Below are 57671 nucleotides of genomic sequence, written 5' to 3' on the forward strand. Positions count from 1 at the left end.
TCCAAGGACGCATGCTGATCGATGAATTCAACGAAGCCTTTGATAGTGATCTGCACATGAGCGATGTTGATACTATGGCTGGATACTTGATCACAGCCTTAGGAATGATTCCTGATGAAGGTGAGAAACTGTCCTTTGATGTTGACAACATCACGTTGATTTCTGAAGAAATGGAAGGTTCTAGAATATTGAAGATTCGAGTGCTATTCCATGATCCAGAAGAAATGGAAGCAGAACCTGATGAGGAACGTCGCTATTTCAGAAAAGAATTTGAAGATGACGAACCAAGAAGATAAACAAGTTATTGTTTGAAGAGAAATATGACTTGTAAGAATAGATGTGTTGCGTAAGAGCAGCATGTCTATTCTTTTTTGAACGTATAAATCAATTTCGCAAGAAATCTTGATGTCATGGCTTTTTCAATCACTTAATCCATGCTATACTGATTTAGTTGTGAAAAGAAGAGGCTGAGACGAAAGTGTTTCTTACTTTTGTCCCACACTCTAGAGGATCTAGAGGAACATTAAATAAAAGATGAAAGAATGGAGTTAAACTATGAATAATCCAGAGTTAAAACAACAAGTGGACAATCGGCGTACTTTTGCCATTATTTCCCATCCGGATGCAGGGAAAACAACGATTACTGAACAATTATTATTATTCGGTGGCGCGATTCGCCAAGCAGGAACAGTTAAAGGAAAAAAGACTGGTAATTTTGCTAAATCTGACTGGATGGAGATCGAGAAGCAACGCGGCATCTCTGTTACGAGTTCAGTGATGCAATTTGATTATCATGGAAAAAGAGTCAACATCCTGGATACACCAGGACATGAGGATTTTTCAGAAGATACGTATCGTACATTGATGGCAGTGGATAGCGCAGTCATGGTCATCGATAGTGCAAAAGGGATCGAAGCTCAGACAAAAAAACTATTCAAAGTTGTTAAAAAACGGGGCATTCCGATTTTTACATTTATCAATAAACTCGATCGTGATGGTCGCGAGCCTTTGGAACTTTTAGAAGAATTAGAAGAGTTGTTAGATATCGAATCTTATCCAATGAATTGGCCAATCGGCATGGGGAAAGGCCTAGAAGGATTATACGATATCCATCACAACCGTATCGAATTTTATCGTCCGGAAAACTATAACGATGAACGGTTGATCGAGTTAGATGAAGATGGCTTACTATCAGATGGACATCCGCTAACAGAAAATTCATTATATGAACAAGTACTTGAAGAAGTTGAATTGCTCAAAGAAGCAGGGGATTCATTCAATGAAGAGAAAATTGCTCGCGGGGATCAAACACCAGTATTCTTTGGCTCAGCGTTAACGAATTTTGGTGTACAGACTTTTCTAGAAACATTCGTGGAATTAGCTCCATCTCCTTATAGTCACAAGACACAAGATGAACAAACTGTTAGCCCCTATGAAGAAGAATTTTCAGGCTTCGTGTTTAAAATTCAAGCAAACATGAATCCAGCACATCGGGACCGCATCGCATTTGTTCGTGTTTGTTCTGGTACATTTGAACATGGAATGGATGTTTCATTGGAGCGTACAGGTAAAAAATTAAAATTGAGCAACGTGACACAATTTATGGCTGATTCACGTGAAAATGTCGAAAAAGCTGTAGCAGGTGACATCATCGGAGTTTACGATACAGGGAATTACCAAATAGGGGATACTTTATATGAAGGAAAATTAAAAGTTGCATATGAAGAATTACCGTCCTTTACACCAGAACTTTTCATGAAAGTTACTGCCAAAAATGTGATGAAACAAAAATCTTTCCATAAAGGAATCTATCAATTGGTCCAAGAAGGAGCAATCCAATTATACAAAACGTATTTGACTGAAGAATATATCATTGGTGCAGTGGGACAATTACAATTTGAAGTATTTCAGTACCGAATGTTGAATGAGTACAATGCGGAAGTCATCATGTCACCGATGGGGCATAAAATTGCTCGATGGATCGATCCTGAAGATTTAGATGAACGAATGAGCTCAAGTCGTAATATCTTAGCGCGTGACCGTTTTGATCAACCATTGTTCTTATTTGAGAATCAGTTTGCGGAGCGTTGGTTCGCAGATAAATACCCAGATGTAAAACTGAAAAGCTTATTATAAAAGAAAAAACTCTTTTCCGATAAATCGGGAAGGAGTTTTTTCTTAATTTGAGAAAAATAAATAAATCTTTATTCTTTAGGTGAATTACAATTGATTTGCGTACCTATAGAAGAGATGAGGTGAAAGATTATGGAGACAGAGGAACAACGTAAAGACAGGATTGCAAAAAAGAAATTAGAAATGCAACGTCTTTGCCGAATGTTGGATATAGAAGACTGGGATCAAAATGAATGGCTTCTCAGAGAAGTACGCTCAATTGTCCAAAAAGAAAAGAAAGTGAAAAAAGAGGCGGAAAAATCGACAGGGAACAAAGTAAGAAGTGTGGCGACTTCGAAAAGAATAATGAAGAAACATCTACATACAAAAACTCCTTGAAAGTCAATCTGACTTTCAAGGAGTTGCTCTATTTAATAGTCTTTACATTGCAAACTCAGTATCCAAGTGATGTTTAGGTATAGAAATCTCCACTAACCCAGCTAATTCGATGACTTTGATTTCTTCTTCATGATACACAGCGTCATGGATTTTTTTCAAGAAATATTTTTTTACTTCTTCAATTTCTTTTGGCTGTACTTTTCGATTTTCATTGATCAGCAAGATTTCATTATGTTCAGGGGCTTCAGTATAGACAATTGTCGTATTTCCTGCAGTATACACTTTTACCATATGAGCATCAGTATTCTCTAATTGATTTAATACTAAACGTGAATGGCTATTCGTTACATTAACAAATTTCATGGCGCTCACCTCATTTATGTAGTTTTTAGATACAACCTTAGTTAATTATAATTTTTTTTTAATCAAATGAACAGTATTTTGATTTCTATAGAAAAAACAAACACCTATTCTGTCCCATAATGGGGTAGAATAGGCGTTCTGCTTTGTTAAATCCACCAGAATTATTCGGCTTCGGTTTCTTCTTTGACCAAACGTTCTGGTTTTGATGTGATAACGATTTTACCATCTTTATCTAATTTTGCTTTTAGATCGTGGATAGCTGGATGATCTAAGTAGAATTCGGCAATACCATCTTCAATCTGTTCTTGGATCGTTCGACGAAGAGGGCGAGCACCCATTGAAGGATCATATCCTAAATCGACTAATTTTTCTTTTACATTTGTTGGTACTTCAATGTGTAGTTGTTGAGCTGCCAACATATTGTTTACATCATCTAGCATTAGAGTGACGATCGTCATCAAGTTTTCTTTCGATAATGCATTGAATTCAATGATGCCATCAAAACGGTTCAAGAATTCAGGAGTAAAGTAGTTATTCAATTGATTCAAGACAGAGCGAGTGACACCTTCTCTTGCTGCACCAAAACCAACATTTGCTTCTACTTTTCCAGTACCAGCATTACTTGTCATGATGATGATCGTGTCTTTGAAGCTGACTGTTCGCCCTTGTGCATCTGTTAGTCGGCCGTCATCTAGGATCTGTAAGAACATGTGCAACACATCAGGATGTGCTTTTTCCACTTCATCTAAGAGAATCAAGCTGTAAGGATTACGACGAACTTTTTCAGTCAATTGGCCTGCTTCTTCGTATCCAACGTAACCTGGAGGAGAACCAATCAATTTAGACACACTATGTTTTTCCATGTACTCAGACATATCGAAACGAATCATTGAATCCTCAGAACCGAATAGTTCAAAGGCTAATTGTTTCGCTAACTCAGTTTTACCTACACCAGTTGGGCCAACAAATAGGAACGAACCGATTGGACGATTTTTTTTATTTAGACCAACACGATTGCGGCGAATGGCCTTTGCTACTCGATCCACTGCATTATCTTGCCCAATGACGTGTGCTTTTAAATCACTTGCAAGATTTTTCAATTGTGTTTGTTCTTTTTCTTTTAATTCGCCAACAGGAATACCTGTACGTTGTTCGACGATTTTTTCCATATCTTTTTCAGTAATGACAGGTGTTTCTTCATCTGTCAATTGGCGTTCTTTCATTTTTTGCAATTTGTTGATTTGGTCACGATAATAAGCTGCTTTTTCGAAATCTTCTTCTTTTGAAGCTTGAGTCTTTTGTTCTTCTGCTTCTTGAAGCTTCTTATCGATCGTTTTAGGATCAACGATTTGGATCGTTAAGTTTTTCTTTGAACCAGTTTCGTCTAATAAGTCAATGGCCTTATCTGGTAAGAATCGGTCTTGGACATAACGATTCGATAAAATAGCAGCGGCTTCGATTGCTTCATCTGTATATTTGACATGATGATAATCTTCGTAACGTTTTTGCAATCCTTTTAGGATACTGATTGTTTCCTTCACTGTAGGTTCGTCTACTCGGACTGGTTGCATGCGTCGTTCTAATGCTGCATCTTTTTCAATGATTCGGTACTCATTTAAAGTTGTAGCACCGACCATTTGAAGTTCACCACGGGCAAGGGCAGGTTTCAAAATGTTTCCAGCATCCATATTTCCATCTCCGGCAGAACCTGCACCAACGATTTCATGGACTTCATCAATAAACAAGACCACATTCTCTGCTTGCTTAATTTCTTCAATCAATTTTTGCATACGTTCTTCAAATTGACCACGGATACCAGTACCTTGAACTAAGGAAACGACATCTAACCGAATGACTTCTTTATCCATTAATTTTTGTGGAACATCACCGTCGACGATTTTTTGTGCAAGCCCTTCGACTACTGCTGTTTTACCAACACCTGGTTCACCAATCAATACAGGATTGTTTTTGGTCCGACGATTTAGGATCTCAATGACCCGTTTGATCTCATCATCTCTGCCGATCACTGGATCGATGTCTCCTTGACGTGCTTGTTCTGTGATATTGATACCATATTCACCGAGTAAGCCATCTGTATTTCCTTGAGGTGGTTGCCCGCCATTGAAATTGTTGTTTCCACCAAATTGAGTTGGTGGTGTTTGTTCCATGTTTCCTTGTTGTTGCATTTGGCGTGACATTGATCGAAATAGATCGTCTAAACTGCCAAAACCAAAAGGATCATTTTGGGCCATACTTGTCAGACCTCCATTTTGCTGATTTTTGATTTTTTGATAACAACTTTGACAATAGTCCAGCTGTGTTCGCTGACCGTTTACTGTTGCATATAAGTGGATCGTTGCTTCATTTTTACCACAATTTTGACAAAGCATAAATGATTCACGTCCTTTCAGTTGATTACATTTCTATTTTACAACCTGTTTTTGCTAAGGTAAAAGAATAACCCTCATTATTATAGGTAGTTAAGAAAGGTGGAAAATGTAGTTGACCATTCCTGACCTTTGAGTTCTATTATACTAAATTTATTAACCGACGCAAGTATTTAGTTTGATTTGAGAAGAAAAGTGAATAGTATTGGAGTGATGCTGATAGAATAAGGAATAGAACGGCATTCAACGACGATCTAAAATTCGTTCTGAAAATTACTTCCATGGTTAGAGTGAACGCATAGCTCTTATTGATGTTATGATATCCGCTGTCATTTTTAAAAAACATATGAAATATTTTTATACACTTTTGTGTGAATTTAAATGAAAACTGTTGTATCTGTCGGCAAAAAATGGTAATCTTTACAGATGAAAGGGTACTACTTCTTAGCGTTCCTAATGAATGCTAAAAAAGAAAACCCTCACATAAAAACAACACTCACTTAAAGGAGACCGATTAATATGGAAAAGAAAGAATTTCACGTAGTAGCAGAAACTGGGATCCACGCACGTCCAGCTACATTATTAGTACAAACAGCAAGCAAATTTAACTCTGATGTAAACTTAGAGTATAAAGGTAAATCAGTAAATTTGAAATCTATCATGGGCGTTATGTCTTTAGGTGTAGGCCAAGGTTCTGATGTTACTATCACAGCTGAAGGTGCTGACGAAGCGGATGCAATGGCAGCTATCGTTGAAACAATGAAGAAAGAAGGCTTATCTGAATAATGGTTGAAATGCTAAAAGGGATTGCCGCTAGTGACGGAGTTGCCGTTGCAAAAGCTTACCTGCTAGTTCAACCGGATTTAACATTCAGTAAGACAACAGTAGAAGATACTTCTGCCGAAGAATCTCGTTTAGATGATGCTTTAGCTAACTCTACTGAAGAATTGCAGCAAATTCGTGAAAAAGCAGCGCAAAGCTTAGGTGAAGCAGAAGCGCAAGTATTTGACGCTCATTTGATGGTTCTTTCAGATCCAGAAATGGTTGGCCAAATCAAACAAAGTATCAAAGATAACAGTGTAAACGCTGAATCAGCGCTAAAAGAAGTTACTGATATGTATATTGGTATGTTCGAAGCGATGGAAGACAACGCATATATGAAAGAACGTGCGGCAGACATCCGTGATGTTGCAAAACGTATTTTAGCACATCTATTAGGAGTGACATTACCAAATCCATCAATGATCAACGAAGAAGTGATCGTTGTTGCACATGATTTGACTCCTAGTGATACAGCGCAATTAGACCGCAAATATGTTAAAGCGTTTGTAACTGATATCGGCGGACGTACTTCACATTCTGCCATCATGGCTCGTTCTTTAGAAATTCCAGCAATCGTTGGAACAAAAGAAATCACTGCTAAAGTCAAAGAAGGCGACATTTTGGCTGTCAATGGGATTGAAGGCGATGTAATTGTTCACCCAACTGACGAACAAAAAGCTGAATTTGAAAAAATCGGTGCTGATTACGCTGCTCAAAAAGCAGAATGGGACAAACTAAAAAATGCTGAAACAGTTACAGCTGATGGCAAGCATTTTGAGTTAGCCGCAAATATTGGTACACCAAAAGATCTAGTAGGTGTTCACAACAATGGTGGTGAAGCAGTAGGACTTTACCGTACAGAATTCTTGTACATGGATTCTCCTGACTTCCCTACTGAAAATGATCAATATGAAGCGTATAAAGCGGTTCTTGAAGGAATGGATGGTAAACCAGTCGTTGTTCGTACAATGGATATTGGTGGCGATAAAGAATTACCTTATCTACAATTACCTCATGAAATGAATCCGTTCTTAGGCTATCGTGCGCTACGTATCAGCTTGTCTGAATTAGGTGACGAAATGTTCCGTACACAAATGCGCGCATTGTTACGTGCATCTGTTCATGGAAACTTACGCATCATGTTCCCAATGGTAGCGACTCTTAAAGAATTCCGTGCAGCGAAAGCAATCTTTGAAGAAGAAAAACAAAAATTAGTGAGCGAAGGCGTGGAAGTATCTGATACGATCCAAGTCGGCATCATGATTGAAATCCCTGCAGCAGCTGTCTTAGCAGATAAGTTTGCGAAGGAAGTTGACTTCTTCTCAGTAGGTACGAATGACTTGATTCAATACACAATGGCAGCTGACCGTATGAACGAACGTGTATCTTACTTGTATCAACCTTATAACCCTTCAATTTTACGTTTGATCAAAAACGTGATTGATGCAGCACATGCTGAAGGTAAATGGGCTGGTATGTGTGGAGAAATGGCTGGAGATCAAACCGCTGTTCCTTTACTTGTAGGTATGGGATTAGATGAGTTCTCAATGAGTGCGACATCTATCTTAAAAACACGTAGTTTAATGAAACGTTTAGACACAACGAAGATGGCTGAACTTGCTGATCGTGCTTTGAAGGAGTGCGACACAATGGAAGAAGTCGTTGAACTTGTCAACGAATACGTAAAATAAACAAGCTAGCAAAAAGAGGCCGGAACAGAAGTATTCAACTCCGAGAAATAAGAAGCGATTCACGGAAATTGCTTTTCAAATTTTTGTGAATTTCGGCTTATTTTCCAAAGGAGTTGCTTCTGCTCCCGCCGATTATTCATTTTTTAGAGCGTGAGGCAAAAGTATTTCTTACTTTTGCCCCATGCTCTTTTTTCATTATTTGAGAGAATCCAGTGATTATTACAGATAGACATCAACAAGTCATCTAGATTTTTGGAATAGTAGTCAATAGCTGATTAAAATAAGCAAATAACGCGTTATTTACTGAACCTTTTAAAAATAGGGCTTAAGTTTGAGTGACAGTTTCCGTGCTATGTTATACTATATAAGTGAAGGAGGACGTAAATTGAAGGTATTATTATATTTTGAAAGTGAAAAAATGCTGGCAAAATCTGGTATCGGACGTGCACTTGACCATCAAAAACGTGCTCTAAAAGATGTAGGAGTTTCGTATACATTAGATAATAAGGAAGACTATGATATTTTGCACATCAATACATATGGTATCAATAGTCATAACATGGTTAATCAGGCGAGAAGAGATGGGAAAAAAATCGTTTATCATGCACACTCGACGGAAGAAGATTTCCGTAACTCGTTTATTGGCTCAAATCAATTGTCGCCCCTAGTCAAAAAATACTTAGTGGGACTATACAGTAAAGCGGATTACTTGATTACGCCCACTCCTTATTCAAAGCAATTATTGGAAGGCTATGGACTTACTGTACCGATTCAAGCAATTTCAAATGGAATCGATTTAGAAAAATATCGTCCTGATCCAATCAAGGAATTAAAATTCCGTGAACATTTTCAGCTTTCTGAAAATCAAAAAGTGATCATTTGTGTCGGGCTTTTCTTTGCCCGTAAAGGCATCATTGATTTTGTCGATATTGCTAAAAAAATGCCAGAATATACATTCATCTGGTTTGGACATGTGCCCATGTATTCGATCCCTAAAAATATTCGAAAAATTGTCAAGGAGGATCATCCTGACAATGTGATTTTTCCTGGATACATCAGCGGGGAGATTATTGAAGGAGCTTATTCCGGTGCAGATTTATTTTTCTTTCCTTCTTATGAAGAAACTGAAGGTATCGTCGTTTTAGAAGCACTAGCAAGCAAACAAAATGTTCTCGTACGGGACATTCCGGTGTATAATGGTTGGTTAGAAGACAGAAAAAATTGTTATATGGGAAATACGAATGATGAATTTTGCGAGATGATCAAAAGTATCATGGAAGAAGAAGTTCCTAGTTTGGTAGAAGCCGGGTATCAGACAGCCCAAGAGCGCAGTATCGAAAAAATTGGTGAGCAACTTCGAAATGTTTATCTGCAAGTACTTGATGAATAACATTGATCTAAAATAAAAACAGGGTAGTTTGGAGGCGAAAAAACATGAAAATTGGCTTTTTTACCGATACCTATTTTCCGCAGGTAAGCGGAGTTGCGACCTCAATAAAAACCTTAAAAGAAGAGCTAGAAAAAAATGGACATGAGGTATATATTTTTACAACGACTGATCCAAATGCTGATAAATTAGAAAAAGATGTGATCAGGATGCCAAGCGTGCCGTTTGTTTCATTTAAGGATCGTCGTGTAGTAGTGAGAGGAATGTGGTATGCCTATTTGGTAGCTAAAGAATTAGAATTGGAACTGATCCATACACATACAGAGTTTGGTGCTGGAATACTTGGGAAAATGGTCGCCAAGAAATTAAAAATTCCTTTGATCCATACGTACCACACAATGTATGAGGACTACTTGCACTATATCGCAAAAGGTAAAGTGCTTCGCCAGTCCCATGTGAAGTATCTTTCACGGTTGTTCGCTAATCATACAACAGGCGTTGTTTGTCCAAGTGAGCGGGTAATCGACACGTTAAGAGGCTATGGTGTCGTGACACCATTACGTGTGATTCCAACGGGGATCGATATTGAAAAATTTAAGCGTGTCGATATCACGAATAAAGACATCGAAAAATTAAGGCAATCCTTGTACATCGAAAAGGACCAACTAATGATCCTCTCGTTGAGTCGGATTTCCTATGAAAAAAACATTCAAGCGTTAGTTTATGGCTTGCCACAAATAATCAAAGCATATCCTAATGCACGCATGGTGATCGTTGGCAAAGGACCTTATCTGGAAGAGCTACAGGAATTGATTACTACGCTTGGTTTGAGTGAATATGTTCAATTTACTGGAGAAGTGGCAAATGATGATGTTGCTTTATACTATAAAGCGGCGGATTTCTTTGTGAGTGCATCAACTTCAGAAACACAAGGACTAACCTATACAGAAGCTATGGCTGCTGGAACGCCCTGCGTTGTGGAAGGAAATGCCTATTTGAATCGCTTGTTTGACCATCCTTCTTTGGGTAGAACCTTTGAAACGGATCAGGATTTCGCACCAGCACTTATTGATTATATTAAAAGCGAAGTACCCCATGATCCACAAGTATTGGCATCGAAATTATATGAGATTTCTTCTACGCACTTTGGTGAAGCGATGATTGAATTTTATGAAGATATGATCGTCTATCATGCAAATGAATTACAAAGAAAAGAAGAAGAAGCATCAATCGAAAGAATAAAAATAAAATTAAATTCGTTTAAACGATAAAAATCAGGCGTTTACTCTAAAAAAATCCTTGTTTCTGGCGTATACTAGCATAGAGACAAGGATTTTTGATTTTTAGGAGGTAAAGAGATGAAAATTGGATTTATTGGTACCGGAGTAATGGGGAGTGCAATCGTGCGTCATCTGCTAGAAGCTGGGCATGAGTTGACTGTCTATAATCGAACAAAAGCAAAAGCAGATCAGCTTGTAAAAGAGGGAGCCGTTTGGGCAGGCACGCCAAGAGATGTAGCTGCTACTAGTGAAGTCATCTTTTCGATGGTAGGCTATCCTCAAGATGTAGAAGAAATCTACTATGGGGATACTGGCATTTTTGCTACTGATGTAACGAAACGTGTCTTAGTCGATTTGACAACAAGTACACCGACTTTAGCAGAAAAAATTGCAAAAACTGCCAAAAAAAAAGGAGCAGCTGCGCTAGATGCTCCAGTATCTGGTGGAGATCTAGGTGCTAAAAATGCGACATTAACGATCATGGTCGGTGGAGAAAAAGAGGTATATGATAAAATTTTGCCACTATTTCAAGTCTTTGGAACGACCTTCACGCTTCATGGGTCAGCAGGTAAAGGGCAACATACTAAAATGGCAAATCAGATCATGATCGCAGGCACAATGACAGGTATGACGGAAATGTTGGTTTATGCGGAAAAAGCCGGTCTTGATCTAGAAAAAGTCATTGAAACACTTGAAGGGGGCAGCGCAGCCAATTGGTCATTAAGTAACTATTCTCCTCGCATCCTGAAAAACGATTATACACCTGGTTTCTTTGTCAAACATTTTATCAAAGATTTAAAAATTGCTTTGGATGAAGCAAAGAAACTTTCTTTAACATTGCCAGCGACGGACCAAGCGCTGAAATTATACGAACAGTTAGCTGATCAAGGTTTTGAAAATGATGGGACGCAGGCTTTGATTAAACTTTGGTGGCCTGATGGAAAGATACCAGAAAAAAAATCTTAAAAAACTCGATTTTTTAGAGAAAATCAATGCAAGTCGGCCATGCTTTTGATACAATATAACAGAAATAAGAAAAGGAGGACCTCCGATGGCACATTCACAATTGGTTGCAATCATTAAACGACTGGAGGCTATGGTCGAATCAGCAGATAATGAACTGCAAGTCCGTCGTTTTGAAAAAGAGGGCGCTGAAAAATGTACAGTAACTTATGATAAAGCGACTGAAACATTTGAATTAACTGAAACAGATTCACATCAACAATATGAATTTGACAATATCGATATCGTAGCAATGGAGATTTATGACTTGATTCAATAAGAGTTTGCTTGAGGACAAGTAGTTGGCCTCTGCTTATCTTTTAGACGAATCAATACAAAGTATTTCTCTTCAAGCACTGATCTGTGCTTTGTTTGCTAGAGTTCGATCAGAATAGTAAGAGATAAAAAAAGAGAAGATTCCTAACCATTCATTTTAGGAATTCTTCTCTATTTTTTTGACTCTAGACTCGTTTTTCTCTGAATTCTTCTATAGTAACTCATCAAGATAAGCACAGGGTCGATTTCGTCTTTTGATAATTGACGCTTTAATGCCAGTTTCTTTTCGCCTTTTTCATAATAAAAGTGAGGAGTCTCATCTGCTTTGGTAATCACTGTATCTGCAAGCTGTCCGTAACAGATCAAGTAGTGTTTTCGCCTAGTGTCATCTATTGCTAGAGGTAAGCTGAAAGATATTTCAGGCGTCCGCAAAAATTTTTTCTGCTCTTTTATCTTTTGGATAAAATAAGAGGTCAATTCGATCTCGCGTTGGAGCACTGCCGCTTTTTCAAAATTCAACTGTTGGATAAAGTGGTCTTGTCTAAGTTTTTGGTAAGTCAATAGTTTTTTATTTCTTGCTTGAAGCAGTCCTTGGATCTCTTTTTTCTTTTGCAGATAAGAAAGCTGTGCAACCTCTGGAAGTTGGGTTTGCAAAGCTAAACGACTGATTTCGGAAAGCCAAGGCATTTGATAGGTTTCTTCAATGATCCTTAAAATGATCGGCATTTTCTTATATAATCGAAAAGGCCCATAAGTGTGAGTAAGTGGCACATCCGAAAGACTGAAGCCTTCGTCCGAAATATGTAAATAATTATAATTACTGAAATAATTCATTTGTCGGTTGTAAAAGGGGCGGTAATACTGAATCAGTTGACACTCCAATAATAGAGCATCTAATTCTGTGTCTACCACGACAAAATCAAAATCATCGATATGATGGATCAGACGACGGACTTTTTTTGAATGTTGCTGGTTTTTGTGAAAGTACGTACTTACGCGTTCTTTTAATTTTTTTGCTTTTCCAACATAGATAACGGAACCTTCTTTATTTTTCATTAAATAAACACCAGGTAATAACGGCAGTTGTTTTACTTTTTCTTTCAAGGGCGTATCTCCTTTTTTTCCAAAGCTACTATAGCAAATTTCAGCTATAGCAACAACTTTTAAATCTAAATATAAAGAAATTTATAAAAAATACTTTGATAATCAAATTAATTTTATTTGTATATCTATTTAATAATATCAATCGCAAATGCTGTTTTATCAGTTTTCCCAAATTAGTATTAGATTAAAAAAATATCATAAAATAAAAAAAATGGTTTTTAAGGTTGCATTTTGAAAAAAGTTAAGATATAGTTTGAACATCAAATGATTTGATAATCAAACTAATTAGTGGATGGTGGAACATGGAACCAGATTTAAAAACAGTGAATGATTATCTCGTTAGTGTGTTCAATGACATCTTGACAATCGAAGAATCTGAGTTGAAAAAATCTCAGTTTAAAGACTTGTCGATCACAGAAATGCATACGATCGAGGCAATCGGGATGTATAAGAAAAAAACGACTTCAGAAGTAGCCAAAGAACTGTCGATTACTGTTGGGACCTTGACCACTGCTATCAATAAGTTAGTAAAAAAAGGCTATGTTGAACGCATCCGAAGTGACGATGACCGCCGCGTTGTAAAACTTGGGCTGACGAAAAAAGGGAAACTTTTGTATCGTGTCCACCAACATTTTCATCGAGAAATGGTCGAGAATATTTTGGATGGTATGGCTACGGAAGAACAACATACTTTACTGGCTGCGTTGAAAAACTTGCATGATTTTTTGCGAGATTACAAGTGAGGATTTTTAATGGAACAATTTGGAACGATCACAGCAACCGCTAGTGTCCTTCCCGAAAAAATCATTACCAATGAGGATCTTTCTAAAATGATGGATACATCAGATGAATGGATCGCATCTCGAACGGGTATTAGGCAAAGACGTTGTGTTACAGATCAAGAAACTTCTGATCTATGCTATTTGGTAGCAGAAAAATTACTGAAAAAAAGAAATACCGCTGCGAGCGAACTTGATTTTATCATTGTTGCAACCATGTCGCCGGATTATGCGACACCCTCTGTCGCTGTTCAGGTACAGGGGAAGATCGGTGCAATGAAAGCTGTCGCATTTGATATCAGTGCAGCTTGCTCTGGATTTGTTTACGCATTGAGTCTAGCGGAAAAGCTGATTCGATGTGGTTCAAAAAAAGGCATTGTCATTGGTGGTGAGACATTATCAAAATTGATTGATTGGTCTGACCGTACAACCGCTGTTTTGTTTGGAGATGGTGCAGGTGGTGTGTTGTTTGAAGCTAGAAACGAGCAAAAATTATTGTCTGAACACTTAGCTGCTGATGGTACGCGGGGGGCTTCACTTACTGCAGGCTATCATCACAATGCTTCGCCGATTTATACAGAAGATTCAGAAGGTTCTTTCTATTTAAAGATGGTGGGAAGAGATATCTTTGATTTTGCTGTCAGAGACGTTGCGAAAAACATTAAAGAAATCATCAAAGATGAGCCAGTTGATTATCTGCTTTTGCATCAAGCAAATCTTAGGATCATTGAAAAGGTTGCACGAAAAGTAAAAATACCGCAAGAAAAATTTCTGACAAATATGGACAAATACGGCAATACCTCTGCTGCAAGTATTCCAATCCTATTAGATGAAGCGGTAACTAGTGGAAAAATCACTTTAGGAAAAAAACAAAAAGTAGTATTTACAGGTTACGGTGGAGGTTTAACTTGGGGAAGCATCCTCATGGAGCTGTAAACTGATAAAACATAAAAAATTGTAAACAATATCGGAGGAATATAGATTATGGTATTCGAAAAAATTCAAGAAATCATTGCTGAAGAATTAGGAAAAGAAACTGAAGAAATCAAATTAACAACAAATATCCAAGAAGACTTAGAAGCAGATAGCTTGGATTTATTCCAAATCATTAACGAGATCGAAGATGAATTTAATGTGAAGATCGAAACAGAAGACGGCATCAAAACCGTTCAAGATTTAGTAACTTATGTTGAAAATCAAACTGCATAATCATTAAGATTAGGTTGGGGGCTGGGACATTTCCTTTTATAGGATGTCTTGGTCTTTTTTACTAAATAGTCGCATCACTAATCCTAAAACTAATGGAGAAAATAAATGAAAACAGCATTTTTATTTAGCGGACAAGGCGCTCAATATCAAGGGATGGGGCAAGACCTCTATCATGAGCCAATCGTAAAAAAAACATTTGATGAAGCAAGCGAGATTTTAAGCTATGACATGGCGGAATTATGCTTTTCAGAAAATGAAAAGTTGAATCAAACGATGTACACACAACCGGCAATTCTAACTGTCAGCATCGCTTATCAGCGCTTATTGAAGAAACATGGGATTTTTCCGCAAGCAGCTTTGGGACTTAGTCTAGGAGAATATTCTGCGTTAGTTGCAAGTGAGGCATTAGCATTTGCTGAAGCCGTTGCATTAGTAGCAAAAAGAGGTGCCTATATGACAGAAGCAGCTCCTGCTGGTAGTGGCAAGATGGTTGCTGTGATGAATGCACCTATCGAAGTCATTGAAAAATGCTGTGAAAAAGCACAAGAACTAGGTATCGTCTCACCAGCAAATTACAATACACCACAACAAATCGTGATCGGTGGAGAAGAACAGGCTGTGGATCAAGCAGTTGCTTTACTGCAAGAACAAGGAATCAAACGAATGATCCCGTTGAATGTCAGTGGACCTTTCCATACTGCTATTTTAGCACCTGCTTCAGAGAAATTAGCAGCAGAGTTAAAGAATATTGCGTTCGATGAACCAAAAATCCCAGTTATCAGTAATACAACAACCGAAGTAATGACAAAGGACCGCATACCGACTTTACTTGAACAGCAAGTGATGAAGCCGGTTCGTTTTTATGAAGGTATCCATCGGTTGAAAGATCAGGGGATCGAACGGGTCATTGAAGTTGGCCCTGGAAAAGTACTTAGTGGATTTATGAAAAAAATCGACAAATCGATCCCAGTTCTACGAGTCGAGAATCAAGCAACTTTTGAGGAAACAATGACAAGTATCGGAGGTATATCATGGAGCTAACAGGAAAAAATGTGTTTATCACAGGTAGTACTAGAGGAATCGGAGCAGCAGTAGCTATCGCTTTTGCAAAAAAAGGGGCAAATATCATCCTTAATGGACGAGGAGAGATCCCAGAAGAGAAAATCTCAGAGATCAAAGCGTTAGGAGTAGAGTGCATTGGTATTTCTGGAGACATCTCAGATTATGAAAAAGCTGGAATGATGATCACTGAAGCAGAGACGAAATTAGGTTCTGTTGACATATTGATCAATAATGCCGGAATCACAAATGACAAACTAGTGATGCGAATGACGGCAGAAGATTTCAAAAAATGTTTAGATATCAATTTGACAGGAACATTTAATATGACTCAGCACGTTTTAAAGAAAATGATGAAAAAACGAGTTGGTGCAATCATCAACTTATCAAGTGTTTCAGGATTGATCGGCAATGTCGGTCAATCAAATTATGCAGCAAGCAAAGCTGGCGTAGTTGGTTTCACAAAGTCTGTTGCTCGAGAAGTGGCAACTAGGGGTATTACTTGTAACGCAATTGCTCCTGGATTTATCGCTACAGATATGACAGAAGTATTATCGGAAAAAGTCAAAGAACAAGTAGAAAAACAGATCCCAATGCAACGTTTTGGACAGGTCGAAGATGTCGCAAATACAGCAATATTTTTGGCGCAGAGTCCATACATTACTGGACAAGTCATCAATGTCGATGGTGGATTGGTCATGCACGGATAAACAAGGAGGAAATAAATCAATGAATCGAGTAGTAATCACTGGTTATGGTGTCACTTCACCAATCGGTAATGATGCCGAGAGCTTTTTAGAAAGTTTGCAAAAAGGAACAAACGGGATTGCACCCATTACAAAATTTGATGCCACGGAAACAGGCATCACTTTAGCAGGAGAGGTAAAAGATTTTCCTTATGATAAATATTTTGTAAAAAAAGATAGCAAACGTATGGATATGTTCTCGATTTATGGTATCTATGCAGCCTTAGAAGCAATGGGGATGAGCGGGTTAAATAAAGATGAAATCGACCAAGATCGTTTCGGAGTCATTGTTGGATCAGGGATCGGTGGCTTACCAACGATCGAAAACCAAGTCATCCGAATGCACGATAAGGGACCTCAACGAGTATCACCAATGTTTGTGCCGATGTCTATTGCCAACATGGCAGCCGGTAATATTGCCTTGCGTGTAGGTGCAAAAGGTATCTGTACAGCCATCGTAACAGCATGCGCAAGTGGAACCAATGCGATTGGAGAAGCTTTCCGCAACATCAAACATGGATATTCTGATGTCATCTTAGCAGGTGGAACGGAAGCATCGATTTGTGAAATGGGGATTGCTGGATTCGCAGCATTGACTGCTTTATCTCGTTCCACAGATCCGACTCGTGGTTCTATTCCATTTGATGAAGAACGAAATGGCTTTGTTATGGGTGAAGGTGCTGGTGTGTTAGTTATCGAATCTTTGGAACATGCACAAGCTCGTGGGGCTAAAATCTACGGAGAAATCGTAGGGTATGGTTCAAATTGTGATGCGTACCATATGACAGCTCCAACACCTGATGGCTCTGGTGCTTCAAAAGCAATGAAGTTAGCGATGGCAGAAGCAGGTATCACTCCAGAAGAAGTTGGCTATATAAATGCACACGGTACAAGTACACCTGCGAATGATCAGGCAGAGGCAAAAGCGATTCACATTGCTTTGGGAGATAGTTTTAAAGAAACTTATGTCAGTAGCACAAAATCCATGACAGGACATCTATTAGGTGCTGCTGGAGGAATTGAAGCGTTAGCAACCTTGATGGCCCTTGAACACCAATTTATTCCACCAAATATCAATGTTCAAAAACAAGATCCAGAAATCGACTTGAATGTTGTGATCAATGAAAGCAAACCTGCAGAACTGACTTATGCGATGAGCAATTCTTTAGGTTTTGGTGGGCACAACGCAGTCTTGTGTATGAAACGTTGGGAGGAATAATGTTGAATATCAATGAAATCAAAGAATTAGTCAGCCAATTTGACGGATCTTCTCTTACAGAATTTGATCTTCGAGAAGGACAATTCGAATTATACATGAATAAAAATGAATCAAGTCGCGGAGTGTCATCTCCTACGTCAACAGTGGAAGTTCCCAACGATGTGATGGCTGAACCGGTTGTTCCATCTTCGACTAGATCTGAAGTTTCTAAAGAAACTACGCAAACAGCGACTGAATCATTTGATGGTATTGAAGTAAACTCTCCAATCGTTGGGATCGTTTATTTACAACCTGCACCAGATAAACCACAATTCAAATCAGTGGGTGATAAAGTAACAAAAGGTGAAGTGATTTGTATCATTGAAGCGATGAAACTGATGAATGAGATCACTAGTGAAGTGGATGGTCAGATCGTTGAGATCCTTGTAGAGAATGAAGCAATCGTAGAATATGGGCAACCACTCTTCAGAATTCAACCAAACTAAGTAAATCAGGAAAGAGGGACAATATGAACATTCAAGAAATCAAAGAAATTATTCCGCATCGTTATCCGATGTTACTGATTGATCGAGTAGAGGAAATGATTGAAGGAGAGCGGATCGTTGCCAAAAAAAATGTGACGATCAACGAACCATTTTTTCAAGGACATTTTCCGGAAGAACCTGTTATGCCAGGGGTTTTGATCGTAGAAGCGATGGCACAAGCTGGAGCAGTTGCTCTATTGTCTTTAGAACAGTTTAAAGGAAAAACGGCTTACTTTGGCGGCTTAGATAAAGCAAAATTTCGCCGTAAAGTAACACCAGGAGATACATTATACCTTGAAGTTGAAATCATTAAAATCAAATCTTCTGCAGGTATCGGAAAAGGAATCGCAAAAGTGGATGGCAAAAAAGTTGCTGAAGCTGAATTAACCTTTATGATTGGATAGGTGAGTTATGTTTTCAAAAGTTTTGATAGCGAATCGTGGCGAAATTGCCGTACGAATTATCCGTGCTTGTCGTGAGCTTGGGGTTCAAACTGTTGCTGTGTACTCACAGGCAGATGCTGATGCGCTTCATACGCAACTTGCAGATGAGGCCATCTGCATAGGACCAGCTAAAGCGACTGATTCATATTTGAATGTGCAAGAAGTCTTAAGTGCTGCCATCGTGACAAAAGCAGAAGCAATCCATCCTGGGTTCGGGTTTTTGTCAGAAAATAGTCGGTTTGCTTCGATGTGTGAGGAATGCAATATTGCGTTTATAGGACCTAAAAGTGCCACGATCGATGCAATGGGAAATAAAATCAATGCACGTCATCTAATGCAAGAGGCAAATGTTCCCGTGATTCCCGGCAGTGACGGCGTAGTATCAACGGTGGAAGAAGCATTAGAGATTGCAGATAAGATTGGATATCCTGTCATGCTAAAAGCAGCAGCTGGCGGTGGTGGAAAAGGGATCCGAAAAGTTTTATCTAAAGAAGAATTACCACAGCATTTTTCTTCGGCCCAACAAGAAGCGGCAGCGGCTTTTGGAAATGATGAGATGTATCTAGAAAAAATCATTTATCCAGCAAGACATATCGAAGTACAAATATTAGGGGATCATTACGGGAATGTCCTACATTTAGGTGAAAGGGATTGTTCTTTGCAACGAAACAATCAAAAAGTGTTAGAAGAATCTCCATCTGTCGCTATTTCTCAAAGTAAGAGAGACAGTTTAGGAGCAGCTGCAGTACGTGCAGCTAAAGCAGTGAACTACGAAAATGCAGGAACGATTGAATTCTTGATGGATGAATCTGGAGAATTTTATTTCATGGAAATGAATACAAGGATCCAAGTTGAACATCCTGTAACAGAAATGGTCACTAATATTGATCTAGTAAAAAAACAGATCGAGATTGCTTCTGGGTTGCCATTAGAAATCACGCAAAATGAGGTGATTTTCTCTGGTCATGCGATTGAATGTCGGATCAATGCTGAAAATCCGGCGTTTCATTTTGCGCCTTCCCCTGGTACGATCCACAATCTGTTATTACCAGCAGGAGGAATGGGGCTTCGTGTCGATAGTGCTGTGTATTCCGGTTACACGATCCCTCCTTATTATGATTCAATGATCGCAAAAGTGATCGTTCATGGCGATACACGCTTTGAAGCACTGATGAAGATGCAACGTGCGCTCAGCGAAATCGTGACAGATGGCGTCATTACAAATGCCGAATTTCAGATGGATCTGATCAGTCATCCAGCGGTCATCGCCGGTGACTACAGCACTGCCTTTTTACAAGAAGAATTTTTACCGAATTGGTCACCCGAAACGGAGATAGGAGACGAGTAGATGGCTTTATTCAAGAAGAAAAAATACATTCGAATCAATCCCAATAGAGAAGAAAAGCCAACGAATGCGCCGTCTATTCCAGACAATATGTGGGCGAAATGTCCAAATTGCAAGCATATCATCTATACAAAAGATATAGGCGAGGAAAAAATCTGTCCTCATTGCGACTATAATTTTCGCATCAGTGTATGGCAAAGACTCGCATTGATCATTGATGAGAAAAGCTTAGAGGAATGGGATACGGAACTGGTTACGAAAGATCCATTAGACTTTCCAGGGTATCAAGAAAAAATCCAGAAAATGCAAGAAAAGACTGGTCTACATGAGGCGGTACTTACAGGTAAGGCAACGATCAACGGGCTAAGTTTTGCTGTCGGTGTTATGGACTCCAATTTTATCATGGGAAGCATGGGCACAGTGGTCGGTGAAAAAATCACACGGCTATTTGAACGAGCAGAAAAAGAACAGTTACCAGTTGTTTTATTTACAGCTTCAGGGGGAGCCAGAATGCAAGAAGGTATTTTTTCTTTGATGCAGATGGCAAAAATATCTGCAGCGGTGAAACGCCACAGTAACGCTGGCTTGTTTTACTTGACTGTGCTGACTGATCCAACTACTGGTGGTGTAACAGCCAGTTTTGCGATGGAAGGCGATGTCATCATAGCGGAACCACAAAGTTTGATTGGTTTTGCGGGAAGACGTGTGATCGAGCAGACGATCAAACAAGAACTTCCGGATGATTTTCAAAAAGCTGAATTTTTACTGGCACACGGCTTCGTGGATGAAATCGTTCCGAGAAAAGAACTGAAGAAAACGATATATGGGTTGCTTGAATTGCATACGCAGAAAGGTTGGATAAATCATGGATAGAACAGCATATGAAATTGTTCAACTGGCACGCGAAAGAGATCGTTGGACAAGTCTGGATTTTTTTGAAAATATTTTTGAAGGGTTTCGCGAATTTCACGGCGATCGCTTATTTGGGGATGATGAAGCAGTTGTCGGAGGTGTGGCTAAATTAGATGGAAAACCTGTGACAGTGATCGGCATCCAAAAAGGGCGAGATCTACAAGAAAACATCCGTAGAAATTTTGGCTCTCCTCATCCGGAAGGATATCGTAAAGCTTTACGTTTAATGAAACAAGCAGAGAAGTTCAAAAGACCAGTGATTACATTAATCAATACAGCCGGGGCTTATTGTGGGATCGGTGCGGAAGAACGTGGTGAAGGTGAAGCAATTGCACGGAATTTACTAGAGATGTCGGATCTAAAAGTACCAATCATTGCTATTATCATTGGTGAAGGAGGTAGCGGCGGTGCGTTAGCGCTTGGACTAGCAGATGAAGTCTGGATGTTGGAACAAACGATCTATGCTGTTTTGTCTCCTGAAGGATTTGCTTCTATTCTGTGGAAAGATGGGAGTCTGGCAGCTGAAGCAGCTGAGTTGATGAAAGTCGCTGCTACCGAACTGTTTGATCTAGAGGTGATCGATCGTGTGATCCCTGAAACCTTCAATGGTGAACCATTAAGCAAAGAAAAAGTTAGTCGAATGATGCAAAAAGCATTGATTGAAAAACTAACTGAACTATGCCAAACTTCCGTAGAAGAATTGGTGGAAAGACGTTACCAACGTTTCCGAAAATTTTAATGGATAAATCAATGAAAAAACATGTACGTTCTCTTTTTGTTAAAGAGAACGTACATGCTTTTTTATTTGTTTTGATTATTTTGCTAATTCATCAATAGAAAATGTTTTTGTTTCAATTGGCTCACCCTTGTCTGCAGCACTTCTACCCGTAATATTGTAAGTATTTCTTACTAATTCTGTTGCTTGACGTACAGTATAAGTTGCTTTACCCAGGTTGCGATCCAACTGAGAGTTTGTTTGGATTTTATATTGGTTACGAATGTTGGAAGTGAAAGGTGCATAACGACTAAGGTCCATTCCATCAAGATAAGACTCGTCAGTTGCATCAGGGAAACGTGTGATTAATCTATCATACTCTTTTATTGCTTGATCCACAGGCAACCCCTCTACACCTGATATAGACTGAACGTATTTGTAGGGCACAGCTCCATAAGCATTATAATCTAATTCAGCACTCCCAGTAAATGCTTCCCGTTTGATTCCCCATTCAACTAAGTAAATTTGATTAGGGGCTAACTCAATTGAATCTTCCGCTGTATGAAATGTTAGTTGAGTATTAACAGTCTGTGGATCTATAGATGAGTAATCAAACTCAGCTTTAACGTTCATTTTTCCAGTACTGAAAGGAACGGTAATCTCTCCCTCTACTACTTTTGGAATTCCAGCCACTTTTGAGCTTATTGTGGTAACCGTATTATCTGCGGTATACTGAAATGCGGGGATGTCCTGATTTTGGATATGATTGTCGTTATTAACGAAAATTTGGCTATCTAGTACAGCATATTCTGTTTTTGAAGCAGTTATATCATCATTTATAGTTACCTTTTCGCTAAGATTCACCGCAGGATCATGTTGACCATTCATACCTACATATTCTGGCCAACTAATTTCTTGATTCAAATACATTAAGTGAGATAGCTTATGAGAAAATCCTCTAAATTCAGCGAGTGTCCGTGCTCGAACAGAAGAAAATACTGGGGTTGTCTGAGTAATTTCTTGGGAAGAAGCTGTTCCCTCTAAATTTTGATCTATAGCGCTCACGGGTGTAGTTGCTAAAATAGTTGATGCCAAAATAGCTGTTACTCCTAGTAAATTGATTGTCTTCATATAAATGCTCCTTTTTTATAGTATAGTTTGTTCTGATGAAGCCTTTTCATAGATAAAAATAAAGTTATTGTTATTTTATTTGATCCACCCCCGATAATTGGATTATCACTATCATTTTTTAATTCAGTTTATTCTGATTCCTTGCTGTTTTGATCGCTTTTTCATCGCAATTAAATTAGTTTTTGATGAGTGATGATTATATTGTATTAGATTTAGTTTAGAATATGATTAATTTGTATAGTATTACAACATTTTTAATTTTAATTAATTTCGTTATTTTAAATGTATTTTTCTGACCTGCTTTTTCTGATAGCTAATCTTTTGTTATCGGTTTCATCTGCATTTGTTTGTTTATGCAACAATAGGCGTATACATTCATTTTAAAAACCATATTCTGCATTTTTATTTAATAAATATACAAAAAAGTGCTTTTTTTGAAATTTTCATGCTATAATAACTTCACTGAATAGAAAGTTTTGTATTAGGAGGAAATAAAATGAAAAAAATCACAGGTATCATTGTTACAGCTTTAGCTTTATTTGCTTTAGGAGCATGTGGAAGTAGCGGGGGTTCTTCTTCTAGCTCTTCTGATAAATCAGACAATCAATTAGCAGCGATCAAAAAAAGCGGTGTCTTGAAAGTTGCGACATCTGCCGATTACGCACCATTTGAATTCCATACAATGGTGGATGGAAAAGATAAAATCGTTGGTTCTGATATCGATCTAGTCAATGAGATCGCTAAGGAATTAGGAGTCAAAGCTGAAGTTTCTGATATGAGTTTCAATACTGTACTTGCTTCATTGAAAGAAGGTAAATCGGATATTGCGATTTCTGCCATCTCTGCTACTGATGAAAGAAAAGAACAGTTTGACTTTACGGATAATTACTACAATCCACCACAAGTTATTGTCATCAACAAAAAGAATAAAGATACTTACACAAGTACTGATGCATTGAAAGACAAAAATGTCGGTGCCCAAAAAGGTTCGATCCAAGAAGATGTTGTAAAGACACAGATTGAGGGTTCTAAACTAGTAACGATCGATAAAGTGCCAAATATGGTAGTGGAAGTGAACCAAGGATCATTAGATGCGATGGTTGTAGAAAAGACGATTGCGGAATCATATATCGCTCAAAATCCTGATTTGACAATTGCTGATATTACGCTTAAACCATCTGCTGATGAAGCATTTGCGATTGTATTACCAAAAGGCAGCAGTGACTTGCAAAAAGAATTGAATACCATCATCAAAAAGTTGAACGATGAAGGAAAAGTCGAAGAATTTATTAAAAAGAACAATGAACTAGCTGAAAAAACAGCTACAGAATAGAGGGTATAAAACGTGAACTTTTCATTTTTAGATAAATATCTCCCGTACTTTGTTTCTGGTACGGGAATCACGATCATTATTTCGATTGTCACAGTTGTCCTAGGAACACTGATTGGTTTAGTTATGGCTTTGATGAAACTATCAAAAAACAAACCATTGAATTGGATAGCTAATATTTACATTGAAGTATTACGGGGCACACCGATGCTTTTACAAATCATGATCGGTTTTCTGCTACTACAAGGTTTCTTTCCTTCAAAAAGTGTAGAACTAGGCGTGCTGACTGTAGATCTAGGAAGATTACTTCCGGGGATGATCGTATTGTCTTTGAACTCTGGAGCATACGTTGCTGAAATCATTCGTGGAGGTATCATGGCTATCAATTACGGACAGACAGAAGCATCTTATTCTTTAGGACTACGTCCAGCACAGACGATGCGTTATGTGATTCTTCCACAGGCATTGAGGAACATCTTGCCGCCATTAGGGAATGAATTTATTACATTGATCAAGGATTCCTCTTTGCTAACTGCGATTGGGATCAATGAATTGATGGGCGCAGCACAGATCGTCATTTCAAACTCATATATCCCTTTAGAGCCTTATTTCGTAGCAGCGGCCGTTTACTTCGTCATGACGTTCGTTACTTCTCGTTTATTGAATTTATGGGAGAAAAAACTTGGTAAAGGCTACCAGAGATAGGAGTAAAGCACAATGAGTGAAGCATTGATCAAAATCAGTCATTTAAATAAAAAATTTGGGGATAATGAGGTATTGAAAGACATATCTGCCGAAATCGTTCCAGGTGAAGTTGTCGTGATTTTAGGACCGTCTGGCTCAGGGAAAAGCACATTACTGAGATGTGTCAATCTATTAGAAGTACCAACTACAGGCAAGATCGAATTTGAAGGAGCAGATATCACCGATAAGAAAAATGATATTTTTAAGACTAGAGAAAAAATGGGCATGGTTTTTCAACAATTCAATCTTTTCCCTAATATGACAGTCTTGCAGAATATCACATTATCTCCAATAAAAGTAAAAAAATTATCAAAAGAAGCAGCAGAAAAGATTGCCAAAGACTTATTGGGAAAAGTCGGGCTTTCTGATAAGGCTGATGCATACCCACAATCTTTATCAGGTGGGCAGCAACAAAGGATCGCCATCGCACGTGCTTTGGCCATGCAACCAGGTGTGATGCTTTTTGATGAGCCGACTTCTGCGCTTGATCCTGAAATGGTTGGTGAAGTACTAGAAGTGATGCAAAAACTAGCAAAAGAAGGCATGACTATGGTGATCGTTACTCACGAAATGGGCTTTGCTAAAGAAGTGGGAGACCGGATCATTTTCATGGATGGCGGTGTCATAGTAGAAGAAGGCACACCAACTGAAGTATTTGAACATACAAGTAATCCTAGGACAGCGGACTTTTTATCCAAAGTCTTATAAAGATAAAGAAATAGCTACGAGTGGTCTTCTAGTCAAAGGGAGAGCAGCTCGTAGTTTTTTCTTTTAGGTACATTTATTCCAAAACGATTCAGGTATAGAGGTAGTTTTTTTTTAACATTTGCAGTATAATATAGTGTTGAGGAGTACGTTTCGTGCTCCTTCATTTTTTGCAGATGAGGAGACAACATGTTTTCAAATTATAAACCAACATGGATGGTGGATGCCATCTACAAAATTACCCCTGCACAATTAAAAAAACTGGGGATCAAAGCTGTTTTAACTGATTTGGATAATACATTGATTGCTTGGAATAATCCAGATGGCACAGAAGAATTGCTCGATTGGATTTTAGAGATGAGAAATGCTGGTATCCCAGTTGTTGTAGTTTCAAATAACAACTCGGAGCGTGTTGCACGCGCTGTTGATAAGTTCGAACTGATGTATGTGGCAAGAGCCATGAAACCACTCGCGCTAGGAATCAACAATGCAAAGAAAAAACTAAATCTTTCAGATGATGAATTAGTGATGGTCGGCGACCAAATCATGACAGATGTCAGAGGGGCGAATCGAGCGGGAATCCGTAGTATTTTAGTGAAGCCCATCATCGATACGGATAGCTGGAAAACACGATTCAATCGTTTTTGGGAACGTAAAATCATGGCCTATTTATTAGCACACAATCCTGATATGGGCTGGCGAGGTGGAATTGAATGAACGAAGAACTACAATGTATCGGCTGTGGAGCGGTGATCCAAACCGAACATCCTAATGAGTTAGGGTATACACCAAAAGCGGCATTAGAAAAGGGCTTAGTATCTGGCGAGGTCTATTGTCAACGATGCTTTCGCTTGAGACATTATAATGAGATCCAAGATGTATCCTTAACAGATGATGATTTCTTGCGATTATTGAACGAACTAGGACAAAAAGACGCATTGATCGTCAATGTAGTCGATATTTTTGATTTTAACGGTTCACTGATTCCAGGGCTGCATCGCTTTGTGGGCAATAATCCAGTATTATTAGTTGGAAACAAAGTGGATATTTTACCAAAATCTTTGAAAAAACCAAAAATGATCCAATGGATGAAAGAACGAGCATTTGAAGCTGGCTTACGTCCTGTTGAGGTCCTATTGACTAGTGCCAAAAAAGCGAATGAAATGGAAATGTTGCTGGAAAAAATCGAAGAATACCGTGAAGGACGAGATGTCTATATCGTTGGTGTGACAAATGTTGGAAAATCAACGTTGATCAATCAGATCATCAAAAATACAGCAGGTGTCCAAGATGTCATCACGACTTCTCAGTTCCCCGGAACTACTTTAGATAAGATCGAGATTCCTTTGGATGATGGACACTTTTTGGTTGATACTCCAGGAATCATCCATCGCCATCAAATGGCTCATTATTTAGGAAAAAAAGATCTAAGGATCATTGCGCCAACTAAGGAAATCAAACCTAAAGGCTATCAACTGAATGAAGGACAGACCCTTTTCTTAGGCGGATTAGCGAGATTTGATTTTATCAGCGGCGAACGTGGCTCTTTTATTGCTTATGTGTCGAATGATGTGAATCTACATCGAACAAAATTGGAAAAAGCGGATGAATTCTATGAAAAACACGTAGGTGGTTTATTGCAACCGCCTCGCCCTGATGAAGTAGCAGCATTTCCAGAACTTGTCCGTTTTGAATTTTCTGTCAAAGAGAAAACGGATATCGTATTTGCTGGTTTAGGCTGGATCACTGTTACGCAACCTGCTGTCGTAGCGGGTTGGGCGCCTAAAGGGGTAAATGTAATGAAAAGAAAAGCATTGATTTAAGGAAGAAGGAACGATATGAGTCTAAGAGGAAAACAAAAACGTTTTTTACGTAGTAAAGCCCACCATTTACAACCAATTTTTCAAATAGGAAAAGGTGGAATCAATTCAGCAATGATGGTGCAGATTGCCGAAGCACTTGAAAAAAGAGAGTTGATCAAAGTTTCCTTATTGCAAAATACGGATGAGATTGCTGAGGATGTGGCAAAAATTTTAGAAGAAGAAGTAAGATGTGAAGTTGTTCAGATCATCGGTCGGGTCCTTGTTTTATATAAACCTTCTTCCAAGGAAAAATATCAACGTATATCGAAAGAAGTTAGAGCAATTTAAGGAGTGACGATAATGAAATCGCAAGCGAAATCTTTTGTCCGTTCCCAAGTGTTTCCTCAAGCAATGCCACAAATTTTCGAGAAACGAAAGCAAGTAGGCATTCTTGGGGGAACGTTCAACCCTGTCCATCTTGCTCATTTAGTTATGGCGGATCAAGCAGGTAAAAATCTAGGTTTGGATGAAGTTTATTTGATGCCGTCTTATCAACCACCACATGTGGATGAAAAAAAGACCATCGATGCTTCCCATCGCTTAAAGATGCTTGAACTTGCGATAGCTGATAATCCCTTTTTAAAAATAGAAACGATCGAATTGACTCGAAAAGGTAAGAGCTATACGTATGATACCATGAAGGCATTAACTCAAAACAATCCAGAAACGGATTATTATTTTATTATCGGTGGCGACATGGTAGAATACTTACCTAAATGGTATAAAATCGATGAATTAGTCACAATGGTAAACTTTGTCGGGATTCAGCGTACCGGTTATACGACTGAGACACCATATCCTGTCATCTGGGTAGATGTACCTGAAATCGATATTAGTTCAACGAAGATACGACAAAAGATCCAACAAGGTTGTTCTGTTCGTTATCTCGTTCCTGATAAAGTGATTGACTATATCCAGAAAGAAGGGTTATATCAAGATGAACTATAGTGAAGAATACACGGGTTATTCAAGAGAGATATTGATGCAAAAAATCCAGATGAGAATGAGTGAACGTCGGTTCAAACATGTCCTGGGTGTAGAAGAAATGGCAATTGCATTGGCAGAAAAATACGGCTGTTCTCCTGAAAAAGCGAGTATCGCTGCGCTGACCCACGATTACGCAAAAGAACGCCCAGATGATGAATTCATATTAGTGATCAAAAGAGATGGTTATGATACAGCATTACTGGACTATGGCAATGCGATCTGGCACGGTGTTGTGGGAGCTTCTTTTGTTGAAAGAGAACTTGGTATTACAGATGAAGAAATCCTTCATGCCATACGTGTTCATACTACGGGAGCGGCAAAAATGTCTCTGCTGGATAAAATCATCTATGTGGCTGACTACATTGAACCCGGTCGTGTATTTCCTGGTGTGAAAGAAGCACGTGAACTTGCTTTGATCGATCTTGATGAAGCTGTAGCGTTTGAAACCAAGCATACATTGGCTCATCTCATTGAACAAGAACAACAAATTTATCCCAAAACAATTGAAACATATAATCGTTGGGTGGCTCAAAAATAATAGCTGCTCTATTAGGAGGAAATTATTATCAATAGCAAAGAACAATTACAGATCGCTGTCAAAGCAGCAGATTCAAAACGAGCAGAAGACATCATTGCCTTAGATGTTCGTGAAGTTTCTCTATTAGCGGATTATTTCATGGTCTGCTCTGCAAATAGCGAACGTCAAATCAACGCCATTACAGAAGAAATACTTGATAAGGAAGAAGAAAGCAATTACGAAGTAAGAAGAGTTGAAGGAAAAGAAGGTGGAAAATGGATCTTGATCGATCTGGGAGACGTCATTGTCCATGTTTTCCATGCACCTGAAAGAAGTTTTTATAATTTAGAAAAATTGTGGTCTGATGCACCATTAGTCGACCTAACTGACTGGTTAGATTAATATGGCTTATGAAATATTTGCTTTTGTTTATGACGAAGTAATGGATGAAACGCTGTATCAACAATGGCTAGATTTTTCGAAACGCCATTTACCTAAGGATACCCAAAATATTTTGGAGTTAGCTTGTGGAACAGGCGCTTTAGCTGTGGCATTTGCCAAAGATGGTTACCAAGTGACTGGTTTGGACCTATCGGAAGAAATGCTGATGATCGCTAGTCAACGAGCCTATGAAGAAGAAGCTTCTATCCAGTTTGTAGAAGGGAACATGCTTGATTTATCTGAGATGGGCCAGTATCAGGCTATTACTTGTTTTTCTGACTCTCTGTGTTATATGAAGAATGAACAGGAAGTGCAACAAGTGTTCGATGAAGTCTACCAAGCTTTAGAAGACGAAGGAAGATTTTTATTTGATGTCCATTCCATTTACCAAGTGGATACAGTTTTCCCAGAATATAGCTACCATTATCAAAATGATCGATTTGCTTTCTTGTGGGATAGTTACCCAGGAAAAGAAAAACACAGTATCGAACATTTCTTGACATTTTTTGTAGAAGATCCACAAGGATCAGGCACATTCATTCGTGAGGATGAGTTGCACCAAGAGCAAACATATTCTTTAGATAATTATTTGAGGATGCTAGAAAACAGCGGTTTTTCCAAAGTAGAAGCGTATGCTGATTTTACGGATGACCAACCATCTGAACAGACAAAAAGACTATTTTTTGTTGCATATAAAGAATAGAAGTCATAGAAGAAGCCCCGAGTTTCACTAAATAAGTCGGACAATCAGAAAGACTTTATCGTTTTCTGATGGTTCGGCTTACTTTTCGATTTTTGTAGATTAGGAGTATACGGGTACACAATGGTTTGAGTTTAATCATTTGTAGTTATTTTAAGCAAGGTGGGTGAAAGATGAAAGCTTGCGGTATTATCGTAGAGTACAATCCATTCCATAATGGTCATCGCTATCATGCAGATATGGCGAGAAAACAGACAGGTGCTGATATTGTTATCGCAGTCATGAGCGGTAATTTTTTACAGCGAGGAGAGCCAGCCATCTTAGATAAATGGGCGAGAGCGAATGCAGCTCTTGCCAATGGCATTGATCTAGTGATCGAACTCCCGATAGAATGGTCAGTTCAATCAGCAGATTACTTTGCCAGGGGTGCAGTTCGATTATTACAGAAGATTGGCTGTGATTATTTATGCTTTGGTACAGAAGGAGAGCAATCGTTTGATTATCAAGCATTCGGATCATTTGTTCAGGAAAACCAAAAGAGAATAGATCAAGCATTCTTGCAATTAGTGGATCAAACCATGAGCTATCCACAAAAAATGACAGAAGTATTCAATCGACTCTACCCTGAAATGAATTTAGATTTTTCGTCACCCAATCATATTTTAGGTTTGAGTTATGCGAAAGAAAACGCCTGTTATGATCGACCCATGCAGTTAGTACCGATTGCTCGAAAGAATGCGGGATATCATGATCAAGAACTACCAGAACAGCAAATTGCTAGTGCGACGGCCATTCGAAAAGCGTTGAGCGAAAAAAGAGCAATCGATCATTATGTACCAATTGAAACAGCCAAAATTTTTCAGTCTGTCTCGATGCAGACGTGGGAAACCTATTGGGCACTACTCCGTTATCGACTATTGTCTTCAGAAACAGAAGAATTACAAACAATTTATCAAATGACAGAGGGAATCGAAGTGCGACTTATAAAAGCGGCGAAAGAAGCGACGACTTTTGCTGATTTTATTGATTTGGTCAAAACGAAGCGCTATACGTGGACGAGGTTGCAACGTTTAGCTTGTTATACACTGCTAAATATCAAAACGGAAGAAATAAAAAGGCAACAAGCACATCTGTATCTAAATATATTGGGTTCGACAAAAAAAGGACGAGTATTTTTGAAAGAAAAACGAACGCTCCCGCTGTTTGCAAAAATAGGCAAACAGGAAGCACAGGTTGCACATCTTTTAATACGGAGTGATCAAATTTACCAGTTGGCGCCAGGTGTTCAGGAACAAAATTTTGGTAGAAGACCCTATATCTATGAATAAAAAATAGGAAATAGAAAAAATACTTCACAGAAATAGAAAACACAAGTATAATGGAACAGGACATTTTGTGTAACACACAATGATAAAAGAACGATTAAACTAGAAAGCGAAGTGAGAATATGGGACGTAAATGGGCAAACATCGTAGCGAAAAAAACAGCTAAAGATGCAAATAACAGCCGAGTTTATGCAAAATTTGGGATCGAAATCTATGCGGCAGCAAAATCAGGTGACCCTGATCCTCATGCCAATCAAAAACTACGTTTTGTCATTGAACGCGCTAAAACTTACAACGTACCTAAACATATCATCGATCGTGCAATTGAAAAAGCCAAAGGTGCAGGCGATGAAACATACTCTGAACTACGCTATGAAGGGTTTGGCCCAAGTGGTTCAATGGTCATTGTCGACACATTGACAAATAATGTGAACCGTACAGCAGCTGACGTACGTGCTGCTTTTGGTAAAAACGGCGGAAACATGGGTGTTTCAGGGGCAGTTTCCTACATGTTCGACAACACAGCAATTTTTGGTTTTGCGGGTGAAGACGCGGATGAAATCCTTGAATACCTAATGGATAAAGACATTGATGTACGTGATGTGATGGAAGAAGATGGCCAAATCATCGTTTACGGTGAAGTAGCAGATTTCCATGGTATCCAAGAGGCCTTAAAAGAAAAAGGGATCTCTGATTTTTCAATTGCAGAAATCCAAATGATCCCCCAAAATGAAGTAACATTATCTCCAGAAGATCAAGAGACATTTGAAAAAATGATCGATGCGTTGGAAGATCTTGAAGATGTGCAACATGTCTTCCATAATGTAGCTTTAGAAGATTAAGCATAAAAGAGGACGAGACAAAAGTCGTTTTGGTTTGAGAAATTGGAGAGAAAAACGAACAATACGCATTTTGTATTGTTCGTTTTTTTGACATTTCCTAAAAACTTGACTTTTGGGCGCCGTTTATTCGAGCATCCGTACCAAAACTGATTTTTAGATTTGGGCAACATTCTTTTTTTATGTAAAAGAGCAGATGGGACGTTTAAAAAAATGAAATACGTAAGTATAAAAGAGAAGTCTTATATTTTTGCTCAAGGAGGAGCGAACATATAGCACAACGCAACTTTCTGTCGTAATTTCGTATGATTTATTTTCTATTCTTTTTAGTCCTGTGTTATTATTATGTTATAAGTATTATTTGAAAAAATGATACATAGTAATGTGGATGTAGGCGGGGAAGAGTATGGAAGCAAAAATTAGTTTAGAGCCTTTTGAACGTATTTTAAGCGGTTACCAGAAAATCGAAGAACTAGCTGTGAATGTAGCAGATTGTTCGAAATTGGCACAGAAATATGCACGTTATGGGGTAGAAGGCTACCGCTTAGGAAACTATGTCGGAACTGGGTATCTCAATCGTTATCTAGAGTGTATGGTGGATCGTGCACCCATGTTGATATACAAAAGAAATTATTTGATCCCTCTGCTTTTTCGACGTTCAGATTCTGCTTATCAATTATTTGAAGAGGATTATCGAATGGAAGCTTTTTTCCGGTTATTGGAATGGAGCCTTAAACATCAACCAGGGAAAATCTTGATCGAAAAAAATGAAAAGTATGATTTAAAAAAAGCAAAGGTAATCGATAGTGCCTATCTAGCTTTTAGAGTATCGGAGATTCTTGACAGTGGTGGGTACCCCCTCAGTAATTTTCAGACGCTTGAGCAATTCATCGAATGGAATCGAATTTATCGCTTGATTGATAATGGTGGAATCGGTCGTCATAGTAAGCTGTTTGATCCAGAATATCCTGAAAACATGGAAGAGTTGCGAATGATCATCTCTTTAGTTAAATTAAAATATCCGGACACCGAACTCGTGGTTTGATTTCTGTGCTCCTAAAAACCAAATAGAGGCGGTAACAGAAATACTTTTTTGAAAATAAATATTTCTGTTACCGCCATTTATTTGTATTTAGAGCATGGGACAAAACTAAAAATCAGTTTTGCCACAGACTCTCGAATAAACGGTGGGAGCAGAAGCAACTCCTTCTTATTTCTCGGAGTTAAACACTTCTGTCCCAACCTCTCTTCATCTATTCTACTTATAAGTTTATTTTAGTGTAAAGCGCAGAGGACATCGTTTCGATCAGAGGGCTAGTTTCAGATGTCATTACATTCAATTCATGCATTGCGCGGGTACACATCGTATAAAGGACTAACTTGTCTTGGCTTGAGAAAAAGTTTTCTTGATCGATATTCCAGAGATATACACGATCGAATTCTAATCCTTTCGCTAAGAAAGCAGGCAATAAAACGATTTGTCGTTTCATGAAGTCTGTTTCATTTGAGATCAATTGGATCTTTTCTTTTAGGACGCTCGGTAGTTGCTCATAGAGCTGTTCACATTCAGCTTGCGTTTTTCCAATGATCGCCGTGCGCCAATAACGTGTTTTTTCTTGTGCTTGCACAAGTGAGTCAGACAGCCAATTTAAGCGAGCCTCTAAGGAAGTACCTTCCACAATGACTGGGAGCTTTCCTTTGCGAGCAGTTGTTTCCACGTGGTCTTCTTTTGACAAAAAGTGATTAGCAAAATCAGTGATTTCTTTTGTCGAACGGTAACTCGTCGTTAATTGGAAATGAGTGACTTCCTGCTCTTTGAATAATTGGTCAAGTGAACCTGTAATCGTTTCATTACCAAAAACATTTTGATTCAAATCACCACAAAATGTCAAATTCGCTTTCGGATAAACCGCCTGTAAAAGAGCCACCTGTGCAGGAGCGAAATCTTGCATTTCATCAATGAAGATATAGCGTGCTTTTTGTGTGGCGGAGACTGGATACACTTTGCGCATCAACAAGAAGAATAAGACAGCATCTTCTTGCTGCAAGTAACGTTGACGTAGATTTTCTTTTAGTCGCATTGCATGTTCTTGCCACATTTGTGGACTGATGTGATTCTTTGCCAAAACTATTTCTGGAATTGTTTTGATAAAATGCAGGTATTGTTTCGTAATATTGACGAATTGATAATTCATGATTCCGCGATAGATACGGCGGAATCGTTTTTTGACGATTTGATTTGCTAGTTTTTTACGTAAAGAGCGCTCTTTTTGCTCGGTGTATTCTAGATTAGGATCAGTCGCATATAACTCTTGTAATTGTTCTTCTGCCAGATCTTTGACCCATTGTTGACGGGTTTCGTCTTTTTGTAATCCACCCAATTTTTTTAATAATTTTGTTTGTAAGAGCGAAATACGTTGATGTAATGGTAACAGTTCATTGGTTTCTTGGTACCAAGTGCGGATCGATTCTTTTGACAAAATGGTGCGTCCATTGATTTTCATGTCACGAAACAGAGGACCGTAATTTGTGATTGTTTCGATATACGCATCAATGTGATCAATCAACGTCAAACCGCTTTTTAATGTTTTGACTGGATCTTTGTCACCAGATAAAAATCCAGCTTCCTGCTGGTCTTCTTCCAATAAAGTGAATTCAGGGACTAATTGGTCTAAATAGCTTTTGAATGTTTGCGTAGGAACGCCGCTTTCACCTAAAGAAGGCAAGACGGTCGAAATATAATCTGAAAAAAGATGGTTTGGTGAAAACAATAGCACATTTTCAGCTTCAAGCCATTTTCGATTATGGTAAAGTAAAAAAGCAATGCGCTGTAGTAAAGCAGATGTTTTCCCACTACCGGCGATACCTTCGATCAACATGACTTTGCTCTTTGTATCACGAATGATGGCATTTTGTGCTTTTTGGATGGTGGAAACGATATTTTTCATATGTGCGCTTGATGCATCATCTAAAATCTCTAGTAGGAAATCATCATTAATCACTTCAGAGGTATCGACCATCGAAACGATTTTCCCATCTACGATCTTGAATTGGCGTTTCAATAATAAATCAACATTGATCTTTTCAGTATCGGTTTCATAAAAGGCAGGGCCGATTTCTCCTTCATAATAAAGGTTTGCGATAGGCGCGCGCCAATCGATCACGATCGTTTCTTCTGTGAGATCTCGTAATGAAGCAATCCCTAAATAAAGGGTTTCAGCTTCATTTTCTTCTTTAAAGTCAATACGTGCAAAATAAGGGTTCTCTTTCATTACCGCTAGGGTTTGCAGACGTTTTTGCTGTGCTTCGAGTGTATGGTATTTTAAAAGTAGTTCTTGCTCGTGTTGGCGGTATTCAACAGCTGACTCATAAAAAGATTCATTTGAACCGGAACGGATCTTATGGGTAGCAGTCTCTTTCGTGGAATCATTCATTTCCTGTGTGAGCGTTTGTTGTTTATTGTCCAGCAGCTTTTGTTCAAGTTGGATCAAGTGAGTCGTTTCATCCACATGCTGTTGTTCTAGTTGTCTTTCATTCATTTCTTTATGTGCTCCTTCCGCCGTAAATAACGAATTAAAAGTATAGCACAAAAGCTGAAAAAAAGGTACCTTTGTCCATTGATTAGCAGAAGTTGTTTTTGATAATAGAGGATGAGAGTGATAGTTATTTTCATTTAAGAGTAAATAATTCACAAAGTTATGAGGAATCGGTATTCTATACTCTATAGAGGAGTGAGAACATGGCACATTTTAAGAAATTTTTATTAACTGTTTCTATAGGTATTATTGCGCTGATCAGTGAATTTATTTTTAAACAACCGCAGATTGCCTACCTTATCATTGCAGTCACTGGAGGCTTTTTAGCATTTTTTATGTTTCTTGAAATGATAAAGACCCTACGTTCTGGCAAATACGGTGTCGACATCTTAGCAATTACAGCAATTGTCGCCACGTTGATCGTAAGAGAATATTGGGCAAGCCTGATGATCTTAGTCATGCTGACTGGTGGAGATAGCTTGGAAGACTATGCCAATAAAAAGGCAAGTAAAGAACTACAATCTTTATTAGATCGTACTCCTCGCACAGCACATAAACTGGAAGATGGAAAACTAAAAGAGATTGCTGTTGATTCGATCGAAATCAATGACATTATCGTAGTCAAGCCAGGAGAAATCGTTCCGGCAGACGGAAGAGTAGTAAAAGGAGAATCTCAATTTGACGAATCTTCACTGACCGGTGAGGCGAAACCAATCACTAAAGTCGTCGGCGATGAATTGATGTCCGGATCAGTCAATGGGAATGACTCGATCCAGATGCAGATCGAAAAAAGAGCAGCTGACAGTCAGTATCAACTGATCATAAAATTAGTGGAAGAATCAAAAGAAAAGCCGGCTCACTTTGTTCGATTGGCAGACCGCTATGCAGTTCCATTTACACTGATAGCCTATTTGATTGGTGGGATATCATGGTGGTTAAGCAAAGATCCGTTGCGCTTTGCAGAGGTGTTAGTGGTAGCCTCCCCTTGTCCATTGATCTTAGCAGCACCAATTGCGCTAGTCGCAGGAATGAGCCGTTCTAGTAAAAACGGGATCGTTGTGAAGACTGGAACGACTATTGAAAAGTTAGCACGTACCAAAACAGTTGCTTTTGATAAAACGGGGACGATCACAAAAGGTTTCCTTGAAGTCGCTGAGATCCACCCAGAGCCAACCATTACAGAAGATGATTTGTTGATCTATGCTGCAAGTGCCGAGCAGGAATCAGGTCATATTTTGGCGCGCTCCTTACTAAAAAATGTGCCTCACGATCAATTGTTAGCTGTAAGTGATTTGAAGGAAATCACAGGGCAAGGGATACAGGCGATTGTAGCCGATCATCAAGTGAAAATCGGGAGAGCTTCATTTGTTGGCACCAATGAAGTTCAGACAACAAAAACAGCGATCTATGTTGCTATTGACGGTCAATTTGCAGGCACGATCCTTTTTTCAGATACCCTTCGTCCAGAAGCAAAAGAAACGATTCAAGAATTAAAGAAACTTGGTATTTCCGATCTCATGATGATCACAGGAGATGGGCAGGCAATCGCTGAATCAATCGCAGCAGAAGTAGGTCTGACTTCTATCCATGCACGTTGTTTGCCGCAAGACAAACTGAAGATATTGGAACAAATCCCTGAAAAAGATCGGCCCGTTACGATGGTGGGAGATGGCGTCAATGATGCACCTGCTCTAGCCATCGCAGATGTTGGGATAGCGATGGGTGCCCATGGATCGACAGCTGCTAGTGAAAGTGCTGACGCAGTCATATTGAAAGATGATCTAATGAAAGTCACAACAGCAGTAATGATTTCGAAAAGAACGATGCAGGTTGCCAAGCAATCGGTATTGATCGGTATCTTTATCTGTGTCTTTTTGATGCTCGTTGCAAGTATGGGTGTGATCCCAGCTTTATTTGGTGCAGTACTCCAAGAAGTAGTCGATACGGTATCGATCCTCAGTGCATTAAGAGCGAGAAGTGATAGATAAAGTATAGAAAATTCTTTTTACTTCCTTTGTTTTGCGGTATTATCAAGTGGTAGAAAATCTGTTAGTTTCAAGACCAATCATAAGGGAGACGATACAATGCCATTCGTACACGTAGAATTAGTAGAAGGACGTAGTCCAGAACAACTTGAAAATATGATGAAAGATATCACGGAAGCAGTCCACAAAAATACGCAAGCGCCAAAAGAGCACATCCATGTCATCATCAATGAAATGAAAAAAGGAACATATGGCGTAAATGGTGAATGGAAAAAATAAGTCACGTACTTACTTGATTTTTCTTTTTATTAGTGGTTAAATAAACACATAGTTGATTGATGAGAAAGCCAACTGAATTTGAGAGTCTTCGATAAGAGAGGAAAAGCTAGGCTGAAACTTTTCCAGAAGAAAACCAAAGGATGACCACTTTCGAAACCTTTGTCGAAACAAAGGCGGTCGTACCGTTATAACGCTTAAGGAACGTATTGGCGTTCGAAATTAGGTGGAACCACGAATCTTTCGTCCTAGTATCTTGTTTATGAGATGCTAGGACTTTTTTGTTGGAGTTCTCGATCAATCAAAAATCTAAGGGAGGCTATTTATTATGATAAAGATCACTTTTCCAGATGGCGCAGTCAAAGAATTTGAGGCTGGCAGTACTACTGCTGAAATCGCCGAAAGTATTTCAAAAAGTTTAGCTAAAAAAGCTTTAGCCGGTAAAGTCAACGGACAGTTGGTTGACTTGAATCGTGGGATTGAAGAAGACGCAACAATCGAGATCGTTACACCAGACCACGAAGATGCACTATCTTTAGTCCGTCACTCTGCAGCACATTTGATGGCTCAAGCAATGCGTCGATTATATCCAAATATTCATTTTGGTGTAGGCCCTGCAATCGATTCAGGCTTTTATTACGACACAGATAATGGAGAAAACCAAATCAGTGTAGAAGATCTTCCAGCAATCGAAGTAGAAATGATGAAGATCGTGAAAGAAAATCTGCCTATCGAACGACATGTCCTTTCAAAACAAGAAGCGTTGGATATTTTTGCAAGTGACCCTTATAAAGTTGAATTGATCAGTGAATTACCAGAAGATGAAGTAATCACTGCATACCAACAAGGTGAATTCATCGACCTATGCCGTGGACCACATGTTCCTTCAACTGGACGTATCCAAGTATTCAAATTACTATCAGTTGCTGGTGCATATTGGCGCGGAAATTCAAATAATCACATGATGCAACGTGTGTATGGAACAGCATTCTTTGATAAAAAAGAACTAAAAGAATTCATCCGCCTTCGTGAAGAAGCAAAAGAAAGAGATCACCGTAAACTAGGAAAAGAATTAGATTTATTCATGGTTTCGCCAGAAGTAGGATCAGGCTTACCTTTCTGGTTGCCAAAAGGCGCAACGATCCGCCGTACGATCGAACGCTATATCGTTGATAAAGAAGTCAGCTTAGGCTATCAACACGTCTACACACCGATCATGGGGGATGTAGAACTGTATAAGACATCTGGACACTGGGATCATTACCAAGAAGATATGTTCCCACCAATGGATATGGGTGACGGTGAAATGCTCGTTCTTCGCCCTATGAATTGCCCTCACCACATGATGGTCTATAAAAACGCGATCCATTCCTATCGTGAATTACCAATTCGTATCGCTGAACTTGGAATGATGCACCGTTATGAAAAATCAGGTGCTTTGTCAGGCTTGCAACGTGTCCGTGAAATGACGTTGAATGATGGGCATACATTTGTAAGACCAGATCAAATCAAAGACGAATTCAAACGTACGCTTGAGTTGATGGTTGCTGTTTATGCAGACTTCAATATCACAGACTACCGCTTCCGTTTGAGTTATCGCGACCCAAATAATACACACAAATATTTTGATGACGATGCAATGTGGGAAAAAGCACAAGTAATGCTTAAAGCCGCAATGGATGAATTAGAACTTGATTATTTTGAAGCAGAAGGAGAAGCTGCTTTCTACGGACCAAAACTAGATGTTCAGGTCAAAACAGCACTAGGTACAGAAGAAACATTATCAACGATCCAATTAGACTTCTTGTTGCCTGAACGTTTTGAATTGACTTACGTAGGAGAAGATGGTGAAAATACACATCGGCCAGTGGTTATCCACCGAGGAATCGTTTCAACGATGGAACGTTTTGTTGCTTATTTAACAGAAGTATACAAAGGAGCTTTCCCAACTTGGTTGGCACCGATCCAAGCAACGATCATTCCTGTTTCAGTTGATGCACACAGCGACTACGCTTATGAAATCAAAGAACGCCTTCAAATGAAAGGCTTGCGAGTAGAAGTAGACGACCGTAATGAAAAAATGGGGTATAAGATTCGTGCTTCTCAAACACAAAAAGTCCCTTACCAATTGGTTGTAGGAGATAAAGAAGTAGAGGATGCAACAGTAAATATCCGTAAATACGGTAGTAAAGAAACATCCGTAGAAGATCTGAATATCTTTGTAGATGCAATTGTTGCGGAAGTACAAAACTATAGTCGTGAAGGCTAATCAATAGTAGACACAAAAAGCAGCAGAGAAGACGATTTGTCTTACTCTGCTGTTTTTTCCACTAGCGACCACAAGGAATATTTAGACAAAAACTAAAGAAATTTTATACATTGCTGTGCCGCTCAAAAGGCTTAGATATGGTATACTTACATAGACTGTAAGATGAAAAGGATGTGAGATCTATGGGCGTTATTAGCCATATAAAAAGCATGATGGAAGAGTATTCCTCTGCAGAAAAAAAACTTGCAGATTATATTATCAACAATGTAGAAAAAATTCCAACGATGACGGCCAATGAACTAGCTGAATCAGCTGGATTAAGTGCGCCAACAGTCGTTCGATTTTCTAAAAAAATCGGCTATCAAAGCTTGACTGATTTTAAAATAAATATTTCGACAGAACTCCAAACAGGTATCGACGAAGGCTTTAGCGACATCCAACCAAATGAATCCTTTTATTCGATCAAAAATAAATTGGGAAATAATGCGCAAGTGGCGATCAGAGAGACGGTTGACGTCTTGAAAGAAGAAAAAATCCAAGAGGTCGTTCAAAGTTTGGAAGGTGCAGAAACAGTTTTTTTATATGGTGTAGGAGCTTCTTCTCTTGTGGTGGAAGACATCGTGCAGAAATGGTCACGGGTCGGAAAACCGATCATCTCTGAAAAAGATATACATGTGCTACTCCCTCAGTTGGTAAGTAATGAAACGAAAAAAGTGCTGTGGCTGATATCCAATTCTGGCAACACTGCAGACGTGGTTGCAGTAGGAAAGATCGCTAAAGATCTGAGTATTCCAGTAATTGCTTTAACACAATTTGGAACCAACCATTTAAGCAGAATCGCAGATGTCGTCATCCAAACCTCCAGACCAAAAGAAATCACTAACCGAAGTGCAGCAACGAATTCCTTGTTAGCTCAATTCGTGACAATCGATATTATTTTTTATTTGTATATGGCAAAAAATGAACAGTTGAGCGAAAAAGTGGGAAAAACAAGACAAGCAATCAAAGGCTATTTTGAGTCGAAACTATGATTGTGCGAAAATAATAGAAACACAGGTAGTTTTCCACAGTAAAAATAGCACCTGTTGTGTTTCACGGGAATCAGAACGAAAATTATTAAAAAAGCTCTGTTTTTTAACGATTTGAATTATTTGTATTTGTGACGCAATTTAGTTTTGTGAAACAAAAGGAGATTTTTATCTTGAATTTCGTTAAAGAATTTTTTTAGCATAACTTTTTTTCTTTTTTAATTTCAGAAATTTAGGTACAATGAATCGTGAATGTAAGTAGGTAAAAGATAGGAATGATGAAAGATTTTATGAAAAAATTTATGAACAATTCTTGGATGGATAAAATAAAAAAAGGAGCACAGGAACCAAAAAACAAACCATTTCGCCGTTCCCACGTGCCTTTTCGCTTAAATTTTCTTTTTTTCATTATATTTACATTGTTCGTAGCGCTGATTGCTCGACTGGGGTATCTGCAAATCGTCAATGGGGAAGAGATGGAAGCAAAAGTCAAATCTTCATCTACCTTGACGATCCAAACAAGTTCTCCTCGAGGAATGATCTATGATTCAACTGGAAAGGCGTTAGTGACAAATCAAGCAAACCAAGCGATTACCTTTACAAGAGGGACAAAAGTCACGTCAAAAGATTTGCTGGAGGTAGCAACGAAACTCAATCAATTGATCGATGTTCCAGCGGATGAGAATTTGACCGAACGAGATAAAAAAGATTTCTGGTTGGCTGATCCTAAACATTTGAAAGAAGCAACGGAACGACTTTCCGCTAAAGAAAAGCAGTTGGAAACTAGTGAGCAATACAGTGCAACTGTAGACAAGGTCACAAAAGATGAAATCCAATTCAATGAAGAAGAATTAAAAATTGCAACGATTTTTAAACGCATGAATAGTGCCTACGAATTGAATACAGTATTTATCAAAAATTCTGGGGTGACTGACCAAGAACTTGCAGTCGTAGCGGAACACGCTTCAGAGTTACCAGGCGTTTCAACTGGAACGGACTGGACACGTCAATACAATGCGGCAGACTCATTAAAAAGTATTTTAGGCAGTGTTACTACAGAAAAACAAGGACTGCCAGCGGATGAAGCGGATAAATATCTAGCCAAAGGATATTCTCGTAATGATCGAGTTGGTCAAAGTTACCTTGAAAAACAATATGAAGATGTCTTACAAGGTACAAAAACACAATACGAAGTAACTTTAGACAGTGATGGAAATGTCACAAATAAAAAAGAAATCTTTGCTGGCGAAAAAGGGTCTAATTTGATGTTGTCCATCAATGCAGAATTCCAATCGAAAGTGGAGGACATCTTAAAAAATAATTATCAGACACTAGTCAATAATGGGAAAGCGAAATATTCACCGGGTGCTTACGCAGTTGCGATGAATCCTCAAACTGGGGAAGTATTGGCAATGACAGGATTCAGTCATAAAGAAGGGTCGAATGAACTGACAGAAAATGCTTTGGGTACGATCACAAGTGCATTCACACCGGGGTCTGTTGTCAAAGCAGGAACTTTGACCGCTGGTTGGCAAACAGCGGCGATTGCTGGCAATCAAGTGTTGGTGGATGAACCAATCAAACTGCAGGGTTCTGCTGAGAAAAGTTCGGTCTTCAACCGCAGTGGACAAATACCTATCAATGCGGTAAAGGCGCTTGAATTATCGTCAAATACGTACATGATCAAAGTCGCATTAAAAATGCTTGGCTTGGAATATACACCTAACATGGGCTTACCTTCTCTTGATGAGGAAGCAAAAGCCTATGAGGAATTACGTAAAGCATTTAAAGAATTTGGTTTGGGCACAACAACAGGTATCGATTTGCCAAATGAATCTGCCGGTATCTCCCGTTCAGTCGATTTTATGAAGAAATTCAATTCTGACAACGGCGCACAATGGTATTCACCGGGTAACTTCACCGATCTTGCGTTCGGTCAGTTTGATACGTACACGCCGATCCAATTAGCACAGTATGCATCTACGGTGGCGAATGGTGGAAAAAGAATCGAACCTCGTCTAGTGAAAGCTATCTACGGCAATGATGCAGATGGCAATCTAGGAGAAGTAAAAAAAGAAATCGAAACAAAAGTAGCGAACAATGTAGACATTACTGCGGAAGAAATGTCTATTCTTCGTGAAGGATTCCATCAAGTCGTTCACGGAACGGATGGGTATACGACAGCTAAACCTCTGGCTAACGCAAAAATGGATTTGTCTGCCAAAACTGGTACAGCTGAAACAGTGGCAGAAGGGCATCCTGATATCACAACAGTTAACAGTAATATCGTAGCCTATGGTCCAACCGATAATCCTGAGATAGCTATCAGTGTAGTTTTACCAAATCTATTGGATGAAAAAGACCATATGAATTTGACGATTGCTCAAGAAATCATGGATACTTACTATGATATGTTTATGGCGAAATAAAAAAGAGCATCAGAAACTGAAATGAGTTACTCCCTCATATAAAAAAACAATCCTGACTAAAACGTTATTTGACGTTCCAATCAGGATTGTTTTTTTAGTTTTATAAAGCAAGCAAATCCTCAAGGTAAGCTGCTAACCCATCTTCTTGATTGGACAGTTCTGTAACATCATTCGCAATGCCTTTCAATTGATCCGTACCATTTTTCATGGCAACTCCCCATCCAGCGTATTCCAATAATTCAAGATCGTTATGCTCATCACCAAAAGCGATAACATCCTTTTGGTCAATATCAAGATAATTTGCGATACGGTGGACGCCTTTGGCTTTTTCGATCCCTTTTGAGACGATTTCCAAAATGGCCATTGGACCGCCCCAAGTCCGAACATCAACAAATTGACCAAATTGACGAGTCAACTCAGATGAAACCTGTTCGGCATAACGTTTTTCCGTTCTTACTAGTAATGAAGTGGGATTAGTCGTCAGGTTCTGTGGGGACAGTAGATTTTGTGGGCTAGGTTTTGCAGAAGCAAAGATCTTTGCATCAAAAAAATCAAAGCTGTCAATAAAAAAAGTTTCACGATTCTCAGCGGCGATAAACTCTAAGTTCAACTGGCGTTTTTGAGCCAAGATATCAAAAACAATTTGTTTATCGATTAAGGTTTCTTTTTCTTGTGCCCAATGTTTGTTTGGGATATGGACCAGAGCGCCATTAAAATTGACCATAGGCGTAGTTAGTCCTAATTGTTGATAATATTGATAACTCATTCTAAAAGGTCGCCCGGTAGCAATGCTGACATGGTGACCAGCTGCCACGGCTTTCTTTAACGTATTTTCGGTTTTAGAAGTGATCAGTGATTCTTGATTCAAAGTAGTTCCATCTAAATCAATTGCAATGAGTTTTTTATTCAAAAATGTCATTCCCTTCAAAGCGATGTTTGTTTAAGTCTAGCATATTTTAGTGAATAAACAAGATACAACTTAGGTCAGATAAAAGCGGATACGAAAAAAATAACTTAATGTTCCTAGATTGAAAGTACATACGAAGTAAAACACGAACATTATTCTATTTTTTTAGTTTTTTTTTCATTTTTTTATTGAAAAACGAATGAAGCAACCTTATAATTTGAAATTGTTTGATGGAATGCATTTTTTGTCTTATTGGTATATAAATTATTAAGCTTTCCGTTAGAAAAAAGTCAGGGAGTGGAAGTTTTATGGAAAAGTTTTTCCAGTTAAAGAAGAATAACACGAATGTATCAACAGAAATGATGGCGGGGGTTACGACTTTCTTTGCAATGAGTTATATCTTGTTTGTGAATCCAACCATTTTATCTGCATCAGGAATGCCATTTCAGGCGGTCTTTTTAGCAACGATCATTGCTTCAGTTATTGGAACATTAGTGATGGGGTTGTTCGCCAACGTTCCTTATGCACAGGCTCCGGGGATGGGACTTAATGCCTTCTTTACATTTACTGTTGTTTTTGGATTAGGGTATTCTTGGCAACAAGCGTTAGCGATGGTCTTTATTTGTGGGTTGATCAATATTTTTATTACGGTAACAAAAATTCGTAAAATGATCATCCATGCTATTCCAGAAAGTCTGCAAAATGCGATTGGCGGAGGAATTGGAATCTTTGTTGCTTACGTGGGTATCAAAAATGCAGGTTTCTTATCTTTTTCAGCGGATCAATCAGCAATCACTAGTTCTGTTGTTGAAGGTGGTAAAGCGACAAATGTGACAATCAACGGCGGTATCGTTCCCGCTTTAGCAAATTTCAATAATGCACCAATTTTATTAGCAGTTATTGGTTTAGTATTTACAGCAATTTTAGTTGTAAAGAATATCCGTGGGGCTATTTTGATCGGGATTGTGGTGACAACAGTTTTAGGTATCTTAATGGGTGTAGTTGATTTAGGTACAATCGATTGGAAAGCGAACTCTCTAGGAAGTTCGATCAACGAATTAGGTACAACTTTCGGAGCCGCTTTTGGCAAAGAAGGGATGCAATCATTATTCAGTGATTCTTCAAAGATTCCTCAAGTGTTGATGACAATCATTGCGTTTAGCTTGTCTGATACTTTTGATACGATTGGTACATTCATCGGAACTGGTCGTCGCACAGGAATCTTCTCTAAAGCGGATGAAGATGCACTAGAAGATGGCAGAGGGTTCAAAACTAAGATGGATAAAGCATTGTTTGCAGATGCTATTGCTACATCAGTTGGGGCAATTTTTGGTACATCAAATACGACTACTTATGTTGAGTCTGCTGCAGGGATCGGAGCAGGAGGTCGTACAGGATTAACTTCTGTGGTAGTCGCAGTATTGTTTGCCTTAAGTAGTTTCCTTTCTCCTCTAATTGCAATCGTTCCAACACAAGCAACTGCTCCTGCATTGATTCTAGTAGGGGTAATGATGATGGCATCATTTGCAGATATCAAATGGCTTGATATGGAAGAAGCATTGCCAGCATTCTTCGCATCAATCTTTATGGGCTTATGCTACAGCATCTCTTATGGGATTGCTGCAGGATTCATTTTCTACACGATTGTCAAAGTAGTGAATGGAAAAGCAAAAGATGTTTCAATTGCTTTGTGGGTCGTAGACATTTTATTTATCATTAATTTTATCATCCTAGCAACAATCTAATTTTTTATTGAAAATTAGTTGTAAAAAATTGAACTCGCTCTCGCTAACTGTTCTCAGTTAGTTGAGGGCGTTTTTTTGTCACAAACAGCCTTCACTGATAAAATAATAAGTAATAGAAATAGGTAAATGAAAAAATATTGGAATATTCAGAATATTTTTCAATTATCTCGATACATCGATTGCATAGGGGCGAAAAAATAAGGTATTATGAAAGAGATGAAAGAGGGATGATAGATGAAGAATCAATGGAGGAAAAATTTGATCATTACTTGGATCGGTTGTTTCTTTACGGGCTCAAGCATTAGTTTAGTTATGCCATTTATACCAGTTTATGTTGAACAATTAGGAACACCCAAAGACCAGATTGAATTGTTTTCTGGGTTAGCCATTTCAGTGACCGCGTTTGCTTCTGCGATTGTGGCGCCGATTTGGGGTAATTTGGCTGACCGGAAAGGGCGTAAAATCATGATGATCCGAGCAGCTGCCGGCATGACATTTACAATGGGTTCTCTTGCCTTTGTACCGAATGTCTATTGGTTGTTGATCATGCGCTTTTTAAATGGGATCTTGTCTGGTTACATTCCGAATGCTACTGCAATGATCGCATCGCAAGCGCCAAAAGAAAAAAGCGGTTGGGCGCTAGGGACGTTATCAACTGGGGCAATTGCGGGAAATTTGATTGGCCCTTCGATGGGTGGTGCATTAGCACAGTGGTTTGGGATGGAAAATGTTTTTCTGATCACTGGGGGACTGCTGTTAATAACAACGATGTTGACGATTTTCCTAGTGAAAGAAGATTTCCATCCAATTGAAAAGAAAGATTTGATCAGTACGAAAGAGTTATTCTCAAAAATGGATCATTTCTCTATTTTGGTTGGTCTTTTTGTGACAACGTTGATCCTGCAAATCGGGATCACGACGATCAGCCCGATATTGACCTTATATATCCGTCAATTGAGTGGTAATTCAGAAAATATCCTGTTTGTCAGCGGATTGATCGTTTCTGTTGCCGGTGTTTCTGCTGTGTTCTCATCCCCAAAATTAGGGAAACTCGGTGATAAGATCGGTAATCAAAAAGTTTTATTAGCTGGCTTGGTAATGTCCGCTTGTTGTTACCTACCTATGGCATTTGTGACTACTCCCTTGCAACTTGGACTACTGCGGTTTATCCTAGGATTTTCGACAGGTGCGTTGATGCCATCTATCAATACGCTTATTAGTAAAATCACACCAACTGAGGGAGTCAGTCGAGTGTATAGTTATAACCAAATGTTTAGTAACTTTGGACAAGTATTAGGCCCAATGTTAGGCTCCACTGTTGCACATGCCTTCAATTACAGTGCAGTATTTATTGTGACAAGCCTGTTTGTTCTATCAAATATCTTTTTGTCATTATTTAACTTCAGGAAGGTCCTTCATCAAAAATTGTGAGGATAGTTTGATGGGAATTTCAAAGCTATCAATTTGATTGGAAATTGAAAAAAGGGTGAGACTTTGTCTCACCCTCGCTTTATTTTTATGAATGTGATGAGGATTCTTTTCTAGGGACAGCAACTGCACCAAGCAAAATGACAATAACGCCTGCAATCAAAGAAATGATCGTTGTTAAAGTGAAATCATATGCACCTTTTGTTAGAGCACCGCCAATGTAACCTACGACTTGACCTAACACAAATGACCAAAATAATGTTACGATATATCGCATAAAGAACACCTCTTTTCTAAGATTAGTTTACCAGATTTTTCATGAATGTAAAGAAACCAGGTTGTAAAAAAGCAAGTTTTATGATTTTATTATCCCGTATGATAGAATAAGAAGAATACATACAAAACAGAGCGTTCGCTAGAGCGTGATCAATTCACAGTAAAAGTTAGAATCAAACTTAACTATAAACTGCTGTCTAATTATATAAAAGGTGGAATGAATATGTTTTTCCCACAGCTTTATACTAAAACGTCCTATTCCCTACTACAAAGTACGATCCGTGTGACGGATTATATCCAAGAAGCAAAGAAATCAGGCTATTCTGTACTGGCAATCACCGATCAAAATGTTCTCTATGGCGTTCCTGAGTTCTATCAGACCTGCATCAAGGAAGGTATCAAACCAATCATAGGCGCAGTTATTTCGTATAGTTATGAAGAACGACTGTATGATCTATTAGTTTACGCGAAAGATACTACCGGTTATCAACAGTTGATGCAGCTTTCAAGTAAAAAAATGATCCAAGAAAATTTGTTGTTAGATGATTTCAATGAAACAGATCATTTGATCTTTGTTATCCCGACACAGCATTCTGTAAAAAATGATTTTGAGGTTGCAAAAAATTTTGAGACCCATTGGCAATCAGTGAAATCAAAAGTTGCCCCACAGGATTTCTACGTGGGGGTGTCTGATACAGATAGTGAGCAAAACTGGCTCGATTTTTTAGTGAAAAACAATGAGTCGCTTTGTGCGTTGCATCCGATTGCTAGTCTTCGAGAAGAGGAACTATTTGCTTTAGAGACGATGAAACATATCAAAGAGGGAAGTCAACTCCCTTTAGAAGAGCTTACACAACAACAAAATAGAGCAAGACAAGGCTTTCTTCTTTCTGAGAAAGAAGTGATGACCCGTTTCCAAGAGGCAAATTTGGCTAAAGCGGTGGAAGGTGCGCAACGGTTAGCTAATTCAATCTCCTTTGAGTTCCAATTTCATCAAAAACTTCTTCCCCATTATCCCGTACCAGGAAATAAAACAGCAGGAGAATATCTTGATGAATTATGTCAGACACAATTAAGCAAGCGTCTGGCACAGATCACACCAGAATATCAAGAACGGCTGACTTATGAATTATCCGTGATCCATCAAATGGGATTTGATGATTATTTTCTGATCGTCTGGGATGTCATGGCATTTACACATCAAAACAACATCGTTACCGGAGCAGGTCGCGGGTCTGCCGCCGGTTCGTTAGTAGCATATATATTAGAAATCACAGATGTGGACCCTTTGAAGTATGATCTATTATTTGAACGTTTTTTAAACCCAGAACGATATACGATGCCGGATATCGACCTTGATATACCAGACAATCGGAGAGAAGATGTATTAAATTATGTAAGAGAAAAATACGGACAATACCATATGTCCCAAATCGCTACCTTTGGTACAATGGCAGCGAAAATGGTGCTACGAGATGTTGCCAGAGTGTTTGGGCTTTCTCAAAGTGAAGCAAATCGTTGGTCTAAAGCAATTCCTAATCAATTAAAAATCACATTGAAAGAAGCATATCAAGCATCTAAAAATTTGGTGGAATTAGTGAATGCGAATGAAAAAAATCAGTTGTTATTCAAAACAGCCATAATTTTAGAAGGGCTTCCTAGACATGTTTCCACCCATGCAGCTGGTGTAGTTATCAGTGATAAAAATCTTTTAGAGTTAGTTCCCTTACAAAAGGGCTCGGACGAAGCGTTTCTAACTCAATATACGATGAATGACGTCGAAGCAATCGGATTATTGAAAATGGACTTCTTAGGTTTAAGAAATCTTTCAATCATCGACTATACGCTGAAGGTCATCAAAAAAGTAGAGAAACAAGAGTTGCTGCTCAAACAGATCCCATTGAATGATCCCCAAACACTTTTGTTGTTTCAACAAGGGGATACGACAGGTGTCTTTCAATTTGAATCAGCTGGTATCCGTAATGTATTAAGGAGTCTAGGGCCGGAAAACATTGAAGATATTGCAGCAGTCAATGCGCTTTATCGACCAGGTCCGATGCAAAATATCGATACATTTATCGCACGGAAAAAAGGCAAAGAGGCAATCAATTATCCTGATGATTCATTGATGCCGATTCTGAAAAATACTTACGGCGTGATCGTTTATCAAGAACAGATCATGCAAATTGCGACTAAAATGGCTGGGTTCTCACTTGGACAATCAGATATTCTTAGAAGAGCGATCAGTAAAAAGAAAAAAGAAGTGATCGATAAAGAACGAGAGCATTTTGTGAATGGTGCACTTCAGCAAGGATATTCGAGAGAAAAAGCGGTTGAAGTATATGATTATATCGAGCGGTTTGCAAACTATGGCTTCAATCGTTCCCATGCGTTTGCTTACTCTTTTGTAGGATTTCAAATGGCTTATCTCAAAGCACATCATCCTGGCGCATTCTTTGTTAGTTTAATGAACTCTGTTCGTCACAATACAACGAAGTTAAAGGAATATATTGCAGAAGCACGCAAAAAGAAACTAAAATTAGTTGCGCCTTCTATCAATCAGAGCTATTACGGATTTGAGCTAGTCAATAAAGAAGAAATTCGTTTTGGACTAACTGCAATCAAAGGGGTCAGAAGAGATTTCATTGAAGACATACTGAAGGATAGAAAAGAAAATGGTGCCTATCAATCAGTGGATCAATTTTTGATCCGCCTAGACAAACGCTGGCTAAAATTAGACTTACTTCAATCCTTAGTCGCGGTGGGCGTATTTGATGAACTTTCGCCCAATAGAAAACAATTGATGCTTGATCTAGAAGGTAAGATCCAAAATGTTGTGTACAGTGGTGGAAGTATCGATCTGCTGGGGATCATGGCATTAAAAGAAGAAGAAGTAGCTGACTATCCGCTTGAAGAAAAACTGAAACTCGAAGAAGAATATCTAGGCGTCTACCTTTCTGGGCACCCTACAGAAGGGTACGAACGATTGAAAATGGCTAAAAATATCCGTTTAATCACCGAGATCGTTGCCAAACAAGCAACGTGTCTGCTGGTTATGATCAAAGAGATTCGAGAAATCAGAACGAAAAAAGGGGAATTGATGGCATTTATTGAGGGAACAGATATCAGCGGTGAAATATCCATCACTGTTTTCCCGAAAACGTATCGACAATTTCGTAAATTATTTGAGGTAAACAAAGTGATCTTTGTCCAAGGGAGAACGGAAATCAGCAATTACAATCAAGAGTTACAACTGATTGGTGAAGTATTTTCTGACCCTGAGACTTTGGAGAAACAGTATCCAGATCAAACTTGTTTTTTAAGGATCAAAGAAGAAGTAGATGATCCTCAAACGATGAAACAATTGCAAGGGATTTTTCAAAAACACCCAGGCTATGTTCCCATAGTGATGTATCATGAGAAGGATCAGCGAAAAGTAGTACTAGCAGAGGCTTACTGGGTGGATGCAAGTGTTAATTTAAAGAAGCAATTAGCTTACTTATTACAAGAAGAAAATGTTGTTTTCAAATAACTTACGGTAAAAAATACTACTTGCTTTCATTTTTTTTCATTTTTTTATCTGTAAATCAAGACAAGTAGCAAAAATAATGTTAGAATGTTAGTCGTGGTTAACGCAAGAAGGTTATAAACCTAAGCACTGCTTAGGATAAAGTAATTTAATGAGGTGAATGTTTATTATGAAACGCATTGGAATTTTGACCAGTGGCGGAGATGCACCTGGAATGAACGCAGCTGTTCGTGCCGTTGTTCGTAAAGGAATTTATGAAGGTTTAGAAGTATACGGGATTAATTATGGATTTGCTGGTTTAGTGGCAGGAGATATTCGTCGCTTAGATGTAGCTGATGTGGGCGATAAGATTCAACGTGGTGGTACATTCTTGTACTCTGCACGTTACCCAGAATTTGCGACAGAAGAAGGACAATTAAAAGGAATCGAACAATTGAAAAAATTCGGTATTGAAGGTTTAGTTGTTATCGGTGGTGACGGATCATATCATGGTGCTATGGCATTGACAAAACGTGGATTCCCAGCAGTGGGTGTTCCAGGAACAATCGATAATGATATTCCAGGAACAGATTTCACAATCGGTTTTGATACAGCAATCAATACAGTATTAGAATCAATTGACCGTATCCGTGATACTGCTACTTCACACGTACGTACATTCGTTATTGAAGTAATGGGACGTAATGCTGGAGATATCGCTTTGTGGTCAGGTGTTGCCGGTGGCGCAGATGAAATCATCATCCCTGAACATGATTTTGATATGGCAGTTGTTGCTAAAAAAATCCAAGAAGGCCGCGATCGTGGGAAAAAACATTGCTTGATCATCTTAGCAGAAGGCGTTATGGGCGGAAATGAATTCGCTGATAAACTTTCTGAATATGGTGACTATCATACACGTGTATCTATCTTAGGACACGTTGTTCGTGGTGGATCTCCAAGCGCGCGCGACCGTGTGTTAGCAAGTAAATTTGGCGCATATGCTGTTGAATTGCTACAAGCAGGTAAAGGTGGACTATGTGTCGGTATCCATAACAATGATATGGTTGCTTCTGACATCATTGATACATTAGAAAACAACAAGCATAAACCAGATTTATCATTATATGATTTGAATAATTCACTTTCATTCTAAGAGTGAAAAAGTTATTTGAACTATGAGACTGGGACAGAAGTGTTTAACTTCGAGAAATAAGGAGAAATCAACGAAAATTACTTTTCAAATTTTGGTGAATTTCGGCTTATTTTACGAAGGAGTTGCTTCTGCTCCCACGCTCATTATCTGAAGATATTTAGGCTTTAATCGGCTTTAAATAAACAAAATTGAATGGGAGAGTTTTGTAAAATGAAAAAAACCAAAATCGTTAGTACATTAGGACCAGCTAGTAACTCAGTAGAAATTATTTCTAAATTGATCGAATCTGGGGCAAATGTCTTCCGCTTTAACTTTTCACATGGAGACCATGAAGAACAATTATCACGTATGGAAATGGTTCGTGAAGCTGTTAAAAAAACAGGTAAAGATGTAGGTATTCTTTTAGATACAAAAGGTGCTGAAATTCGTACAACTGTTCAAGGCACAACAGAAGCTGATTTTGGTCGTGCAGGATACATCAAATTTGAAGTAGGAGATAAAACTCGTATTTCAATGGACCCTGAACACGTAGGCTCGAAAGAAAAAATTGCTGTAACTTACCCAGGCTTATTCGATGATGTACATGTAGGTGGACATGTATTATTCGATGATGGCTTGATCGATATGGAAATCCTTGAAAAAGATGAAGCAACTCGTGAATTAGTTGTTGAAGTTAAAAATGCAGGTATGCTTGGATCACGTAAAGGTGTAAATGCACCAGGCGTTTCAATCAGCTTACCAGGGATCACACCTAAAGATGCAGATGATATCCGTTTTGGTTTAGACAATGACATCGACTTTATCGCTGCAAGTTTTGTTCGTAAAGCACAAGACGTATTAGACATTCGTGAAATTTTAGAAGAAAAAGACATGACACATGTTCAAATCTTCCCTAAAATCGAATCTCAAGAAGGTATTGACAACATCGATGATATCATCAAAGTTTCTGACGGCGTTATGATCGCTCGTGGAGATATGGGTGTTGAAATCCCAGCTGAACTTGTACCAATGGTTCAAAAACGTATCATCAAAAAATGTAACGCTGCAGGAATCCCTGTTATCACAGCTACTCAAATGTTAGAATCAATGCAAGAAAACCCACGTCCAACACGTGCCGAAGCTTCTGACGTTGCTAACGCTGTATTTGACGGAACTGATGCAACAATGTTATCAGGTGAATCTGCAAATGGTGACTACCCAGTTGAAGCTGTTTCAACAATGGCTCGTATCGATCAAGAAGCTGAAAATGCTTTAGCTGAATTAGGTACTTTCCAATTGAACGAATTTGACAAAACAGATGTAACTGAAACAATCGGTTTATCAGTAGCTCGTGCTGCTAAAAACTTAGGTGTTAAAACAATCGTTGCTGCAACTGAATCTGGTTACACAGCTAAAATGATTTCAAAATACCGTCCAGATGCTGACATCTTGGCTGTTACTTTTGACGAACGCACAAAACGTGGTTTGATGCTTAACTGGGGTGTTTACCCAACAGTTGCTGAAAAACCATCAACAACTGATGAAATGTTTGAATTAGCTGCTCAAAAAGCTGTTGATTTAGGTTTTGCATCAGAAGGCGACTTGATCTTGATCACTGCTGGTGTTCCAGTTGGTGAACGTGGAACAACTAATGTTATGAAAATTCAAATGATTGGTTCTAAATTATTAGAAGCTCAAGGCGTTGGTCAAAAATCAGTCGTTGCAAATGCAGTCGTTGCTTCATCAGCTGAAGAAGCAATCAAAAAAGCAAAAGATGGTATGGTTCTAGTTGTACCAACAACTGACAAAGAATATATGCCAGCAATCGAAAAAGCAGCAGCAGTTATCGTTGAAGAAGGCGGATTGACCTCACACGCAGCAGTTGTAGGAATTGCTCAAGATATTCCTGTAATCGTTGGTGCGAAAGAAGCAACTTCAACAATCGTTGATGGCGAATTGATCACCGTTGACTCACGTCGTGGTATTGTTTATCGTGGCGAAACAACAGCTATCTAATCCATTTAGCTCGCTAACTTAAAAGAAGGAATGACAAGATTTTTGTCATTCCTTCTTTTTTTGGCTATTCCAAGCTCGTTTTTTCAAAACAAGCAGAAGTTGAATGTATTTTTCATGTTTTGTGTAGTTGAATAAATTCTTTATGGCTTTTTTTGGGTCTTTATAAATTCATGGATCACTTCAATAACTTTTTCTTATAGTGGGGTAGTGATTTGTTGGGCTCTTTTTGCTAATGAAATTAGAAAACGCGGTTGGATCTCCTCTGAGAGTGGGATAGAAACAAGATTATCTTCAGGATGAATCGCGATCTCTGTCAGAAAGCCGATTCCGATATTTTCACGTATCATACTTTTCAAAATAGTCAGATCATTGCTTTGATAGACGATCTTTGGTTCAACATGGGCTTGTTTAGATAATTTGGTGAAAGCTGCTGGATGGACGTAATGTTCATTCAACAAAACAAATTGTTCATCTACTAAGTCTTTGAAAGATAAGGCATCATGTTGTGCCAGTGGATGTGTTTTAGAAACAACGATCATGAACCGTTTATCCAGAAGCAACTCTACTTCAAGTTTTTGGTCAACTATTGGTTGCGTTGATCCTAAGACTGCCAAATCGATTCTTCCCTCATGGATCATTCCGTAAAGGTCTCTAGAGCCACCATCTGTAATCTCAATTTGTTCCATCAGCTGATGCTTGATAAAATAGCTAGATAGTTTTGGAAAGTACTCATTACCGATGATAGGTGGCATCCCAAATCGAAGTTTCTTTTTCTGTAATTGAGTGATTTCCGCTTTTGCCATCTTGATTTCTTGTAAAATCGATTGAGCATGGAGAAATAATTGTTTGCCTGCTGGGGTAATAATCAATTCATGATGGGAACGATCTCTGGTGATAAGTGCTGCCCCTAACTCTCTTTCTAGGCGTTGCAACGCATATGTAATAGTTGGCTGACTAACCTGAAAATATTTTGCGACTTTGGTAAAATTTTTTTGTTTCACGATCTGGACATAATATTCAATATCTCTTGTATTCATGAATATCCCCTGCACCTTCATATAAATAATGTTTATTGTAATCTATATCGTTGTCTATATCAAACAGAAGCGACTGCACTGATCAGTTAAACAAATGAAGTATCGAACACATAGCGAATCCTTTGCATTCAGTCAGTTGGAAATGTCGTATGCATTATTCTTTGATTATTTTTAGCACAGCAATTTATTTTTTTATCAGTATCCGCGGGAGTTCTTTAAAACAATACTCGTTATGGAAACAAATTTTCACCTCTCGGTTGATTGTTGATGTGTGCCATTTTACCGATAACAGGAAATGAATCACCTGATGCAAAATATGTAGTAGGCTCAAATATTAATGCTGTATACTTAATAAGCACTATTTTATTTGTTGTTGTTCCTGTAGTAGTGGAAACGAAATCAGTACAGTTGAAAACAAAGAGAATCAAACGTTTATTCCATATTAGGCAATCAAGATGGATAGATATTCTCGATTTACTTTGTGTTTTTTTATGAAGTGTAAGGTGTCAAGAAAATTTCATTGACAACGACGTTTTTGCCCTGTATAATTGCTTTTGTTGCTTAGGAGTGATGAGAGAATGAAATGGTCTTTACTGGAATTGAGAAAATACCAAGAGACACCGTTAACTTTTCATGAGACCCTTGATCTTAAAGCGGATCTTATGAAGCGAGACAATTTGATATTAGATGTTGCGCCTGTTACAGTCGATGGGCTCGTTTCAGTTGATAATCAAGGCTATCTTGTCCATTACACTGTGCAGACGACTCTGACCGTACCGTCAACTCGTTCGTTAGAACCAGTTGCATTACCCATGGATTTTACAGTAGATGAACTGTTTATGACAAAGGAACAGTACCAACTCAGAGACAATCAATTGTCTGTAGAAGAGATTTTGTTGATAGAAGATGCAAAACTTGATTTGACAGAATCGATCGAAGACAACATTTTATTGGCAATTCCAATGCGTGTATTGACTGAAGAAGAAGAAAAGACGACCGATTTTCCTAAAGGAACAGATTGGGAAGTTGTTTCTGAAGAAGAATACGAACGCAGAAAACTGGAAGAAGCTGAAACAAAAGTAGATCCTCGTCTTGCAAAATTATCTGAACTTTTTGATGCAACGTCAAATGAGGACGATAAAGCGTAAGATTGGAATATATTGTATCATTTATGATGCAAGACTTTACAAGGAGGTGTAGCAAAATGGCAGTACCAGCTAGAAGAACATCAAAAGCTAAAAAAGCAAAACGTCGTACACACTACAAATTGACAATCAAAGGTTTAAACGAATGTCCTAACTGTGGTGAAATGAAAAAAAGCCATCACGTATGTGCAAATTGTGGTTACTATGATGGTAAGGACGTAATGTCTAAAGAAGCTTAATACATTTTAATTAGAAAATGTAAAAACCTCAAGGCTAACCATGGAGCCTTGAGGTTTATTTTTTGTTCCTTATTCAAAAATCGAGGAAATTTAAGTTTTCTATGACGAAAAGAGTTGCAACATAAAAATATGTGCTTCTTTGGTTTGCAATGAGGCAATGTTAAGCTATAATGAGAGAGATTAGGGAGAACATCCCACATGTAGGAGGAGTTCATATGTCAAAACAACAAATCGGCGTTGTCGGTATGGCCGTAATGGGTAAAAACTTAGCCCTTAATATTGAAAGCCGTGGCTATTCAGTTGCCTTATTCAATCGTACGGGTTCAAAGACAACTGCCGTGGTGGAGGAACATCCAGATA

54 protein-coding genes (2 of these 54 running past the window's edge) are annotated in these 57671 nt (G+C 38.5%); 46 read left to right on the plus strand and 8 right to left on the minus strand.

What is annotated here, in order from left to right:
• The 3 genes from IGI47_RS05670 to IGI47_RS05680 form a co-directional block, all read left to right on the plus strand.
• Positions 1-296, plus strand: the final stretch of a protein-coding gene (locus IGI47_RS05670) for a hemolysin family protein (protein WP_005876315.1). The gene continues 1081 nt to the left of window position 1, outside the view; the window shows 296 of its 1377 coding nt (coding positions 1082-1377); its start codon lies off the left edge, out of view; the stop codon is at positions 294-296.
• Positions 297-555: 259 nt separating this feature from the next.
• Positions 556-2136 (plus strand): peptide chain release factor 3, encoded by a 1581-nt coding sequence (locus IGI47_RS05675; protein WP_438783593.1) that lies wholly within the window; start codon positions 556-558, stop codon positions 2134-2136.
• Positions 2137-2265: 129 nt separating this feature from the next.
• The gene (locus IGI47_RS05680) at positions 2266-2511 is read left to right on the plus strand and encodes a hypothetical protein (RefSeq protein WP_104661290.1); all 246 of its coding nucleotides are present in this window, start codon (positions 2266-2268) and stop codon (positions 2509-2511) included.
• A 42-nt stretch (positions 2512-2553) separates the two neighbouring features.
• Here the strand turns inward: IGI47_RS05680 and IGI47_RS05685 are convergent, their stop codons facing one another.
• Both IGI47_RS05685 and IGI47_RS05690 read right to left on the minus strand, forming a co-directional pair.
• Positions 2554-2874, minus strand: coding sequence for a DUF1827 family protein (locus tag IGI47_RS05685; RefSeq protein WP_005876308.1), 321 nt, complete (start codon positions 2872-2874; stop codon positions 2554-2556).
• Positions 2875-3035: 161 nt separating this feature from the next.
• A complete protein-coding gene (locus IGI47_RS05690) occupies positions 3036-5264 on the minus strand; it encodes an ATP-dependent Clp protease ATP-binding subunit (RefSeq protein WP_311931144.1) in 2229 nt (742 codons plus the stop codon).
• A 516-nt stretch (positions 5265-5780) separates the two neighbouring features.
• Here IGI47_RS05690 and IGI47_RS05695 point away from each other — a divergent pair.
• The 6 genes from IGI47_RS05695 to IGI47_RS05720 all read left to right on the plus strand — a co-directional run bounded on the left by IGI47_RS05695 (position 5781) and on the right by IGI47_RS05720 (position 11723).
• Positions 5781-6047, plus strand: a complete 267-nt coding sequence (locus tag IGI47_RS05695) for a phosphocarrier protein HPr (RefSeq protein ID WP_002287602.1) — start codon at positions 5781-5783, stop codon at positions 6045-6047.
• Positions 6047-7774 carry a phosphoenolpyruvate--protein phosphotransferase gene (gene ptsP / locus IGI47_RS05700; RefSeq protein WP_438783595.1) on the plus strand — a complete coding sequence of 576 codons (1728 nt, stop codon included), beginning with the start codon at positions 6047-6049 and terminating at the stop codon, positions 7772-7774. The genes IGI47_RS05695 and ptsP overlap by 1 nt, the downstream gene beginning before the upstream one ends.
• A gap of 385 nt (positions 7775-8159) precedes the next feature.
• Positions 8160-9164: a glycosyltransferase family 4 protein gene (locus IGI47_RS05705; protein ID WP_005876302.1), complete on the plus strand. Its 1005-nt coding sequence runs from the start codon at positions 8160-8162 to the stop codon at positions 9162-9164.
• Positions 9165-9208: 44 nt separating this feature from the next.
• The gene (locus tag IGI47_RS05710) at positions 9209-10432 is read left to right on the plus strand and encodes a glycosyltransferase family 4 protein (protein ID WP_438783596.1); all 1224 of its coding nucleotides are present in this window, start codon (positions 9209-9211) and stop codon (positions 10430-10432) included.
• 87 nt (positions 10433-10519) lie between these two features.
• Positions 10520-11407 (plus strand): NAD(P)-dependent oxidoreductase, encoded by an 888-nt coding sequence (locus IGI47_RS05715; RefSeq protein ID WP_438783597.1) that lies wholly within the window; start codon positions 10520-10522, stop codon positions 11405-11407.
• Between the two features lie 85 nt (positions 11408-11492).
• Positions 11493-11723 carry a YkuJ family protein gene (locus IGI47_RS05720; RefSeq protein ID WP_005876296.1) on the plus strand — a complete coding sequence of 77 codons (231 nt, stop codon included), beginning with the start codon at positions 11493-11495 and terminating at the stop codon, positions 11721-11723.
• A 167-nt stretch (positions 11724-11890) separates the two neighbouring features.
• Here IGI47_RS05720 and IGI47_RS05725 read toward each other — a convergent pair whose 3' ends face one another.
• Entirely contained in the window at positions 11891-12775 is an 885-nt protein-coding gene (locus IGI47_RS05725) for a GIY-YIG nuclease family protein (protein ID WP_438784451.1), read from the minus strand.
• 350 nt (positions 12776-13125) lie between these two features.
• On the opposite strand from IGI47_RS05725, the gene fabT reads away from it, so the two are divergent.
• The 11 genes from fabT (at position 13126) to IGI47_RS05780 (ending at position 21798) form a co-directional block, all read left to right on the plus strand.
• On the plus strand, positions 13126-13566 hold the full coding sequence (gene fabT, locus IGI47_RS05730; protein ID WP_438783599.1) for a fatty acid biosynthesis transcriptional regulator FabT: 441 nt from the start codon (positions 13126-13128) through the stop codon (positions 13564-13566).
• 9 nt (positions 13567-13575) lie between these two features.
• Complete coding sequence (locus IGI47_RS05735) at positions 13576-14538, plus strand: beta-ketoacyl-ACP synthase III (protein ID WP_438783600.1); 963 nt, start codon at positions 13576-13578, stop codon at positions 14536-14538.
• A 48-nt stretch (positions 14539-14586) separates the two neighbouring features.
• On the plus strand, positions 14587-14811 hold the full coding sequence (locus tag IGI47_RS05740; RefSeq protein ID WP_438783601.1) for an acyl carrier protein: 225 nt from the start codon (positions 14587-14589) through the stop codon (positions 14809-14811).
• 105 nt (positions 14812-14916) lie between these two features.
• A complete protein-coding gene (gene fabD, locus IGI47_RS05745) occupies positions 14917-15852 on the plus strand; it encodes an ACP S-malonyltransferase (RefSeq protein ID WP_438783602.1) in 936 nt (311 codons plus the stop codon).
• Positions 15843-16580, plus strand: a complete 738-nt coding sequence (fabG, locus tag IGI47_RS05750; RefSeq protein ID WP_311931130.1) for a 3-oxoacyl-[acyl-carrier-protein] reductase — start codon at positions 15843-15845, stop codon at positions 16578-16580. The genes fabD and fabG overlap by 10 nt, the downstream gene beginning before the upstream one ends.
• Before the next feature lie 19 nt (positions 16581-16599).
• Entirely contained in the window at positions 16600-17835 is a 1236-nt protein-coding gene (gene fabF, locus IGI47_RS05755) for a beta-ketoacyl-ACP synthase II (RefSeq protein ID WP_311931129.1), read from the plus strand.
• A 2-nt stretch (positions 17836-17837) separates the two neighbouring features.
• Positions 17838-18320, plus strand: a complete 483-nt coding sequence (gene accB / locus IGI47_RS05760) for an acetyl-CoA carboxylase biotin carboxyl carrier protein (protein WP_438783603.1) — start codon at positions 17838-17840, stop codon at positions 18318-18320.
• 23 nt (positions 18321-18343) lie between these two features.
• Entirely contained in the window at positions 18344-18763 is a 420-nt protein-coding gene (fabZ, locus tag IGI47_RS05765; protein WP_311931126.1) for a 3-hydroxyacyl-ACP dehydratase FabZ, read from the plus strand.
• A 7-nt stretch (positions 18764-18770) separates the two neighbouring features.
• A complete protein-coding gene (locus tag IGI47_RS05770; protein ID WP_438783604.1) occupies positions 18771-20150 on the plus strand; it encodes an acetyl-CoA carboxylase biotin carboxylase subunit in 1380 nt (459 codons plus the stop codon).
• Positions 20151-21020, plus strand: coding sequence for an acetyl-CoA carboxylase, carboxyltransferase subunit beta (gene accD / locus IGI47_RS05775; protein WP_438783605.1), 870 nt, complete (start codon positions 20151-20153; stop codon positions 21018-21020). It abuts the gene before it with no gap.
• Positions 21013-21798 (plus strand): acetyl-CoA carboxylase carboxyl transferase subunit alpha, encoded by a 786-nt coding sequence (locus IGI47_RS05780; RefSeq protein ID WP_438783606.1) that lies wholly within the window; start codon positions 21013-21015, stop codon positions 21796-21798. Before accD ends, IGI47_RS05780 begins: the two co-directional genes overlap by 8 nt.
• A 75-nt stretch (positions 21799-21873) precedes the next feature.
• On the opposite strand, the gene IGI47_RS05785 is transcribed toward IGI47_RS05780, so the two are convergent.
• Positions 21874-22905 carry an ETX/MTX2 family pore-forming toxin gene (locus IGI47_RS05785; RefSeq protein WP_438783607.1) on the minus strand — a complete coding sequence of 344 codons (1032 nt, stop codon included), beginning with the start codon at positions 22903-22905 and terminating at the stop codon, positions 21874-21876.
• Between the two features lie 496 nt (positions 22906-23401).
• Between IGI47_RS05785 and IGI47_RS05790 the strand changes: the two genes are divergently transcribed.
• From IGI47_RS05790 to IGI47_RS05850, 13 genes are all read left to right on the plus strand, one after another.
• Entirely contained in the window at positions 23402-24238 is an 837-nt protein-coding gene (locus IGI47_RS05790) for a transporter substrate-binding domain-containing protein (protein WP_438783608.1), read from the plus strand.
• 12 nt (positions 24239-24250) lie between these two features.
• The gene (locus IGI47_RS05795) at positions 24251-24940 is read left to right on the plus strand and encodes an amino acid ABC transporter permease (protein WP_311931119.1); all 690 of its coding nucleotides are present in this window, start codon (positions 24251-24253) and stop codon (positions 24938-24940) included.
• A gap of 12 nt (positions 24941-24952) precedes the next feature.
• Positions 24953-25687, plus strand: coding sequence for an amino acid ABC transporter ATP-binding protein (locus tag IGI47_RS05800; RefSeq protein WP_438783610.1), 735 nt, complete (start codon positions 24953-24955; stop codon positions 25685-25687).
• 186 nt (positions 25688-25873) lie between these two features.
• Complete coding sequence (locus tag IGI47_RS05805) at positions 25874-26401, plus strand: YqeG family HAD IIIA-type phosphatase (protein WP_081134733.1); 528 nt, start codon at positions 25874-25876, stop codon at positions 26399-26401.
• Positions 26398-27507: a ribosome biogenesis GTPase YqeH gene (yqeH, locus tag IGI47_RS05810; RefSeq protein WP_438783611.1), complete on the plus strand. Its 1110-nt coding sequence runs from the start codon at positions 26398-26400 to the stop codon at positions 27505-27507. The genes IGI47_RS05805 and yqeH overlap by 4 nt, the downstream gene beginning before the upstream one ends.
• A gap of 15 nt (positions 27508-27522) precedes the next feature.
• Positions 27523-27834: a ribosome assembly RNA-binding protein YhbY gene (gene yhbY / locus IGI47_RS05815; protein ID WP_053108905.1), complete on the plus strand. Its 312-nt coding sequence runs from the start codon at positions 27523-27525 to the stop codon at positions 27832-27834.
• Between the two features lie 9 nt (positions 27835-27843).
• Positions 27844-28494, plus strand: a complete 651-nt coding sequence (locus tag IGI47_RS05820) for a nicotinate-nucleotide adenylyltransferase (RefSeq protein WP_025479907.1) — start codon at positions 27844-27846, stop codon at positions 28492-28494.
• Positions 28484-29071: a bis(5'-nucleosyl)-tetraphosphatase (symmetrical) YqeK gene (gene yqeK / locus IGI47_RS05825; protein WP_005877814.1), complete on the plus strand. Its 588-nt coding sequence runs from the start codon at positions 28484-28486 to the stop codon at positions 29069-29071. The genes IGI47_RS05820 and yqeK overlap by 11 nt, the downstream gene beginning before the upstream one ends.
• Before the next feature lie 21 nt (positions 29072-29092).
• A complete protein-coding gene (gene rsfS / locus IGI47_RS05830) occupies positions 29093-29452 on the plus strand; it encodes a ribosome silencing factor (protein WP_438784452.1) in 360 nt (119 codons plus the stop codon).
• Position 29453: 1 nt separating this feature from the next.
• Positions 29454-30194, plus strand: a complete 741-nt coding sequence (locus tag IGI47_RS05835; protein ID WP_438783613.1) for a class I SAM-dependent DNA methyltransferase — start codon at positions 29454-29456, stop codon at positions 30192-30194.
• Between the two features lie 170 nt (positions 30195-30364).
• A complete protein-coding gene (locus IGI47_RS05840) occupies positions 30365-31519 on the plus strand; it encodes a nucleotidyltransferase (protein ID WP_311931114.1) in 1155 nt (384 codons plus the stop codon).
• Positions 31520-31638: 119 nt separating this feature from the next.
• Complete coding sequence (locus IGI47_RS05845) at positions 31639-32358, plus strand: YebC/PmpR family DNA-binding transcriptional regulator (protein ID WP_005877837.1); 720 nt, start codon at positions 31639-31641, stop codon at positions 32356-32358.
• A gap of 403 nt (positions 32359-32761) precedes the next feature.
• Complete coding sequence (locus IGI47_RS05850) at positions 32762-33400, plus strand: hypothetical protein (protein ID WP_005877839.1); 639 nt, start codon at positions 32762-32764, stop codon at positions 33398-33400.
• A 217-nt stretch (positions 33401-33617) separates the two neighbouring features.
• Here the strand turns inward: IGI47_RS05850 and helD are convergent, their stop codons facing one another.
• Entirely contained in the window at positions 33618-35894 is a 2277-nt protein-coding gene (gene helD / locus IGI47_RS05855) for an RNA polymerase recycling motor HelD (RefSeq protein ID WP_438783615.1), read from the minus strand.
• A 200-nt stretch (positions 35895-36094) separates the two neighbouring features.
• Between helD and IGI47_RS05860 the strand changes: the two genes are divergently transcribed.
• From IGI47_RS05860 to IGI47_RS05880, 5 genes are all read left to right on the plus strand, one after another.
• Positions 36095-37879, plus strand: a complete 1785-nt coding sequence (locus tag IGI47_RS05860) for a heavy metal translocating P-type ATPase (protein ID WP_438783616.1) — start codon at positions 36095-36097, stop codon at positions 37877-37879.
• A gap of 96 nt (positions 37880-37975) precedes the next feature.
• Positions 37976-38155 (plus strand): 2-hydroxymuconate tautomerase, encoded by a 180-nt coding sequence (locus IGI47_RS05865; protein ID WP_002287649.1) that lies wholly within the window; start codon positions 37976-37978, stop codon positions 38153-38155.
• A gap of 325 nt (positions 38156-38480) precedes the next feature.
• Entirely contained in the window at positions 38481-40421 is a 1941-nt protein-coding gene (thrS, locus tag IGI47_RS05870) for a threonine--tRNA ligase (RefSeq protein ID WP_438783618.1), read from the plus strand.
• 182 nt (positions 40422-40603) lie between these two features.
• Positions 40604-41452, plus strand: coding sequence for a MurR/RpiR family transcriptional regulator (locus tag IGI47_RS05875; RefSeq protein ID WP_438783619.1), 849 nt, complete (start codon positions 40604-40606; stop codon positions 41450-41452).
• A gap of 272 nt (positions 41453-41724) precedes the next feature.
• Positions 41725-43878, plus strand: a complete 2154-nt coding sequence (locus IGI47_RS05880) for a peptidoglycan D,D-transpeptidase FtsI family protein (protein ID WP_311931108.1) — start codon at positions 41725-41727, stop codon at positions 43876-43878.
• A gap of 100 nt (positions 43879-43978) precedes the next feature.
• Here the strand turns inward: IGI47_RS05880 and IGI47_RS05885 are convergent, their stop codons facing one another.
• Positions 43979-44788, minus strand: coding sequence for a Cof-type HAD-IIB family hydrolase (locus IGI47_RS05885; protein WP_438783621.1), 810 nt, complete (start codon positions 44786-44788; stop codon positions 43979-43981).
• A gap of 305 nt (positions 44789-45093) precedes the next feature.
• On the opposite strand from IGI47_RS05885, the gene IGI47_RS05890 reads away from it, so the two are divergent.
• Together IGI47_RS05890 and IGI47_RS05895 are read left to right on the plus strand one after the other, a co-directional pair.
• Positions 45094-46530 carry an NCS2 family permease gene (locus IGI47_RS05890; RefSeq protein WP_438783622.1) on the plus strand — a complete coding sequence of 479 codons (1437 nt, stop codon included), beginning with the start codon at positions 45094-45096 and terminating at the stop codon, positions 46528-46530.
• 234 nt (positions 46531-46764) lie between these two features.
• Positions 46765-47961, plus strand: coding sequence for a multidrug efflux MFS transporter (locus tag IGI47_RS05895; protein WP_311931106.1), 1197 nt, complete (start codon positions 46765-46767; stop codon positions 47959-47961).
• Between the two features lie 85 nt (positions 47962-48046).
• Here the strand turns inward: IGI47_RS05895 and IGI47_RS05900 are convergent, their stop codons facing one another.
• A complete protein-coding gene (locus tag IGI47_RS05900) occupies positions 48047-48235 on the minus strand; it encodes a YjzD family protein (protein WP_438783623.1) in 189 nt (62 codons plus the stop codon).
• Between the two features lie 222 nt (positions 48236-48457).
• Here IGI47_RS05900 and dnaE point away from each other — a divergent pair, with 222 nt between their 5' ends.
• The 3 genes from dnaE (at position 48458) to pyk (ending at position 54890) form a co-directional block, all read left to right on the plus strand.
• Positions 48458-51766 carry a DNA polymerase III subunit alpha gene (gene dnaE / locus IGI47_RS05905; protein ID WP_438783624.1) on the plus strand — a complete coding sequence of 1103 codons (3309 nt, stop codon included), beginning with the start codon at positions 48458-48460 and terminating at the stop codon, positions 51764-51766.
• Between the two features lie 166 nt (positions 51767-51932).
• Complete coding sequence (pfkA, locus tag IGI47_RS05910) at positions 51933-52895, plus strand: 6-phosphofructokinase (protein ID WP_005875028.1); 963 nt, start codon at positions 51933-51935, stop codon at positions 52893-52895.
• Positions 52896-53105: 210 nt separating this feature from the next.
• The gene (gene pyk, locus IGI47_RS05915; RefSeq protein WP_005875030.1) at positions 53106-54890 is read left to right on the plus strand and encodes a pyruvate kinase; all 1785 of its coding nucleotides are present in this window, start codon (positions 53106-53108) and stop codon (positions 54888-54890) included.
• Positions 54891-55084: 194 nt separating this feature from the next.
• On the opposite strand, the gene IGI47_RS05920 is transcribed toward pyk, so the two are convergent.
• The gene (locus tag IGI47_RS05920; protein ID WP_438783625.1) at positions 55085-55927 is read right to left on the minus strand and encodes a LysR substrate-binding domain-containing protein; all 843 of its coding nucleotides are present in this window, start codon (positions 55925-55927) and stop codon (positions 55085-55087) included.
• Between the two features lie 578 nt (positions 55928-56505).
• On the opposite strand from IGI47_RS05920, the gene IGI47_RS05925 reads away from it, so the two are divergent.
• From IGI47_RS05925 to gndA, 3 genes are all read left to right on the plus strand, one after another.
• A complete protein-coding gene (locus IGI47_RS05925; protein ID WP_438783627.1) occupies positions 56506-57075 on the plus strand; it encodes a YceD family protein in 570 nt (189 codons plus the stop codon).
• A 56-nt stretch (positions 57076-57131) separates the two neighbouring features.
• A complete protein-coding gene (gene rpmF / locus IGI47_RS05930; RefSeq protein ID WP_002290970.1) occupies positions 57132-57311 on the plus strand; it encodes a 50S ribosomal protein L32 in 180 nt (59 codons plus the stop codon).
• A 215-nt stretch (positions 57312-57526) separates the two neighbouring features.
• Positions 57527-57671 carry the 5' portion of an NADP-dependent phosphogluconate dehydrogenase gene (gene gndA / locus IGI47_RS05935; protein ID WP_005875035.1) on the plus strand. The gene runs 1277 nt beyond the window's last position, so only the first 145 of its 1422 coding nucleotides appear in the window; its start codon is at positions 57527-57529; its stop codon lies beyond the right edge, outside the window.

Origin of the sequence: Enterococcus sp. AZ191 (assembly GCF_051713845.1) — a bacterium.
Taxonomy (GTDB): Bacteria; Bacillota; Bacilli; order Lactobacillales; family Enterococcaceae; genus Enterococcus_B; species Enterococcus_B durans.

What these genes read in the sequence shown, in the direction of transcription:
- IGI47_RS05780 (WP_438783606.1), top strand. Translation starts at nt 21,013, where the DNA reads ATGGATAGAACAGCATATGAAATTGTTCAACTGGCACGCGAAAGAGAT.
- IGI47_RS05895 (WP_311931106.1), top strand. Translation starts at nt 46,765, where the DNA reads ATGAAGAATCAATGGAGGAAAAATTTGATCATTACTTGGATCGGTTGT.
- accD (WP_438783605.1), top strand. Translation starts at nt 20,151, where the DNA reads ATGGCTTTATTCAAGAAGAAAAAATACATTCGAATCAATCCCAATAGA.
- IGI47_RS05850 (WP_005877839.1), top strand. Translation starts at nt 32,762, where the DNA reads ATGGAAGCAAAAATTAGTTTAGAGCCTTTTGAACGTATTTTAAGCGGT.
- fabG (WP_311931130.1), top strand. Translation starts at nt 15,843, where the DNA reads ATGGAGCTAACAGGAAAAAATGTGTTTATCACAGGTAGTACTAGAGGA.
- IGI47_RS05720 (WP_005876296.1), top strand. Translation starts at nt 11,493, where the DNA reads ATGGCACATTCACAATTGGTTGCAATCATTAAACGACTGGAGGCTATG.
- IGI47_RS05900 (WP_438783623.1), bottom strand. Translation starts at nt 48,235, where the DNA reads ATGCGATATATCGTAACATTATTTTGGTCATTTGTGTTAGGTCAAGTC.
- IGI47_RS05835 (WP_438783613.1), top strand. Translation starts at nt 29,454, where the DNA reads ATGGCTTATGAAATATTTGCTTTTGTTTATGACGAAGTAATGGATGAA.
- IGI47_RS05680 (WP_104661290.1), top strand. Translation starts at nt 2,266, where the DNA reads ATGGAGACAGAGGAACAACGTAAAGACAGGATTGCAAAAAAGAAATTA.
- helD (WP_438783615.1), bottom strand. Translation starts at nt 35,894, where the DNA reads ATGAATGAAAGACAACTAGAACAACAGCATGTGGATGAAACGACTCAC.
- ptsP (WP_438783595.1), top strand. Translation starts at nt 6,047, where the DNA reads ATGGTTGAAATGCTAAAAGGGATTGCCGCTAGTGACGGAGTTGCCGTT.
- yqeK (WP_005877814.1), top strand. Translation starts at nt 28,484, where the DNA reads ATGAACTATAGTGAAGAATACACGGGTTATTCAAGAGAGATATTGATG.
- fabT (WP_438783599.1), top strand. Translation starts at nt 13,126, where the DNA reads ATGGAACCAGATTTAAAAACAGTGAATGATTATCTCGTTAGTGTGTTC.
- yqeH (WP_438783611.1), top strand. Translation starts at nt 26,398, where the DNA reads ATGAACGAAGAACTACAATGTATCGGCTGTGGAGCGGTGATCCAAACC.
- IGI47_RS05770 (WP_438783604.1), top strand. Translation starts at nt 18,771, where the DNA reads ATGTTTTCAAAAGTTTTGATAGCGAATCGTGGCGAAATTGCCGTACGA.
- fabF (WP_311931129.1), top strand. Translation starts at nt 16,600, where the DNA reads ATGAATCGAGTAGTAATCACTGGTTATGGTGTCACTTCACCAATCGGT.
- IGI47_RS05880 (WP_311931108.1), top strand. Translation starts at nt 41,725, where the DNA reads ATGATGAAAGATTTTATGAAAAAATTTATGAACAATTCTTGGATGGAT.
- IGI47_RS05690 (WP_311931144.1), bottom strand. Translation starts at nt 5,264, where the DNA reads ATGCTTTGTCAAAATTGTGGTAAAAATGAAGCAACGATCCACTTATAT.
- IGI47_RS05860 (WP_438783616.1), top strand. Translation starts at nt 36,095, where the DNA reads ATGGCACATTTTAAGAAATTTTTATTAACTGTTTCTATAGGTATTATT.
- IGI47_RS05685 (WP_005876308.1), bottom strand. Translation starts at nt 2,874, where the DNA reads ATGAAATTTGTTAATGTAACGAATAGCCATTCACGTTTAGTATTAAAT.
- yhbY (WP_053108905.1), top strand. Translation starts at nt 27,523, where the DNA reads ATGAGTCTAAGAGGAAAACAAAAACGTTTTTTACGTAGTAAAGCCCAC.
- IGI47_RS05715 (WP_438783597.1), top strand. Translation starts at nt 10,520, where the DNA reads ATGAAAATTGGATTTATTGGTACCGGAGTAATGGGGAGTGCAATCGTG.
- IGI47_RS05790 (WP_438783608.1), top strand. Translation starts at nt 23,402, where the DNA reads ATGAAAAAAATCACAGGTATCATTGTTACAGCTTTAGCTTTATTTGCT.
- IGI47_RS05920 (WP_438783625.1), bottom strand. Translation starts at nt 55,927, where the DNA reads ATGAATACAAGAGATATTGAATATTATGTCCAGATCGTGAAACAAAAA.
- IGI47_RS05925 (WP_438783627.1), top strand. Translation starts at nt 56,506, where the DNA reads ATGAAATGGTCTTTACTGGAATTGAGAAAATACCAAGAGACACCGTTA.
- pyk (WP_005875030.1), top strand. Translation starts at nt 53,106, where the DNA reads ATGAAAAAAACCAAAATCGTTAGTACATTAGGACCAGCTAGTAACTCA.
- IGI47_RS05725 (WP_438784451.1), bottom strand. Translation starts at nt 12,775, where the DNA reads ATGAAAAATAAAGAAGGTTCCGTTATCTATGTTGGAAAAGCAAAAAAA.
- IGI47_RS05740 (WP_438783601.1), top strand. Translation starts at nt 14,587, where the DNA reads ATGGTATTCGAAAAAATTCAAGAAATCATTGCTGAAGAATTAGGAAAA.
- IGI47_RS05890 (WP_438783622.1), top strand. Translation starts at nt 45,094, where the DNA reads ATGGAAAAGTTTTTCCAGTTAAAGAAGAATAACACGAATGTATCAACA.
- IGI47_RS05785 (WP_438783607.1), bottom strand. Translation starts at nt 22,905, where the DNA reads ATGAAGACAATCAATTTACTAGGAGTAACAGCTATTTTGGCATCAACT.
- rpmF (WP_002290970.1), top strand. Translation starts at nt 57,132, where the DNA reads ATGGCAGTACCAGCTAGAAGAACATCAAAAGCTAAAAAAGCAAAACGT.
- IGI47_RS05845 (WP_005877837.1), top strand. Translation starts at nt 31,639, where the DNA reads ATGGGACGTAAATGGGCAAACATCGTAGCGAAAAAAACAGCTAAAGAT.
- IGI47_RS05840 (WP_311931114.1), top strand. Translation starts at nt 30,365, where the DNA reads ATGAAAGCTTGCGGTATTATCGTAGAGTACAATCCATTCCATAATGGT.
- IGI47_RS05695 (WP_002287602.1), top strand. Translation starts at nt 5,781, where the DNA reads ATGGAAAAGAAAGAATTTCACGTAGTAGCAGAAACTGGGATCCACGCA.
- fabD (WP_438783602.1), top strand. Translation starts at nt 14,917, where the DNA reads ATGAAAACAGCATTTTTATTTAGCGGACAAGGCGCTCAATATCAAGGG.
- IGI47_RS05875 (WP_438783619.1), top strand. Translation starts at nt 40,604, where the DNA reads ATGGGCGTTATTAGCCATATAAAAAGCATGATGGAAGAGTATTCCTCT.
- IGI47_RS05800 (WP_438783610.1), top strand. Translation starts at nt 24,953, where the DNA reads ATGAGTGAAGCATTGATCAAAATCAGTCATTTAAATAAAAAATTTGGG.
- fabZ (WP_311931126.1), top strand. Translation starts at nt 18,344, where the DNA reads ATGAACATTCAAGAAATCAAAGAAATTATTCCGCATCGTTATCCGATG.
- IGI47_RS05710 (WP_438783596.1), top strand. Translation starts at nt 9,209, where the DNA reads ATGAAAATTGGCTTTTTTACCGATACCTATTTTCCGCAGGTAAGCGGA.
- IGI47_RS05675 (WP_438783593.1), top strand. Translation starts at nt 556, where the DNA reads ATGAATAATCCAGAGTTAAAACAACAAGTGGACAATCGGCGTACTTTT.
- IGI47_RS05805 (WP_081134733.1), top strand. Translation starts at nt 25,874, where the DNA reads ATGTTTTCAAATTATAAACCAACATGGATGGTGGATGCCATCTACAAA.
- pfkA (WP_005875028.1), top strand. Translation starts at nt 51,933, where the DNA reads ATGAAACGCATTGGAATTTTGACCAGTGGCGGAGATGCACCTGGAATG.
- IGI47_RS05735 (WP_438783600.1), top strand. Translation starts at nt 13,576, where the DNA reads ATGGAACAATTTGGAACGATCACAGCAACCGCTAGTGTCCTTCCCGAA.
- thrS (WP_438783618.1), top strand. Translation starts at nt 38,481, where the DNA reads ATGATAAAGATCACTTTTCCAGATGGCGCAGTCAAAGAATTTGAGGCT.
- IGI47_RS05865 (WP_002287649.1), top strand. Translation starts at nt 37,976, where the DNA reads ATGCCATTCGTACACGTAGAATTAGTAGAAGGACGTAGTCCAGAACAA.
- dnaE (WP_438783624.1), top strand. Translation starts at nt 48,458, where the DNA reads ATGTTTTTCCCACAGCTTTATACTAAAACGTCCTATTCCCTACTACAA.